General features: G+C 38.3%; 63 protein-coding genes and 1 other annotated feature (1 of these 64 running past the window's edge). Of the genes, 41 read left to right on the plus strand and 22 right to left on the minus strand.

The genetic code is table 11. From position 1 onward, the window contains the following. Positions 1 to 393: 393 nt before the first annotated feature. Positions 394 to 1,587 carry an ornithine--oxo-acid transaminase gene (locus ACFQIC_RS13105; protein ID WP_204710492.1) on the minus strand — a complete coding sequence of 398 codons (1,194 nt, stop codon included), beginning with the start codon at positions 1,585 to 1,587 and terminating at the stop codon, positions 394 to 396. Between the two features lie 161 nt (positions 1,588 to 1,748). Between ACFQIC_RS13105 and ACFQIC_RS13110 the strand changes: the two genes are divergently transcribed. The 3 genes from ACFQIC_RS13110 to ACFQIC_RS13120 all read left to right on the plus strand — a co-directional run bounded on the left by ACFQIC_RS13110 (position 1,749) and on the right by ACFQIC_RS13120 (position 5,895). Then, a complete protein-coding gene (locus ACFQIC_RS13110; RefSeq protein WP_204710493.1) occupies positions 1,749 to 2,114 on the plus strand; it encodes a YisL family protein in 366 nt (121 codons plus the stop codon). A 239-nt stretch (positions 2,115 to 2,353) separates the two neighbouring features. Beyond that, complete coding sequence (gene asnB / locus ACFQIC_RS13115) at positions 2,354 to 4,198, plus strand: asparagine synthase (glutamine-hydrolyzing) (protein ID WP_204710495.1); 1,845 nt, start codon at positions 2,354 to 2,356, stop codon at positions 4,196 to 4,198. A 185-nt stretch (positions 4,199 to 4,383) separates the two neighbouring features. Then, positions 4,384 to 5,895: an alpha-amylase family glycosyl hydrolase gene (locus ACFQIC_RS13120; RefSeq protein ID WP_204710497.1), complete on the plus strand. Its 1,512-nt coding sequence runs from the start codon at positions 4,384 to 4,386 to the stop codon at positions 5,893 to 5,895. A gap of 79 nt (positions 5,896 to 5,974) precedes the next feature. Here the strand turns inward: ACFQIC_RS13120 and ACFQIC_RS13125 are convergent, their stop codons facing one another. Continuing rightward, positions 5,975 to 6,835, minus strand: a complete 861-nt coding sequence (locus ACFQIC_RS13125; RefSeq protein WP_204710640.1) for a DegV family protein — start codon at positions 6,833 to 6,835, stop codon at positions 5,975 to 5,977. Positions 6,836 to 7,024: 189 nt separating this feature from the next. On the opposite strand from ACFQIC_RS13125, the gene ACFQIC_RS13130 reads away from it, so the two are divergent. Continuing rightward, positions 7,025 to 7,876 (plus strand): YitT family protein, encoded by an 852-nt coding sequence (locus ACFQIC_RS13130; protein WP_204710499.1) that lies wholly within the window; start codon positions 7,025 to 7,027, stop codon positions 7,874 to 7,876. Positions 7,877 to 7,926: 50 nt separating this feature from the next. After that, a complete protein-coding gene (locus ACFQIC_RS13135) occupies positions 7,927 to 8,784 on the plus strand; it encodes a BsuPI-related putative proteinase inhibitor (RefSeq protein WP_204710501.1) in 858 nt (285 codons plus the stop codon). Positions 8,785 to 8,844: 60 nt separating this feature from the next. On the opposite strand, the gene ACFQIC_RS13140 is transcribed toward ACFQIC_RS13135, so the two are convergent. Then, the gene (locus tag ACFQIC_RS13140) at positions 8,845 to 9,108 is read right to left on the minus strand and encodes a NifU N-terminal domain-containing protein (RefSeq protein WP_204710503.1); all 264 of its coding nucleotides are present in this window, start codon (positions 9,106 to 9,108) and stop codon (positions 8,845 to 8,847) included. 129 nt (positions 9,109 to 9,237) lie between these two features. On the opposite strand from ACFQIC_RS13140, the gene ACFQIC_RS13145 reads away from it, so the two are divergent. The 4 genes from ACFQIC_RS13145 to ACFQIC_RS13160 all read left to right on the plus strand — a co-directional run bounded on the left by ACFQIC_RS13145 (position 9,238) and on the right by ACFQIC_RS13160 (position 11,960). Beyond that, entirely contained in the window at positions 9,238 to 10,074 is an 837-nt protein-coding gene (locus ACFQIC_RS13145; protein ID WP_204710505.1) for a DUF2785 domain-containing protein, read from the plus strand. A 65-nt stretch (positions 10,075 to 10,139) separates the two neighbouring features. After that, positions 10,140 to 10,517: a hypothetical protein gene (locus ACFQIC_RS13150; RefSeq protein ID WP_390217193.1), complete on the plus strand. Its 378-nt coding sequence runs from the start codon at positions 10,140 to 10,142 to the stop codon at positions 10,515 to 10,517. Positions 10,518 to 10,818: 301 nt separating this feature from the next. Continuing rightward, complete coding sequence (locus tag ACFQIC_RS13155) at positions 10,819 to 11,052, plus strand: hypothetical protein (RefSeq protein WP_204710658.1); 234 nt, start codon at positions 10,819 to 10,821, stop codon at positions 11,050 to 11,052. Positions 11,053 to 11,120: 68 nt separating this feature from the next. After that, positions 11,121 to 11,960 (plus strand): HAD family hydrolase, encoded by an 840-nt coding sequence (locus tag ACFQIC_RS13160; RefSeq protein ID WP_204710507.1) that lies wholly within the window; start codon positions 11,121 to 11,123, stop codon positions 11,958 to 11,960. A gap of 38 nt (positions 11,961 to 11,998) precedes the next feature. Here ACFQIC_RS13160 and ACFQIC_RS13165 read toward each other — a convergent pair whose 3' ends face one another. The 3 genes from ACFQIC_RS13165 to ACFQIC_RS13175 all read right to left on the minus strand — a co-directional run bounded on the left by ACFQIC_RS13165 (position 11,999) and on the right by ACFQIC_RS13175 (position 13,266). Next, positions 11,999 to 12,205, minus strand: a complete 207-nt coding sequence (locus tag ACFQIC_RS13165; RefSeq protein WP_204710509.1) for a DUF3813 domain-containing protein — start codon at positions 12,203 to 12,205, stop codon at positions 11,999 to 12,001. Between the two features lies 1 nt (position 12,206). Continuing rightward, positions 12,207 to 12,344, minus strand: coding sequence for a hypothetical protein (locus tag ACFQIC_RS13170; protein ID WP_204710511.1), 138 nt, complete (start codon positions 12,342 to 12,344; stop codon positions 12,207 to 12,209). 97 nt (positions 12,345 to 12,441) lie between these two features. Beyond that, positions 12,442 to 13,266 (minus strand): Cof-type HAD-IIB family hydrolase, encoded by an 825-nt coding sequence (locus ACFQIC_RS13175; RefSeq protein WP_204710513.1) that lies wholly within the window; start codon positions 13,264 to 13,266, stop codon positions 12,442 to 12,444. 173 nt (positions 13,267 to 13,439) lie between these two features. Between ACFQIC_RS13175 and ACFQIC_RS13180 the strand changes: the two genes are divergently transcribed. From ACFQIC_RS13180 to moaD, 5 genes are all read left to right on the plus strand, one after another. Next, positions 13,440 to 14,204, plus strand: coding sequence for a prolyl oligopeptidase family serine peptidase (locus ACFQIC_RS13180; RefSeq protein ID WP_204710515.1), 765 nt, complete (start codon positions 13,440 to 13,442; stop codon positions 14,202 to 14,204). 148 nt (positions 14,205 to 14,352) lie between these two features. Then, positions 14,353 to 14,664 (plus strand): metal-sulfur cluster assembly factor, encoded by a 312-nt coding sequence (locus ACFQIC_RS13185; RefSeq protein WP_204710517.1) that lies wholly within the window; start codon positions 14,353 to 14,355, stop codon positions 14,662 to 14,664. Positions 14,665 to 14,725: 61 nt separating this feature from the next. Further along, entirely contained in the window at positions 14,726 to 15,235 is a 510-nt protein-coding gene (gene mobB, locus ACFQIC_RS13190) for a molybdopterin-guanine dinucleotide biosynthesis protein B (protein WP_204710519.1), read from the plus strand. Positions 15,236 to 15,238: 3 nt separating this feature from the next. Beyond that, complete coding sequence (locus ACFQIC_RS13195; protein ID WP_204710521.1) at positions 15,239 to 15,706, plus strand: molybdenum cofactor biosynthesis protein MoaE; 468 nt, start codon at positions 15,239 to 15,241, stop codon at positions 15,704 to 15,706. Further along, positions 15,700 to 15,936, plus strand: a complete 237-nt coding sequence (gene moaD / locus ACFQIC_RS13200) for a molybdopterin converting factor subunit 1 (RefSeq protein ID WP_390217197.1) — start codon at positions 15,700 to 15,702, stop codon at positions 15,934 to 15,936. Before ACFQIC_RS13195 ends, moaD begins: the two co-directional genes overlap by 7 nt. Before the next feature lie 134 nt (positions 15,937 to 16,070). Here moaD and ACFQIC_RS13205 read toward each other — a convergent pair whose 3' ends face one another. Both ACFQIC_RS13205 and ACFQIC_RS13210 read right to left on the minus strand, forming a co-directional pair. After that, positions 16,071 to 16,874, minus strand: a complete 804-nt coding sequence (locus ACFQIC_RS13205; RefSeq protein WP_204710525.1) for an undecaprenyl-diphosphate phosphatase — start codon at positions 16,872 to 16,874, stop codon at positions 16,071 to 16,073. Between the two features lie 182 nt (positions 16,875 to 17,056). Further along, positions 17,057 to 17,230, minus strand: a complete 174-nt coding sequence (locus ACFQIC_RS13210; RefSeq protein WP_204710527.1) for a DUF2929 family protein — start codon at positions 17,228 to 17,230, stop codon at positions 17,057 to 17,059. A 219-nt stretch (positions 17,231 to 17,449) separates the two neighbouring features. On the opposite strand from ACFQIC_RS13210, the gene ACFQIC_RS13215 reads away from it, so the two are divergent. The 4 genes from ACFQIC_RS13215 to fabF all read left to right on the plus strand — a co-directional run bounded on the left by ACFQIC_RS13215 (position 17,450) and on the right by fabF (position 21,615). After that, complete coding sequence (locus ACFQIC_RS13215; protein WP_204710529.1) at positions 17,450 to 18,001, plus strand: hypothetical protein; 552 nt, start codon at positions 17,450 to 17,452, stop codon at positions 17,999 to 18,001. 66 nt (positions 18,002 to 18,067) lie between these two features. Beyond that, positions 18,068 to 19,021 (plus strand): BMP family ABC transporter substrate-binding protein, encoded by a 954-nt coding sequence (locus tag ACFQIC_RS13220; RefSeq protein WP_390217200.1) that lies wholly within the window; start codon positions 18,068 to 18,070, stop codon positions 19,019 to 19,021. Positions 19,022 to 19,419: 398 nt separating this feature from the next. Continuing rightward, the gene (locus tag ACFQIC_RS13225; protein WP_204710531.1) at positions 19,420 to 20,352 is read left to right on the plus strand and encodes a beta-ketoacyl-ACP synthase III; all 933 of its coding nucleotides are present in this window, start codon (positions 19,420 to 19,422) and stop codon (positions 20,350 to 20,352) included. 18 nt (positions 20,353 to 20,370) lie between these two features. After that, positions 20,371 to 21,615 (plus strand): beta-ketoacyl-ACP synthase II, encoded by a 1,245-nt coding sequence (fabF, locus tag ACFQIC_RS13230; RefSeq protein ID WP_204710533.1) that lies wholly within the window; start codon positions 20,371 to 20,373, stop codon positions 21,613 to 21,615. Positions 21,616 to 22,497: 882 nt separating this feature from the next. Here the strand turns inward: fabF and ACFQIC_RS13235 are convergent. After that, a complete protein-coding gene (locus tag ACFQIC_RS13235) occupies positions 22,498 to 23,481 on the minus strand; it encodes an LCP family protein (protein WP_204710535.1) in 984 nt (327 codons plus the stop codon). A gap of 159 nt (positions 23,482 to 23,640) precedes the next feature. On the opposite strand from ACFQIC_RS13235, the gene ACFQIC_RS13240 reads away from it, so the two are divergent. Together ACFQIC_RS13240 and ACFQIC_RS13245 are read left to right on the plus strand one after the other, a co-directional pair. After that, positions 23,641 to 23,841, plus strand: a complete 201-nt coding sequence (locus tag ACFQIC_RS13240) for a hypothetical protein (RefSeq protein WP_204710537.1) — start codon at positions 23,641 to 23,643, stop codon at positions 23,839 to 23,841. Between the two features lie 89 nt (positions 23,842 to 23,930). After that, positions 23,931 to 24,692: a DUF3603 family protein gene (locus tag ACFQIC_RS13245; protein ID WP_204710539.1), complete on the plus strand. Its 762-nt coding sequence runs from the start codon at positions 23,931 to 23,933 to the stop codon at positions 24,690 to 24,692. A 31-nt stretch (positions 24,693 to 24,723) separates the two neighbouring features. Here the strand turns inward: ACFQIC_RS13245 and trpS are convergent, their stop codons facing one another. Together trpS and ACFQIC_RS13255 are read right to left on the minus strand one after the other, a co-directional pair. Then, a complete protein-coding gene (gene trpS / locus ACFQIC_RS13250) occupies positions 24,724 to 25,722 on the minus strand; it encodes a tryptophan--tRNA ligase (RefSeq protein WP_204710541.1) in 999 nt (332 codons plus the stop codon). Between the two features lie 58 nt (positions 25,723 to 25,780). After that, positions 25,781 to 25,970 (minus strand) — a binding site (T-box leader). A gap of 58 nt (positions 25,971 to 26,028) precedes the next feature. Continuing rightward, the gene (locus ACFQIC_RS13255; RefSeq protein WP_204710543.1) at positions 26,029 to 26,397 is read right to left on the minus strand and encodes a DUF3899 domain-containing protein; all 369 of its coding nucleotides are present in this window, start codon (positions 26,395 to 26,397) and stop codon (positions 26,029 to 26,031) included. A gap of 409 nt (positions 26,398 to 26,806) precedes the next feature. Here ACFQIC_RS13255 and ACFQIC_RS13260 point away from each other — a divergent pair, with 409 nt between their 5' ends. From ACFQIC_RS13260 to spxA, 8 genes are all read left to right on the plus strand, one after another. After that, positions 26,807 to 28,516: a peptide ABC transporter substrate-binding protein gene (locus ACFQIC_RS13260; RefSeq protein ID WP_204710545.1), complete on the plus strand. Its 1,710-nt coding sequence runs from the start codon at positions 26,807 to 26,809 to the stop codon at positions 28,514 to 28,516. A 162-nt stretch (positions 28,517 to 28,678) separates the two neighbouring features. Then, positions 28,679 to 29,605, plus strand: coding sequence for an oligopeptide ABC transporter permease (gene opp3b, locus ACFQIC_RS13265; protein WP_204710547.1), 927 nt, complete (start codon positions 28,679 to 28,681; stop codon positions 29,603 to 29,605). 9 nt (positions 29,606 to 29,614) lie between these two features. Continuing rightward, positions 29,615 to 30,748 carry an oligopeptide ABC transporter permease gene (gene opp3C, locus ACFQIC_RS13270; RefSeq protein ID WP_204710549.1) on the plus strand — a complete coding sequence of 378 codons (1,134 nt, stop codon included), beginning with the start codon at positions 29,615 to 29,617 and terminating at the stop codon, positions 30,746 to 30,748. A 16-nt stretch (positions 30,749 to 30,764) separates the two neighbouring features. Beyond that, positions 30,765 to 31,826, plus strand: coding sequence for an ABC transporter ATP-binding protein (locus tag ACFQIC_RS13275; protein WP_204710551.1), 1,062 nt, complete (start codon positions 30,765 to 30,767; stop codon positions 31,824 to 31,826). Then, positions 31,823 to 32,761, plus strand: a complete 939-nt coding sequence (locus ACFQIC_RS13280) for an ABC transporter ATP-binding protein (protein WP_204710561.1) — start codon at positions 31,823 to 31,825, stop codon at positions 32,759 to 32,761. The genes ACFQIC_RS13275 and ACFQIC_RS13280 overlap by 4 nt, the downstream gene beginning before the upstream one ends. A gap of 189 nt (positions 32,762 to 32,950) precedes the next feature. Further along, positions 32,951 to 34,156 (plus strand): putative glycoside hydrolase, encoded by a 1,206-nt coding sequence (locus tag ACFQIC_RS13285; protein WP_204710563.1) that lies wholly within the window; start codon positions 32,951 to 32,953, stop codon positions 34,154 to 34,156. Positions 34,157 to 34,403: 247 nt separating this feature from the next. Continuing rightward, complete coding sequence (locus tag ACFQIC_RS13290; RefSeq protein WP_204710565.1) at positions 34,404 to 34,988, plus strand: GNAT family N-acetyltransferase; 585 nt, start codon at positions 34,404 to 34,406, stop codon at positions 34,986 to 34,988. Positions 34,989 to 35,281: 293 nt separating this feature from the next. Next, the gene (gene spxA / locus ACFQIC_RS13295; protein ID WP_204710568.1) at positions 35,282 to 35,677 is read left to right on the plus strand and encodes a transcriptional regulator SpxA; all 396 of its coding nucleotides are present in this window, start codon (positions 35,282 to 35,284) and stop codon (positions 35,675 to 35,677) included. Positions 35,678 to 35,719: 42 nt separating this feature from the next. Here the strand turns inward: spxA and ACFQIC_RS13300 are convergent, their stop codons facing one another. Beyond that, a complete protein-coding gene (locus tag ACFQIC_RS13300; RefSeq protein WP_204710570.1) occupies positions 35,720 to 36,382 on the minus strand; it encodes a TerC family protein in 663 nt (220 codons plus the stop codon). A 280-nt stretch (positions 36,383 to 36,662) separates the two neighbouring features. Between ACFQIC_RS13300 and mecA the strand changes: the two genes are divergently transcribed. The 3 genes from mecA (at position 36,663) to pepF (ending at position 41,099) form a co-directional block, all read left to right on the plus strand. Further along, the gene (gene mecA / locus ACFQIC_RS13305) at positions 36,663 to 37,364 is read left to right on the plus strand and encodes an adaptor protein MecA (protein ID WP_204710572.1); all 702 of its coding nucleotides are present in this window, start codon (positions 36,663 to 36,665) and stop codon (positions 37,362 to 37,364) included. A 713-nt stretch (positions 37,365 to 38,077) separates the two neighbouring features. Beyond that, positions 38,078 to 39,220 (plus strand): competence protein CoiA, encoded by a 1,143-nt coding sequence (locus ACFQIC_RS13310; RefSeq protein ID WP_204710574.1) that lies wholly within the window; start codon positions 38,078 to 38,080, stop codon positions 39,218 to 39,220. A 73-nt stretch (positions 39,221 to 39,293) separates the two neighbouring features. After that, positions 39,294 to 41,099: an oligoendopeptidase F gene (gene pepF, locus ACFQIC_RS13315; RefSeq protein ID WP_204710576.1), complete on the plus strand. Its 1,806-nt coding sequence runs from the start codon at positions 39,294 to 39,296 to the stop codon at positions 41,097 to 41,099. 661 nt (positions 41,100 to 41,760) lie between these two features. On the opposite strand, the gene ACFQIC_RS13320 is transcribed toward pepF, so the two are convergent. From ACFQIC_RS13320 to ACFQIC_RS13330, 3 genes are read right to left on the minus strand one after another with little or no spacing between them, the layout of a single operon-like run. Continuing rightward, positions 41,761 to 42,648: a ClpXP adapter SpxH family protein gene (locus tag ACFQIC_RS13320; protein WP_204710578.1), complete on the minus strand. Its 888-nt coding sequence runs from the start codon at positions 42,646 to 42,648 to the stop codon at positions 41,761 to 41,763. Beyond that, positions 42,645 to 43,046 carry a globin domain-containing protein gene (locus ACFQIC_RS13325; RefSeq protein ID WP_204710580.1) on the minus strand — a complete coding sequence of 134 codons (402 nt, stop codon included), beginning with the start codon at positions 43,044 to 43,046 and terminating at the stop codon, positions 42,645 to 42,647. The genes ACFQIC_RS13320 and ACFQIC_RS13325 overlap by 4 nt, the downstream gene beginning before the upstream one ends. Positions 43,047 to 43,100: 54 nt before the next feature. Beyond that, complete coding sequence (locus ACFQIC_RS13330; RefSeq protein ID WP_204710582.1) at positions 43,101 to 43,682, minus strand: CYTH domain-containing protein; 582 nt, start codon at positions 43,680 to 43,682, stop codon at positions 43,101 to 43,103. A gap of 171 nt (positions 43,683 to 43,853) precedes the next feature. On the opposite strand from ACFQIC_RS13330, the gene yjbM reads away from it, so the two are divergent. From yjbM to ACFQIC_RS13345, 3 genes are read left to right on the plus strand one after another with little or no spacing between them, the layout of a single operon-like run. After that, on the plus strand, positions 43,854 to 44,495 hold the full coding sequence (gene yjbM / locus ACFQIC_RS13335) for a GTP diphosphokinase (RefSeq protein WP_204710584.1): 642 nt from the start codon (positions 43,854 to 43,856) through the stop codon (positions 44,493 to 44,495). A 5-nt stretch (positions 44,496 to 44,500) separates the two neighbouring features. Further along, the gene (locus tag ACFQIC_RS13340) at positions 44,501 to 45,307 is read left to right on the plus strand and encodes an NAD kinase (protein WP_204710586.1); all 807 of its coding nucleotides are present in this window, start codon (positions 44,501 to 44,503) and stop codon (positions 45,305 to 45,307) included. Then, complete coding sequence (locus tag ACFQIC_RS13345; protein ID WP_204710652.1) at positions 45,291 to 46,175, plus strand: RluA family pseudouridine synthase; 885 nt, start codon at positions 45,291 to 45,293, stop codon at positions 46,173 to 46,175. The genes ACFQIC_RS13340 and ACFQIC_RS13345 overlap by 17 nt, the downstream gene beginning before the upstream one ends. 155 nt (positions 46,176 to 46,330) lie before the next feature. On the opposite strand, the gene prpE is transcribed toward ACFQIC_RS13345, so the two are convergent. Further along, entirely contained in the window at positions 46,331 to 47,062 is a 732-nt protein-coding gene (prpE, locus tag ACFQIC_RS13350) for a bis(5'-nucleosyl)-tetraphosphatase PrpE (protein ID WP_204710588.1), read from the minus strand. A 78-nt stretch (positions 47,063 to 47,140) separates the two neighbouring features. Beyond that, a complete protein-coding gene (locus ACFQIC_RS13355; RefSeq protein ID WP_204710590.1) occupies positions 47,141 to 48,313 on the minus strand; it encodes an FtsW/RodA/SpoVE family cell cycle protein in 1,173 nt (390 codons plus the stop codon). A gap of 135 nt (positions 48,314 to 48,448) precedes the next feature. Here ACFQIC_RS13355 and mgtE point away from each other — a divergent pair, with 135 nt between their 5' ends. The 3 genes from mgtE (at position 48,449) to ACFQIC_RS13370 (ending at position 51,569) form a co-directional block, all read left to right on the plus strand. Continuing rightward, positions 48,449 to 49,813 carry a magnesium transporter gene (gene mgtE, locus ACFQIC_RS13360; protein WP_204710592.1) on the plus strand — a complete coding sequence of 455 codons (1,365 nt, stop codon included), beginning with the start codon at positions 48,449 to 48,451 and terminating at the stop codon, positions 49,811 to 49,813. A 93-nt stretch (positions 49,814 to 49,906) separates the two neighbouring features. Then, positions 49,907 to 50,683 carry an enoyl-ACP reductase FabI gene (gene fabI / locus ACFQIC_RS13365; RefSeq protein ID WP_204710594.1) on the plus strand — a complete coding sequence of 259 codons (777 nt, stop codon included), beginning with the start codon at positions 49,907 to 49,909 and terminating at the stop codon, positions 50,681 to 50,683. Positions 50,684 to 51,065: 382 nt separating this feature from the next. Beyond that, positions 51,066 to 51,569 (plus strand): CotO family spore coat protein, encoded by a 504-nt coding sequence (locus tag ACFQIC_RS13370; protein WP_390217209.1) that lies wholly within the window; start codon positions 51,066 to 51,068, stop codon positions 51,567 to 51,569. 41 nt (positions 51,570 to 51,610) lie between these two features. On the opposite strand, the gene ACFQIC_RS13375 is transcribed toward ACFQIC_RS13370, so the two are convergent. Then, on the minus strand, positions 51,611 to 52,063 hold the full coding sequence (locus ACFQIC_RS13375; protein WP_204710596.1) for a CotY/CotZ family spore coat protein: 453 nt from the start codon (positions 52,061 to 52,063) through the stop codon (positions 51,611 to 51,613). Between the two features lie 191 nt (positions 52,064 to 52,254). Here ACFQIC_RS13375 and ACFQIC_RS13380 point away from each other — a divergent pair, with 191 nt between their 5' ends. From ACFQIC_RS13380 to ACFQIC_RS13395, 4 genes are read left to right on the plus strand one after another with little or no spacing between them, the layout of a single operon-like run. Further along, positions 52,255 to 52,518, plus strand: a complete 264-nt coding sequence (locus ACFQIC_RS13380) for a hypothetical protein (protein ID WP_204710598.1) — start codon at positions 52,255 to 52,257, stop codon at positions 52,516 to 52,518. A 60-nt stretch (positions 52,519 to 52,578) separates the two neighbouring features. Next, on the plus strand, positions 52,579 to 52,896 hold the full coding sequence (locus ACFQIC_RS13385) for a DUF1360 domain-containing protein (protein ID WP_204710600.1): 318 nt from the start codon (positions 52,579 to 52,581) through the stop codon (positions 52,894 to 52,896). 46 nt (positions 52,897 to 52,942) lie between these two features. After that, complete coding sequence (locus ACFQIC_RS13390; protein ID WP_204710602.1) at positions 52,943 to 53,239, plus strand: hypothetical protein; 297 nt, start codon at positions 52,943 to 52,945, stop codon at positions 53,237 to 53,239. 25 nt (positions 53,240 to 53,264) lie between these two features. Further along, a complete protein-coding gene (locus ACFQIC_RS13395; protein ID WP_204710604.1) occupies positions 53,265 to 54,158 on the plus strand; it encodes an MBL fold metallo-hydrolase in 894 nt (297 codons plus the stop codon). Here ACFQIC_RS13395 and ACFQIC_RS13400 read toward each other — a convergent pair. The 4 genes from ACFQIC_RS13400 to ACFQIC_RS13415 all read right to left on the minus strand — a co-directional run. Beyond that, positions 54,140 to 54,826 carry a DUF421 domain-containing protein gene (locus ACFQIC_RS13400; protein ID WP_204710606.1) on the minus strand — a complete coding sequence of 229 codons (687 nt, stop codon included), beginning with the start codon at positions 54,824 to 54,826 and terminating at the stop codon, positions 54,140 to 54,142. The genes ACFQIC_RS13395 and ACFQIC_RS13400 overlap by 19 nt on opposite strands. A 100-nt stretch (positions 54,827 to 54,926) precedes the next feature. Further along, entirely contained in the window at positions 54,927 to 55,355 is a 429-nt protein-coding gene (locus tag ACFQIC_RS13405) for a GNAT family N-acetyltransferase (RefSeq protein ID WP_204710608.1), read from the minus strand. Positions 55,356 to 55,358: 3 nt separating this feature from the next. After that, positions 55,359 to 55,871, minus strand: a complete 513-nt coding sequence (locus ACFQIC_RS13410) for a YjcG family protein (RefSeq protein ID WP_204710610.1) — start codon at positions 55,869 to 55,871, stop codon at positions 55,359 to 55,361. 15 nt (positions 55,872 to 55,886) lie between these two features. Next, positions 55,887 to 56,612, minus strand: partial view of an alpha/beta hydrolase gene (locus ACFQIC_RS13415; RefSeq protein WP_204710612.1) — the 3' portion only. Its footprint extends 6 nt past the window's final position; only the last 726 of its 732 coding nucleotides appear in the window; the start codon falls outside the window, past its right edge — the gene reads right to left on this strand; its stop codon occupies positions 55,887 to 55,889.

Consider the following 56,612-nt stretch of genomic DNA (forward strand, 5'->3'; position numbering starts at 1 on the left):
TCTATTTTATTTTTAGTCTTTTAAAAACTATGTGGTTTTTCAGCAGCCTCCCCGCGTATCCCACAGGAGTCTCCCTCTTCCCCACCGCCCCTTGCCTTATATTTCCATCGGAACCGGAGCTGTTCTACCGTTACTATTATAGTGTGAGGGATCTGTTAAAACACCAAGTGTAGCCTGATATGTTCCGTCCCTCTTCTTCATGGCAAGGAGACTCACCGACGCCCACGGAAAGCAAGTTATTTCCCCGATCACCTTCTCCTCCTACCGATGACGAAACAGCCACACATTCTAGAAATCGAGTTTTCGCAAAAATAAGAGACCAAATCGTATGCGATTTGGTCTGCTAATTCATAAGTTCTTCACCGAAACGGAACTACTTACCTTAACTTATACCTATTTTAAAACTTCTTTTATATGATTAATTGCCCAGTCTAAATCTTCTTTTTCAATCGTAAGAGGAGGGGCAAAGCGGATGACATTTTCATGTGTTTCCTTACAAAGAAGTCCTTTTTCTTTTAACTGTTCACAGTAAGGACGAGCAGGTTCTGACATTTCTACGCCAATAAACAAGCCTTTCCCACGGATTTCTTTAACTTTTGGATTGTCAATTTTCTTTAATTCATCTTGCATATACGTGCCGAGTTCTAAGGAACGATCGGCTAAGTTTTCTTCTTCAATTACCTCTAGGGATGCCACAGATACGGCGCTTGCTAACGGGTTGCCGCCAAATGTTGAACCGTGGGAGCCTGGATTGAATACACCAAGAATATCTTTATTTGCGACTACACAGGAAATCGGAAAAACACCGCCACCTAGTGCTTTACCTAAAATCAGAACATCAGGGGAAACATCTTCCCAGTCACAGGCAAACATTTTGCCGCTCCGCCCTAGTCCAGCCTGAATTTCATCAGCGATAAATAGTACGTTCTCTTGCTTACAAACTTCATAAGCTTCTTTTAGAAAGCCATCAGGCGGCATGATAATACCTGCCTCACCTTGAATAGGTTCTAGTAAGAAACCTGCTGTATTTTCAGTTATTGCTTCTTTTAAGGCCTCCACATCACCATAAGGAATCACTTTAATACCAGGCAATAATGGACCGAAGCCTCGTTGATTTTCTTGATCAGATGAAAGGGAGACAGCCGTCAACGTCCGACCGTGAAAGTTTCCTTCACATGCGATAATCTCAGCCTTTCCATCGTCGACGCCTTTAACATCATATGCCCAACGACGTGCAGCCTTAATAGCTGTTTCCACGGCTTCAACGCCAGTATTCATAGGAAGAGCCATTTCTTTATTCGTTAGTTTACATATTTTTTCATACCATGGACCCAACTGGTCATTATGGAAGGCACGTGAAGTTAAGGTAACTCGAGCTGCTTGGTCTTGGAGTGCTTGAATAATTTTAGGATGACGATGCCCCTGATTGACTGCTGAGTAAGCACTAAGCATATCCATATATTTATTGCCTTCAGGATCTTCTACCCAGACGCCCTCTGCTTTTGAAATAACAATCGGTAAAGGATGGTAGTTTTTTGCACCATATTCTTGTGTTTGGTCAATAATCTGCTGACTATTTACTGTCATGATATCCCTCCAATTTCATTTGAAACTTCATGTTCAGTATAACAGGTTCAGTATTAATTTTCTTATTTATAAAAAAATTACATGGTGAAGCTTTTGATAGGAAAAAATGAAAATCTCATGGTAGTATAGGGATAGATTTATGTAATAAAGGGGGAACAAAAATGCCACATTTACATATTACCTCTTGGGTAATTGCTTTTGTGTTAATCGGATTGGTTACGACATTTACAAGAAGCGGAAACGAAAAGGCAGCGAAAATATCTCATATGATTTTACGAGCTGATTATTTATTAATTTTGTATTCAGGTGGATCATTATTTGCCGAGTACATGGGATCAAGCCAACTAGGCTTAGCCGTGATTAAACTTCTCGTCGGTCTTTGGATCATTGTTGCAATGGAAATGGTCAGTGTGAAGTACAAGAAGAAAAAGCCTGTTGCAGCCTGGTGGGGGCAATTACTAATTGCTGCGATTATTGCACTTGTTTTAGGATTCGGTTTCTTACCGCTAGGATTACTGCCAGCATAGAAAAAACATGCATGATGTGTACTACACATCATGCATGTTTTTTCTGTAAATATAGAGAGGGGGGTTAGACTTTAGTAGCTTTCACTGCTATTGGGGGTAACAAGTGCTAACTAAGTTAAATGATAATCATTCTCACTGGTAAAGTCAACTGTTTTAAAATATCTTTCATAGAAACCAAGCTTAGTATCATATCTTTTATTATGATGCTTTTTTTAATGTGAAAAGGATGGTGACGTGAAATGTGTGGATTAGTTGGTTGGATTGATAAGGATGCGAAGGAAGAAAATAAGTTACTCACTATAGATCAAATGGCTAAAACAATTAAGCATAGAGGTCCTGATGATTACAAAAGTTGGGTGAAGGGTATAGCGGGTTTTGGTCATCAGCGACTCATTGTTGTGGACCCAGATGGTGGAGTGCAGCCGATGGTGCGTCAGGCAAACGGTGAGGAATATGTACTGTGTTATAACGGTGAGCTTTATAATACAGATGAAGTAAGACAATTATTAAAAGCCAAAGGATGGACTTTTCAAGGACACTCTGATACTGAAGTAGTACTCGTTAGTTATATTGAATGGGGATCAAAATGTTTAGAGCATTTTAACGGGATCTTTGCGTTTAGTATTTGGGAAGTTAAGAAAAAGCGATTATTTTTATCAAGAGATCGTTTAGGGGTAAAACCGCTATTTTATAGTGAGCAAAAAGGTGGCCTTATCTTTGCCTCCGAAATCAAAGCCATTCTTGCCCATCCCCAACAACAAGCAAGCATTTCTGAAGAGGGGATTTTAGAAGTCCTTACATTAGGACCTTCACGAACACCAGGTCATGGTGTGTTTGATGGAATAAACGAGTTAAGACCAGGTTTTTGTGCCACATGGCAGCAAGGGAAATTTACGGTTGAACGTTATTGGAATGTTCAAAGTAAAGCCCATACTCACTCTTTGACGGAAACTATTGAACATGTAAGAGATCTTTTTACAAACGCAGTGGAACGCCAATTAGTGAGTGATGTGAAACTTGGTACTTTTCTATCAGGAGGATTAGATTCGAGCGCGATCACTGCCATTGCGGCTAATCATTATCAAAAAGAAAATTTAGGAAGATTGCACACTTTTTCGATTGATTATGAAGAACAAGAGAAATTTTTTAAAAGTAATTCGTTTCAACCAGATCGGGATTTAGATTATATTCAACTTGTTCAAAAGAAACATCAAACCAAACATTTTGCGTTAGAAGCGAGTGTGGAGGATCTGGTATCAAGGTTGGAGAGATCAGTTGAACTTCGTGATCTTCCGGGAATGGCTGATGTAGATTCATCCCTTCTATGGTTCTGTGAACGGATAAAAAACCATGTAACTGTTGGGTTATCTGGAGAGTGTGCAGATGAAATTTTTGGAGGGTATCCGTGGTTTTATCGGAAAGAAGATCGTGATCGTAATGGGTTTCCTTGGATTCGCTCTATTCAAGAACGAAAAAAATTGATCAAGCAGGATGTCAGTGATACGTATGACTTGGAGCAGTACATGATGCGACGATATTACGATTCCATCAATGAAGCCCCCCTAGTAGATGGAGAAACGGAAGCGGCAGCTAAACACCGTCAAATGCTCTATTTAAATATGAATTGGTTCATGCAAACCCTACTTGAAAGAAAAGACCGTATGAGCATGGGGGCGAGTTTAGAAGTGCGTGTGCCTTTTAGTGATCATAGACTCGTAGAATATGCTTATAATATTCCTTGGGAGATGAAGCACTTTGGAGATCAAGAAAAAGGTTTATTAAGAGAAGCCATGAAAGGAATATTACCTGATAAAGTACTACAACGAAAGAAGAATCCATATCCTAAAACATTTGATCCCAATTATACAAAAGTCGTCACAGCCTGGATGGCAGACATTTTAAATCAGTCTAATGCTCCAATCTTTGACTTATTCGATCGAAAAGAATTGAAATTACTAAATGAATCAGAAGGTAAAAATATAAATACTCCATGGTTCGGTCAATTGATGACAGGCCCTCAATTAATTGCTAACCTATGCCAAGTCAATCACTGGCTAAAAACGTATCAAATTAAAATTAATTAGATAAGTGAAGTATTATTGCCGTGCTCTTTTGAGTGCGGTTTATTTGATTTTATTGCACAAAAGTTTTGGTGGATTTGAGGAATCGTTGTAATCTTTTTAGCAATCTTCCACTTTCACATTGACGGCTGGAGGTACAAAAGGATACTCTTAAAGGCGTACGTTATACTTATAAGGGGGAGCGGGAGATGAGAAAACTCGGAACAGTTCTCATGCTTATTCCGTTTCTTCTTTTTTGCGCCCTTGACGTAGGTGCCGTTGAAAAAGAAGAGCGAAAATGGCAAGACGAAAGTATCTATTATATTATGGTTGATCGATTTATGAATGCAAATAGAGATAATGATTATGAAGTGGATACGGATGATCCTGACGCTTATCATGGTGGGGACTTACAAGGAATTATTGAACAGTTAGATTATATTAATGAGATGGGTTTCACTACAATTGAGTTATCACCAATAATGAGTAATCAAGAAATGGGGTATCATGGTAATTGGGTGGATGATTTTATGGCAGTTGAAGAGCACTATGGTACGATAGATGATGCAAAACAGCTTGTTGAAGAAGCTCATGATCGTGATATTAAAGTAATTTTTGATTTTAATGTTAATTTTACAGGTGATAAGCATCCATGGCTTGAAGAAGACGAGAAAACTGATTGGTTTAATGATATAGATGAAAATCAGGAACCAGTAGAAGAGTTAAATATAGACAACCCAGAGGTACAGCAATACTTATTTGATGTAGCCGAATTTTGGATAGACGAGACAGGAGTCAACGGATTTCGTCTTGAACCGGGCAAGAATGTTTCTCAAGAGTTTTGGTCAGGTTTTAATGATCATGTAAAGTCAATAGACAAAGATTTTTTCGTGCTAGGAGATGTTGAGAATGAGGATCCCACATCTGTTGCGGACTATGAATCAACAGGGATAGACAGCTTTGTAAATTACTCGTTTCACGAGAGTTTAATGAATGCGTTTAAATCAGTCGACGGATCGCTCGGTCCCTTATATGATGTATGGGAGCAAAATGAACAATTGTATGAAAATCCTATGGCATTAGGCAATTTTATCGATAACCAAGATCAACAGAGGTTTACCCGAACAGCGGTTGAGCATGGCGGCAATCCTATTACACGATGGAAATTGGCTTTAACACATATGTTTACTTCCCCTGGAATTCCAATGATGTATTACGGAACGGAAATTCCTTTAGACGGTGGGCAAGCCCCAGAAAACCGTCGGATGATGGATTTTAAAGGTGGAGATGAAGAACTGAATCAGCGTATTGAAAAATTAACATCCATGAGAGATGAATTTCCAGCATTAACTCGAGGAAGTTATCAAGAGCTATATAATGAGGATGGACTAGCTGTATTTAAGAGAGAATATGAGGAGCAAACCATGGTCATTGCCATTAATAATGCTTCAGCTACTAGGACGGCAGATATAAGCGATCTTCCAGATAACCAACAAATGCGTGGATTGCTGGAAGATGGAGTTGTGCGTCAATCCGACGATGGTGTTTATAAATTAGGGATGGAGCGCGAATTAGCTGACGTGTTTGTTGTGGAAGATGACCAAGGCTATAACTGGTTATTTATTGGTTTCGTAGGTGGAGTTTTATTTCTTTTTGTTACGGCTATCACGTGGATGAGTATAAAAAGTAAGAGAGCTTCCAATTTGAAAGGTGATAAATAAAAGGAAACGTATGGTGATTTCCTTGCTTTGCTACAATTTAGAGGTAAAAAATAAGCCTGACCAGTAGTCAGGCTTATTTTTACTCGGGGCTTTTATTTAGGAAGAATAGAGCAATAGTCCCTGGACCAGCATGAGCTCCAATAACAGCACCGACCATTTCAATGTGAATTTCTTTTGTGCCGAACTCTTCACGAATCATTTCAGCCAATTTCTCAGCAGTTTGGATGTCGTCCCCGTGACTAATAGCAAGGCGTTGTTTATTTAAGTCAACACCTCTTTCTTTCATCACATCCACCATCCGTCTAAGTACCTTTTTGCTACCACGGATTTTTTCAAGTGGTATTAGTTTTCCGTCTTCCATATGGAGGAGGGGTTTGATTCGAAGCAGACTGCCAACAAAGGCAGCTGTTTTACTGACTCTTCCACCACGATACAAATATTCAAGGTCATCAACGGTGAATATATGTTCCATGTGTTCCGCATGAAAACTTCCGATCTCAACAATTTCTTCAAAAGTTTTCCCTTCTTTAGCTAATTCAGCAATACGTAAAATGATTAAACCGTATCCGAGAGAAGCAGCTTCCGTATCAATGATTTCAAATTTAGCATCGGGGTATTCTTCTTTCACTTCCTGTTCGACCATTTTGGCTGTTTGATATGTACCAGATAATTCTGAAGAAAAGGCAAAATAAATAAACTCTTGTTCTTCCTTTACATAGTTGATAAATGTATCGCGAAATGCTTGTGGGGAAACTTGGGAGGTTTTCGGTGATTCCCCATCCCTCATTAACGAATATACTTTTTCAGGGATAATCGTCTTTCCGTCTTCAAATTCTTCCCCTCCAATGGTGACACTTAAAGGTAAACAGTCTACGTTGTAATTTTGTAATGTTTCCAATGATAAGTCACAAGCTGAATCACACAAAATTTTAACCATAATTTCACCTACAGTTCATAATATTCTATACTTTTTAGTGTAGGCTTAAGAGAGGATATAGTAAAGGAAAACCTTTCTATGTTCGATGGTTAAGGAAAGAGTTCTAAGGGGAACGATAAGGAAAAGGCTTGATTTTCGTAACTAGTGGTGATAAAAAAAGAATAGCGTCTTTATGCTAGATTGGAGGTCGTCATGTTTTCATTTGAGTTAAAACGAATATTGGTCGTAGTATTAGGAGCCGCTTTTAACGCGTTATCGTTAAATTTATTTTTAATTGAAGCGAATGTTTACGCTAGTGGATTTACTGGTGTAGCACAGTTGCTTACAAGTATTTTTCAAGATTTTTTGGGGATACCTGGAGTTAGTACAGGTCTAATCTTGTTCTTACTTAATATTCCTGTTGCGATACTAGGTTGGTATAAAGTAGGCAAAGGTTTTACAGTTTATAGTGTTATCTCTGTTGGATTTACCACTTTCTTTTTAGAGGTCATACCTGTTTTGCAACTATCAGGGGATATTATTCTTAACGCTGTATTTGGTGGAGTCCTTGGTGGTGTAGGTGTTGGGATGACATTAAAATGGGGAGCTTCAACAGGTGGTCTTGACATTGTAGCCATGATTTTGTCCCGCATGAAAGATCGCCCGATTGGCATTTATTTTTTAATTATTAATAGTGCAATTATAGCGATTGCAGGATTGTTATATTCTCCAGAAAATGCTCTTTATACATTGTTAACTTTATATGTTACAACGAGGGTTATTGATGCAGTCCATACGCGTCACGAGAAGTTAACTGCAATGATTATTACAACAAAAGCAGCTGATTTAGAAAAAGCAATTCATGCTAAAATGGTACGAGGCATTACGACATTGCCAGCCAAAGGAGCGTTTACTCAACAAGACAAAAATATGCTTGTCATGGTAATTACCCGTTATGAACTCTATGACTTGCAACATATTATCTCTGATGTAGATGCTCAAGCGTTTACAAATATCGTACAAACAACTGGAATTTTTGGTTTCTTTAGAAAAGATGACAAATAAAAATTTACTTAGAAAAGGGTGTGTTTGAACTGAATAAATGGTTTCTTTTGATGACAGGTATACTCGCTGTGCTTTTAGTTGGATGTACAAATTCCAATTCCGAAGAAAATTCAGACAATGAAAAAGATATAAATAAGGAGGAAGAAACTTCAGAGGGAGAGTCTGAGGCTCAATCTGAAAATATTGTATCCTTAATAGAACAGCTAAGTTTCGATGCTGAAGTAAGCTCGTCAGAGGGAGTAATAAATTTCTCCTTTTTCATCGAAAATGAAGCGGATAATCCAATGATATTAGGATTTAATTCAAGCCAAAAATATGAAATTATTTTGGAAAGTGAAGACGGGGAAGAGGTTTATAGATATTCTGATGACCAAGCATTTTCACAGCAACTTACAACAGAAGAACTTCAACCAGGCGATAGAATGGAAGCCGATGAAGTGTTGGAACAAGATTTGCCGACAGGGGAATATGATGCCACTATGTCGTTTTTAGTTACTTCGATTAATGATCAATCCCTTAATACGATCCCTTTTGAGATAACAAAGTCCATCACAGTTGGGCAAGCAGAAGGTGACGACACTGAAGCTTCACAATCCGGTGGGGAAATAGTGTTTCGTGAACTTAGCATATCTGGGGAAGAAGGGCAGTATACTATTTCTGGTGAAGCAAAAGTAAGAGCAGGTGAGTTTTTCTATCGAGTAGAGGATGGACATAATGTAATTATTGAAGAAGAATCGGTCCAAGTGGAGGATCCTGACGCAGAATGGTCATCATTTGAAACTCAGGCTGACATTGTTTCAGAAGACCTACCACATAAAGGGGCTCTAATTATTACAATGTATGATACAAATGCAGAAGGCCAAGAAATTAACATGAATTATGCCCAATTAGAAAATTTTGATAATTAGAGATGCTAGAAAAAAACAAGGCTGACATTAAGTGTCAGCCTTGTTTTAAATCGAATCATATTAATAGCCGTGTTCTGCTAGTACGCCTTCAACTTTGGGAGTAAGTACGTCCCAATCTGTGTCAGGTAGTCTATTCACTGTAATGAAGTTTTGAAAGCCAAAAACATTGTCTACGCCTTCTAGACTCATTAGTTGGTTCATAATTTCAAAATCACTTGTTTGACCGGGCATTACAGATACACTGCCATCTCCTTTAAAGATAAGAGACTCAGTTGTAAATTTACGTGCATTCGGGTTTGGTGTTTCTTCGACAGTAATTGCCATTAGTATTCCTCCTATTCAACTTCTCTTTTTATTTTAGCAGAAAATGTTGAAACACTAAACAACCAGCTTCTTATTTCAAAATTATATTGTTCGTGTGTTACAATATGGACACTTTGAGGGAGGTATTATATGGAAGCAAAATTAATAGATGTATTACAGCCGATTAAGGATAATGATTATGCATTACCTCAAGGATTAAGTTTGTCAGAGTTAACGACTATAATGCTACAGCGGATTGGCTCTCCAGATCCTGTATTAAGAGATGATCTCATTCACTCGTTATTTACAAACTTTATCAAACGAGATTACTACAATAATGATCAACTTAAAAATGTACTAAATTCTATATTAAATAAAAACTATTTATTTCACCGTATAAAAACGTCAAAAAAAGAAGAAAACGCTGTGTTTAAGCGAAGTTTCTCCGTTCTACTGATTCCAGCGATTATGTATAAACACCAAGAAAAGAAATTTCTGGAAGAACGGGAGATACATCGAGTTTGGGAAAATTTAAAAAGGTACATGGAGCAAGAAAAGGATCACAGGGGATATATCGAAGGAAAAGGTTGGGCTCATTCTATGGCTCACGCAGCCGATGCCTTGCATAGTGTGGCATCATGTGAGGAAATCACAAGGGAAGAAGTCAAAGGGATGCTTCCTACGATTCAGGAACAATTTTTGATTGATCAGCCTTATTTATTTGATGAAGAAGAACGAATGGTAACAGCTGTTATAACAATGTTTGAAAAAATTGAGCCACAAGAGCGAATCGATTGGCTCGAAACTTTAATTTATGAACGAAAGTGCTGGAGTGATCCCAAAGAGGAAATAATCATTAATAATAGTAAGCATTTTCTTAGAGCGTTGTATTTTCGTGTGATCGATGAAAAACCTATAGACCATGAAGCCTATTTAGAGGTTTTACTTAGGCTATTAAGGGAATTAAGATTGCAAGAAACATACTAAACGAAAGTAGAGGAACAATGATGGTCAGGTGGGGGATCTATATAGGCACAAACTCAGGCTTAGCATTGGGACTCTACATGTGGATTGTAGAATTAACTTCAGAAAAGCAAGTGTATACCTTGTTAATGAATGTCGATTTCATTCCTATAATCGGTTCTATTGAATGGCCGGTTTTTATAGAATGGATGTTCCATATGATTATTTCCTGGGGAATAGGTATCATATTTTGTTATATTTTCATGAAAAAAGTAACAGCGACTAGTAAGCGACAGTGGAAAGTTGCAATTGTCCTTGCTGGATTTGCTGCCCTGACTTACTTTCCTTTAACGTTACTCTCAGTCCAGGAAACGCCTCGAATTGCTGATATTGTTGCTATTTCTTACTGGTTAATTGGTCACATGTTATATGCAATAGTACTAAAATTATCCTTTTATCGAACATGAAAACAGACATTGTTAGGGTCATCCTACCAATGTCTGTTTTATTTTTTTAATCTTTTTGAGGACGATGCCTGCAGAAAAACGATCGTGACAGACCCTGCAGCGTAACGAGGATGCTTGAGGCTTTGTCAGGGGAAAGGCTCAAGCATCCTCGCTATCAACCATTAATACACAATCTAGGGTTTTAACGGAATAAAATAAGCAAACTTACTTAATAATGAAATTAATATTGTTTTTTTAAAGTCGAAATAAAAAAGCTCTATAATGAATGCTATATCAGTAGCTCAGTCAGGAGAATAAAAAAATGCGCTCCATTCTCTTTTTGAGTACCCTGAAGTTGCGACACAAAAAGGCAAAAGAGAGAAGGAGTGCACAATTATTTTATCATAGAGTTGTGAAAGGGGATGCCGGTGGGGAGCGTTTCCAGACGGTTGTAGATGATGTGGAAAATAAACAGATCGTTGATATTCGTCCGCAGGAAAACGAATTGTATTCAGGCTGCGGTGGCATAAGCAACAAACTATGCGAAAGCAGCTAAATCAAAAGGGTGATGGAGATTCTTCTCCACCACATTTGACAGAGAACCAATAAAAGGAGGGTGTGAATATGATCAAAGAAGCTAAATGTTTAATATTTGATTTGGACGGAACGCTCTATGAGGATACTCACCATTTTGAATTTTACGCTAACCTACTAAAAAAAGAGCTAACCTCAGAGAAGCAAAATGATTTTAAGAAGGATTACTTAGAAATTATGGCAGGTGAACATCCGCTAACGATAGGAAAAGCCTATGATCGCATCCATGATCAAATTCTTAGTATCGACCCATACACGGATAGGGTAGTGGCTGTTCATGAATGGAACGGAGAACAGTGGGAAGATGAGAAAGTCCTTGAACGATATAACAAACCTGTTACTTATGATTTTGAAAAAGTAATTGCTATTGGTGATGGGTGGTGGTTACCGTTTTCAGTGGCTAACCACTACGGGTTAAGTTTAGAAAAATGTTATCAATGTTATATGCTAACAAAAGAATTTATGGTTTCTGAACAATTTGTGTTAACAAAAACACCAGGACTGAAAGCTTCTATGGAAAAATGGAAAAAGGAAAAATGGCTTGTATTAGTGACCAATAGTGAATTGTACGATGTGAACAACCTTTTAAGGGAGTTAGAGTTAGAAAATATTTTTGATCAAGTAATTTCTTCAGCTAAAAAACCTACATTAACAAAAAAACACTATGGCGACATTTTGCTTGCATATGAATTATTTCCAGAAGAAGTGATCTCGATCGGGGATAATTTTATTAATGAAGTTGCTCCCGCGCTTACTAAAAACATGAAAGCAATACTTATCCAACCCAATGCTGTTACTTATAATCATCCAAATTTAAAGGTTGTACCGAGTTTTAGAAACGTCTTACGACCAGAAACTTTAACAAAGTAAAAAAAGATCAGACTCCGAAGAGTCTGATCTAATCAATCTTAACGCATACTGTTATGCTCAGCATCAAGCTTCTGTTCTAACTGCTGTAGCTCTTGCTGTTCTTCTTGAGAGCATTGGCTATATGCAGATTGAATGGCTTGTTTGGCTGCTTGCATATCTTGCTGACCTGCTGCATGACCATTATTTTGTCTGTTCGTCATACGATTGACGGCGTTACGTGCGTTTTCAAATAGGGAATTAGCCATTTTAAAACCCTCCCACCGTGTGTTGATCGGCTTCCATTTCTTTACGTTTTGCTTCGGATAGCCGTTTTGGTTCCATTTCGCTTTCTTTAAAAGGTTGTACTTCAACCCGCTGTTTTTCACTTTGCTGTTGCTTATCCATGACATTCGCCTCCTGTCATAAAAAAAGCCTGAACGCTCTTTTGCGTCCAAGCTTAGTATGGCTGGGAGGGATATCTCTACTCAAGGAAAAAATTAACTTACATTGCTTTTCTGTTGAGTTTTAAGTATTCAGTTAGAAATTCCCCAATTCCATTGTCTTCATTGGTGCCAGTTACAAAATTTGACCTGTTTTTAAGTTCATCAATTGCATTGCCCATCGCAACACCAACGCCTGCGTACTCAATCATCTCATAGTCATTATCTTCATCACCAAATGCAATAATTCGGTCTTGTGGGATATGATAATAATGAGCAATCTTCTTAAGACCAACGGCTTTGTTCATACCAGCACGAACAATTTCAATGACATGCCAAGGAGCTCCCCATTTTCGGTGCTCGATCAGTTCAGCATGTACATCAAGTTCATCTCGGAGGGCTCTAATTTTTTCCTCTTCTGGATGAATCAATAATGAAGTGGGGTCATCTTGTAAGTTTGATTGAAGGCGGCCGATCGTTATAGGGTTTTCATCATTTGTATGGAAAATTTTCATGATTTCCTCGTCATACTGGTCTAAATATACAGTGTCCCTTACTTCTGCTAAGATATTTTTGACACCAAGTTCATGACATGTATGGATAATTTTATGTGCTGTACGTATGGATAGGGGGGAGTGTATGGCATCCCAATTCCTATCATTAGGGTGGTGGATAAGGGCACCGTTAAAATTAACCATTGGAGTTGTTAACCCTAATTCTTTATAAAAGTCAATACTTGCACGGTGTGGGCGACCCGTTGCTATACAAACAATGTGTCCTTTGTCCATTGCGTCTGATATGATTTTTTTAGTTTCTAAGTTAATTTGTTTATCATCTGTTAATAATGTACCGTCTAAATCTAAAGCAATTAAATGTTGACTTGTCATCCTATTCACCTCATTCATAGTGTATCGGGAAAGGATTGGGATTGCAACGAGTGGGAATGGCAATACCTAATCCTTTCCAATTTTTAATACCGATGTTACGATATTAATTATACAAAAAAACATGTAAATTTCTATAAATAAAATGTAAAGAATGTAGGAAAGGAATCAAGAAAATGATTGGTATACATCGAGAAACACTAAGAAATATTCCCACGTTAGTAGTGGTAGAATCTGCAAAATACGATCAGCCCTTACCCGTTTTTACATACTTTCACGGGTTTACTTCTGCAAAAGAGCACAATTTGCCCCAAGCTTTTTTACTTGCTCAAAAAGGCTATCGCGTAGTTTTACCGGACAGTCTTTATCATGGCGAACGAATCGATGATTTATCCAAAAGAGAATTAAGCTTCAAGTTTTGGGATATTGTTTATCAGAACTTAAAAGACCTTCAAGAAATAAAAGATGAGTTAGATCAAAGGGAACTGATTGAAAACGAGCGGTTTGGTGTAGGCGGTACATCAATGGGAGGAGTGACAACAAGTGCAGCTCTGACGATGTACCCGTGGATACAAGCGGCTACAGTGATGATGGGTTCACCAAAACCAGTAGAATTTGCTCAAAAATTGATTAAAGATGTTGAACGAACTGGATTGCAACTTCCTATTAATGAATCAGAATTAGACGATCTCTATAGTTCACTGAACAGTATTGATTTGTCGGTTCAAAAGGATAAGTTGAGAGAACGTCCATTATTTCTCTGGCATGGAGATGCTGATCCTGTTGTTCCTTTTGAACATTCGTATGGTTTTTATAATGAAGTGGCGAACTCTTACAGAAATCCTGAGAACATTCGCTTTTTACGAGAAGTAGGGGTGGACCATAAAGTCAGTCGATTTGCTATTGTTGAAATGGTCAATTGGCTTGAAATGGTTCTTTAAATTCGTAATTTTATATAGAAGGAAAGAAAATTTAATCGTAAATCATTGCTTTTAAATATCTAATTCACCCACTAATAGAAGTATCACTTTATTCTATGGTCTATTTTGTTTATAATAGAGAGTGAACAAATGAGAAGGGGGTACTGTTATGGATACTGCACTTGAAGAAAATGTTATGGGCGCCCTTGAAAATGTAATTGACCCTGAACTAGGTATTGATATCGTTAACTTAGGTCTTGTTTATGGATCTGACATGGACGATAATGGCAATACAACAGTGACAATGACATTAACAGCCATGGGTTGTCCATTAGCTGGTCAAATTGAACAAGATGTTAAACGTTGCCTTGCCGACCTGCCAGAGGTTAACGAAGTAACGGTTAATATTGTTTGGAATCCACCTTGGACGAAGGATCGCATGAGTCGTTATGCGAAAATTGCACTAGGTATTCCAGATTGATAAGCAAAAAAGCCCCTCCTTATCGGCAGGGGCTTTTTATAGTTAGAAAGGACGATCACCAATGGGTCAACCGGCTATTTTTCAAATCGTGGGATATAAAAATAGTGGAAAAACAACTCTGCTAAGTGAATTAATTCGCTATGGGAATGCTAAAGGAAATCAGGTTGCAGTCATTAAACATCATGGACATCGAACACCTTTAAAGCCTATGAAAACATCTACAGATAGTGATTACCTCCATCAATGCGGATCTTTGATCACCACCGTGACAAGCCCCGATTCACTACAATTACAGATAAATAAAGAACTTCCGTTAGTACGTATTATAGAGTGGTACAAAATGTTAGAGCCAGATGTCATCTTTATAGAAGGCTATAAACAGGAAAATTACCATAAAACTGTTATTATAAAAGATAAAGAAGATATAGAGTTACTAAAGTTAACAAAAATACAAATGGTATTTACTTGGGATGAAAACTTAATACCAAACCTAGCTGTTCCAGTCTATAATATCCATCATTGGAAAGAGCACATCGATGAGATTTATTCAACAATTGAGGGAGGAAATTAATATATGGAGAAGCTTTTTCAAATAATAGAAGAACCGATTTCCATTGAAAAAACAGTAGGACTCGTTTCCAGGCGAGACGCTGGTGCGATCAATACGTTTATCGGTACAGTACGTGAATTTACGAAGGGGAAACGTACATTATACTTAGAATATCAAGCTTACCAATCAATGGCCGAAGCAAAATTAGCTGAGATAGGTAATGAGATTATAGACCAATGGCCGGATAGTAAAGTAGCTATCACTCACAGGGTCGGACGATTAGACATAGAAGATATTGCGGTTGTCATTGCTATCTCGACTCCTCATCGTGCTGATTCCTATGAAGCAAGCCGCTATGCCATAGAACGGACTAAAGAAATAGTTCCAATTTGGAAAAAAGAACATTGGGAAGACGGGGAAGAATGGATCGGGAATCAGACTGAAACGAAGTCTTTTGTATCAGGAAAACCAGAAGAGGGGGATATGTGTTGAATAAAATTTTATTTTTTGCCGAGTTGCAGGAAAAAATCGGGAAAGAGTCTGTAGAGATAGATGTTACTGGGAAAACAGTTAAACAGGTGAAAGAGCTGATGGATTCGGAACACGGTTTAGTGAAGGTCCATGATGCGATGACCGCTATTAATGAAGAATTCGCCACGAGTGATATGGTGATTGAAAAAGATGATGTTGTAGCGTTTATCCCGCCAGTTAGTGGGGGGTAAGAAAAAAAATTATCCTCTAACAAAAAGTAGTTCAGTTTTAGAGTACAAACATCCACCTTGTACCCTCTAACTGAACTACTTTTATTATATGAATGAGGTCGTATAATCTTATTCATATCACAATAACATTCAAATTATAAGAACATCCAAACGAGGCCACCTACGACAAAACAGTATAGTGCAAAATATTTTAAATTTCCGTTAGCCATAACGTTCATAAACCATTTCAATGAAAAGTAAGTCGCTACAATAGATGCTAAGAAAGCCACGAGATAACTTGGCCACATGGTGGAAATGTCAACTAACAACTCATCAACCGACAGTAGCATCGTCCCTAAGCTCACTGGGATATACAATAAGAACGAAAACCTTAAGGCTGTCTCTTGTTTCATACCTAAAAGCATCGCAGCAACAATCGTTGCTCCTGATCGGCTAATTCCTGGAATCAATGCCACAGCTTGAGAAAGTCCTACGATTAAGGCATCCTTCCAAGTTAACATACCATCACTTTTAAGCCCACGTATATTTCGTATCACCCAAAGAGCAAGTCCGGTTATTATTAAGGTAATGCCAACGGTTTCCGTACCTTTTAAGCTATCAAATACATCGCTAAATAAGATCCCAATAACCCCAGCAGGAATTGTTCCTATAATTAAATATACAATAAAGTCAAAATCATCTTTTTGCCGAGAATCCTTTGTCATCAAAAATCCGATCCCATTTCGGATTAGACGAAGGATGTCTTCCCGATAAATAATTAAAACGGCAATCAGTGAACCAAAATTGACTAAAACTTCAAATCCATATCCTTTTAAATCTAAGTCCATTAATTTTTGAACAATGACTAAATGCCCACTCGAAGAAATGGGAATAGGTTCAGTAAACCCTTGAAAAATTCCTAGAAAAAGATACTTTAAAATCAACCATAATTCTTCCATTATAACTTGTCCCCCTTGATTGAACTCACGAAATAATACAGTTCGTTGTTTCCTTTTCATATATGTACGATAATTAAATATTTCTCATCACATGTTACAGTCGATTAATTAAAAATTATCTCCCTTATACCATAAAAAAACGCTGCTAACTTAAAAAAGGTTAGCAACGTTTTTTTTGAGTGTTAGGCTTCTTCGTTAATAGCACCTTCACCAAGTACAATTGCGGCAACGCTAAATAGAATTGTCATAATCACAACCTGAAGGGTAGAAAATTCTGCTCCTCCCATGTTGCTAACAACATATGCTGTCATAAAACTTAATAGAAAGGCCCATAAGACAGCCCAAATTATCCGCATAGTTACTCACCTCATTTTTTACACATTCTTCATTTATTCTACCAGAAGGTTCATAAAAAATAAATATGGAATCGCTTCAACTTTAATTATTTTGCAGATCAAGCTGAAGGCTTCTATCAAATAGGAAGTACACTGATACTGGAAGTTCTTTTTATCTAGCATGATTATTTAGGACAACGAATAAAATAAAAGAAAAGCGTAGAATGGGGGGGCATTCGAATGGTTGTCGTTTTATTCAACTGTTTTCACTGGGTTGGGTACCATTTAACGAGACAACTACTTCACAATGGTCATGAAGTTGTTGGTGTAGATTTGATTGATGATACCAAGAAGGAACAACTCTATATGTATGTAGGTCGTAATAGTCATTTTCAACACTTTAACACAATTGAGGAGCGTTTTAATCATAGCCACCATTCAAAAGATGAACCTAAGTTTCTTATCTCAGACGAAGCAATTAAAGTGGAATATGAAGACTATTCTTCAGATGATATTCTAATAAAATTCCCACCTTTATTCGGAGAATTTATGGATATGGAAGAAAAAGAAATTGACACGGTTGATGATTTAAAGATATGGATTTTGAACAATGGTGCAGTTTATATAGAAGACTTTTTAGAAGCAATTATTCATCATTTAGAAAATGGAGAATTACGGTTACAACAGGATGTTTTTCAGAATACTAGTAGAGAAGAGCAACCTCCAGAAGTATTAGAACGAATTTGGATGGTGCATAAAAACTTTAGCTTACCATCAAATAAATTTCTATAAATATTTACTTATAGAAAAAGATCCCTATAATATAAGGAAAGATAAATTTATAGGGGTGTACGTTTTGTGAAATTATATAAATTATTAAGTATTATTTTAATAATGATCATGACTGGATGTCAGCACAAGCCTGTTTTCGGTCAACAAGATAAGGCTGGGATGCTCGTCGAGACGAATATAAATGATCAAGCGTGGGGGCAACAGGGATATAAAGGGTTAAAAGCTATACAAGAAAAATTTGATATGGATGTTTATTTTAAAGAAGGCGTTCAGACCCTTCAGGGGACAAGAGATGCTGTAAATGAATTAGTTGATCAAGGTGTTACTGTCATATTTGGCCATAGCAGTCTGTATAGCAATCATTTTAAGCAAATCCATAAGGAATATTTAGATGTCCAATTTATATATTTTAATGGGGGATTTACTGCAGAAAATGTGACCAGTCTGAATTTTAGTTCAGATGCTATGGGGTTTTTTGGTGGAATGGTTGCTGGAGAAATGACAAAATCAAATCGTATTGGTTTAATTGCATCGTTTGAATGGCAGCCTGAAGTCGAAGGATTTTATGCTGGAGTTAAGCATCAAAACCCTGAGGCGAAAATCGAGTTAAGTTATACTAACGATTGGGGAGCTGTAGAAAAAGCTCTTTCTTCTTATGAAACAATGAATAGAAAGGGAGCGGATGTATTTTATCCAGCGGGTGACAGTTTTAACATCCCAATTATAGAAAAGGCGCAAGCGGATGGAAATTATGCGATTGGTTATGTGAAAGATCAATCGCATGTGGCTGAACGTACAGTGTTAACAAGCACAGTGCAACGTCTTGATCATGTGTATGTGTCAGCCATGGAGCGTTTTCTTGACGATGATCTTCCTGGCAAACCTCTGACCTTTGATTTTCAAGAGAATGCTATTGAGTTGGGCGAGTATAGTCCAGCTGTACCATCAGATCAGAGAGAAAGGGTCGAAAAAGCTGTCAAAACGTATAAAAACTCAGGTAAATTACCTAATGAACTTTAAAACAAAAGGGTTTATTTAAAACGGTCGTTTTTAAGGTTACAAACATTAAATAAAAACGAAGCAGTCCAGTTCACATATAAATTGGGCTGCTTCTTTTTGTTGATTTATAAAGGTTGTAGATAGTTGTAACAGCATCATGGTTCCGTTTTAGAAGCAGTGAAAAGGGTATCAATGGAAAGCGATCAGAAATTTCCATCCAATCAACAAATCCCTTTTAGACAATATGTTTCCTGATAAGGGACCAGTCCATTTTAAACAGCTTACTTATCGATAAAGTGTCAAGCAATTCTAGTATATTTGGTCGAACACCATGACTTGCGGAAACCTTACTAATGAATTAAAATTAGTACCAAGTCATAAGATTTGATATAAGATATTACCTTTAAGGGGATGAATATATGAATGCTGGAATCATCGGTACAGGTCACTATGCACCTGAGAAAGTATTAACAAACAAAGATATGGAAAAAATTGTTGATACAAGTGATGAATGGATTCGTACACGTACAGGTATTGAGGAGAGACGTATAGCAGAAGATGATATGGATACGTCTGACATGGCATTTCGTGCAGCACAAAATGCATTAGAAGAAGCGGAAATCACCGCAGAGGAACTTGATTTAATTCTTGTTGCGACAGTAACACCCGATAAACCATTTCCGTCCGTAGCAACCATGCTGCAGGACAGATTAGGTGCTAGAAAAGTAGCTTCTATGGATATAAGTGCAGCTTGTGCTGGCTTTATGTATGGCGTGATTACGGCGAAGCAATATATTGAAACAGGAGCTTATAAAAATGTGCTTGTTGTTGGTGTCGAGAAGCTTTCTAAAATTACCAACTGGGAAGATCGTAACACGTGTGTGTTATTTGGAGATGCCGCTGGAGCAGCTGTGATTGGTCCTGTAAGTGATGATAAAGGAATTCTTTCATTTGAACTCGGTGCGGATGGAAGTGGCGGCCCTCATTTATACCAAGAAGACTACCTTCATATGAACGGACGAGAGGTTTTCAAATTTGCAGTCCGTCAAATGCCGGAATCATCAGTAAACGTAGTTAAAAAGATCGGATTAAAAGAAGAGGATGTAGACTATTTAATTCCTCATCAGGCAAACATTAGGATTATGGAAGCAGCTAGAGAGCGCTTAGGGATTCCGATAGAGAAAATGTCTGTTAAAGTGAATAAATATGGAAATACGTCTTCGGCTTCCATTCCGCTTGCTATGTCAGAAGATGTCAAAGAAGGTAAAATTAAAGATAATGATCTTGTTGTACTCGTCGGATTCGGCGGTGGCCTTACTTGGGGTGCCGTTGCACTTAGATGGGGAAAGTAATCAAGGAGGAATAGTGTAATGGAAAAACGTCGTGTCGTAATTACCGGAATGGGAGCTGTTACACCAGTCGGTAATTCGGTGGAAGAAATGTGGAACAGTATTAAATCCGGTGTATCCGGAGTTGGCGAAATTACAAAAGTTAATAAAGAAGAATATCCTGTGCATGTAGCTGCAGAGTTAAAGGATTTTGATCTGACAGGATATGTTGATCGTAAAAGTGCACGCCACATGGACCCATTTGTACAATATGCAATGGTTGCTTCTCATATGGCTGTTGAAGATGCTGGTCTTGAAATCAATGAAGATAATGCTGCACGTACGGGTGTTTGGATTGGATCTGGAATCGGTGGAATGAACACGTATGAATCCCAGTTTGAAGTCTTTCAGAAGAAAGGCTACCGTCGTGTGAGTCCATTTTTTATTCCGATGATTATTCCTGATATGGCAGCAGGACAAGTGTCCATTGCTTTTGGGGCTAAAGGTATTAACTCTTGTACAGTCACAGCTTGTGCTTCCGGTTCGAACTCCATTGGCGATGCATTTAAAGTGATTCAGCGTGGGGACGCTGATGCAATGATAACAGGGGGAAGTGAAGCACCGATGAATAAAATGTCATTTGCGGGCTTTGCTTCAGCACGTGCACTATCACTTAATGAAGACCCTCATACGGCTAGCCGTCCGTTCGACAGTAACCGTGATGGTTTCGTAATGGGTGAAGGTGCTGGAATTCTTGTCATTGAGTCACTTGAATCCGCCCAGAAACGCGGAGCCAAGATTTATGGAGAACTAACGGGGTATGGATCGACGGGAGATGCCCACCATGTGACTTCACCTGCACCGGAAGGGGAAGGTGCTCACCGTGCTATGACTGAGGCGTTGCATGATGCTGGAATTGATCCGGATACTGTGGACTATTTAAATGCCCACGGTACTTCAACTGATCTTAACGATAAATTTGAAACAATCGCTACAAAATCTGTTTTTAAAGAACATGCATACAAACTACCGATATCTTCTACAAAATCAATGACGGGCCACTTACTTGGTGCTGCTGGTGCTATAGAAGCGATCATCTCTTTAAAAGCTATTAATGAAGGAATTATTCCACCAACGATCAACTATGAAACTCCAGACCCAGAATGTGATCTTGATTATGTACCGAATGAAGCAAGATCTCAAGAAGTCAACACAGTAATGAGTAACTCATTAGGCTTCGGCGGTCATAATGCGTCACTTATTTTCCAAAAGTTTATTGGAGAATGATTAAAAAGTGAGCCATAGTTATAATAAGTAGTTCCGTTTCGGTGGAGAAACATACGAAATAGCATACTAAGTAAGAGACCAAATCGCATATGATTTGGTCTCTTACTTTTCCCTGATAATTCAAGTGTTATGGGATATTAACACTTGAATTATCATACAAAATCGCACGTGCTAATTACTATGTTAATTGGTAAAAAATAATTGAAGAGTCTGTGAAGGATTGTCCTTAAACTAACAGAGCAGTACTGTTAAAGACTCGATTCCGAGATAATGGTGTGGAGAAAGGGGCGGTGGGGAAGGAGTCGCTTTCCGTGGGCGTGCGCTGAGCCTCCTCAGGCTGGCGCCTTCCGGGGTCTCATCTAACCCGCGTATCCCACAGGAGTCTCCCCCTTCCCCACCGCCCCTTGCCGTATGTTTCTATCGGAATCGTGCCATTCTACCGTTACTGTTAAAGTATGAGGTATCTGTTATATCTATTGAGCTACTTAGATAAGTAGGTGAAAAACTTGGTATGGCTAGGAGCTTAACTGGCGTGTATGCCTACCCTCACCACCTCTCTTTGTAAGACCGTTTCCAAATTTACATTACAGGTTAATTTGATGTCCTAAGTGGCGTTTCAATGGCAATATTCACACAGCACCCCGATTTTCATAAAAAGGTTTCCCATCCCCCATTCTTCGATGAAAAGTAACGGAACCGCCATTCTTTTATTCCACAGTCAGTGGCTTTAGTTTAACAAGAAAAAACGCTTGGATATTAAAATCCAAGCGTTTATTTTTGTGCTATTTATACTGTTATTTATGGTGATAAACACACTGTGTTTTAAAGTTTTCTCCACGGTATCGGAACTACTTAATATACTTAAGAGATCTCTTATATTCATTATCCAAGGAATTCTTGCAGTACCTTAGCGCTTTCCTCTTCATCATGTTCGAGGACTAAACCAATAGGATATGGCTTACGCTCGTTCCAATAATTATCATCTTCAGGTAGACTTAAGGTATCAATATTATTAACTGGATTTAAAATCATATCTTTTCCTAAATCTAAAATCTTTCCACTGCCAACATTCGTATCAATATAAGGCTGTATTGTACCAACTAACCTTGGAGCTTTCATTACTCCGTTAATAGAAACAAGCTCATCTTTTAGCAGTTTAATCACTTCTTGCTGTCGTTCTACACGTCCGAAATCACCTTGTGCATCACTCCGAAACCTTGCATAACCAAGCAGTTCTTCACCATCTAGATTATGTTTACCCTCTTTTAAGTTAATGTTTGTATCTCCAGATTGATAATGCATGTCTTTTTGAATGTCTACTTCTACACCATCAGGAGCTAGTGTATTGGCAATATGAGTAAACCCGTTAAAATCGATGATTGAGTAGTATTCTATATCAATACCGAAGTTCTCTTTAATCGTTTGGCGCATAAGTTCAGGTCCACCAATCGCAAAAGCGGCATTTATTTTGTTATCGCCATGTCCTGGTATTTCAACATAAGTGTCACGCATGATAGAGGCAAGTTTTGCTGTATCACCATTTTCGTCATATTGAGCAATCATGATCGTATCTGAACGTGATGTTTCATCGTCTCGTTGGTCAACACCTAATAGAAGTACATTCGTCTTCCCATTATTGTTACTGACACCATTAAATTCATCTTTATATTTACTAGATGTCTCATCGAGAGTGACGTTACTTCCATCATCACCAGATACTTTTCCTTGAGATTCCTGTTTACCCATCATATATTCATACCCTGTATAACTTAGAACAGTAATAAACATAAGAAAAATAATTGCTATAAAAATCCTCTTTTTACGCTTTCGTTTGCGTCTGGTGCGTAAAGAGCGTTTGGCTGCCATTTGAATAATCATCCTTTCTATCAAAAAGCTCCTTTATTAAATTTACCTGTTAATAGCTATGAAGTAAAGGGGAATTATGTAGGAATAAGGCGTATTTTACGTGACATTTATATTTTTTTCCTACATATACTAAATTAAGCTTTATGAGGGGGACAAGCTATGTGGCATTGGCTTCTATTATTAGTAGGATTTGGTTTCTCAGTGGCAGGAGGAACCGTAACCATTACTTATCTAAATCTTGTCCCCGCTGGACTAACGTGGGTAGAATTTCTCTTGCTCATTAAATCAAGGCCAGAATGCTATCTATTTCCTGTCGGCATGACTGTTATCGTGATTTCACTTTTATTTATGAAGGATTAATTTACTAAATGATGGATCTTAAGAATAAAAAACCCAACATTGGTCATAATGTAACCTAAAGAGTCCAGGTAAGAAAGCGAGGTTACGTTATGTTATATATGCATGATTTATGGGTGAATTGGTTCGAAGGAGAAGAGAATGGTTATAGTGTTTGTCAATTTCATGAGTGGCGTAAGGAAGACGGAATTGAATTAGTTGACCAGATTCCATTATTATTGATCGATGATCACTTATTTCACTTTATTGAAAATGATCTTCAAGAACTGCCTAAATCCTTACTCGAAGATATTTATAGACGGACTTATATGAAGAAAAACCAGGAACGTACTACAATTGATTACGCAGCAGTGGTTACCAATGGAAAAGCAGTTCTAGTTTTTGATACGTTAGGATATTCACTTCCCGTCAAAAAAAGCAGGCTTATTCCAAGGCAGGAACGTCTCGTATTTGATATGGTAGAAGGAAAGCGACCATCTTATTATGAGATAGATAACCCTGTCCCTAAAGAATATCATATCCTATCATTATCACCAGAAAATATGGCAGGGCTCACCCGTAGGGAAAGACAGTTAAAGCAGCTTCTCATGATGGCTCTTGATCAATTGAGACATTCGGATCATCCTGAAGAAGTAGGGTATTGGTTGACCGAATGGGATCCATCTCAATATGAGTTTATTAAGGAATTAACGACTGAATCGTCCTGGCAGCAACTTTATTATGGGACATTAGAAGGCTGGAGCAAGCAACATGAGGAGCTGTGCGGAAAATTAATTAAAGGTCAGCCTTTCTTTGAAACCATGTGGCAATCAGAAAATCAAACAGATTCCAAGCATATAAAAAGCCAGAATTGAGCATTCGCGCTCAATTCTGGCTTTTCCTTGTCTATTTCTTCTTCTTCACTCGACCTAAGCCCATAGCTTTCTTGGCTTTAGCTAGCATTTTATCAGCCTTGAGGGAAGCATCCTGAGCTCCTTCATCTAAAATGTCATCTAATTCATTAGATTCAATCAGTTCCTTATAACGTTCTTGAATAGGTTTTAACACGCTAATAACAGACTCTGCCACACCTATTTTAAAGTCGCCATATCCTTTTCCTTCATACTTATTCTCGAGATCTGCAATGGTATGGCCTGTACAAATGGATTCAATCGTAAGCAAATTGGTAACACCAGGTTTATTTTCTTTATCGTATTTTACAATACCTTCCGAATCAGTTACCGCACTTTTGATCTTTTTCAAGATTTTATTTTCTTCATCTAGCATGGAAATAAAAGCTTTTTGATTGGCATCTGATTTACTCATTTTTTTTGTTGGATCTTGAAGGGACATAATTCTTGCGCCTTCTTTAGGGATGCGTACTTCTGGAATTGTAAAGATATCATTGTACTTATTATTGAATCTTTGGGCTAGATTGCGTGTTAATTCCAAGTGTTGCTTCTGATCATCACCAACAGGAACGATGTCAGTCTGATAGAGCAAAATATCTGATGCCATTAGGGGAGGATAGGTTAATAATCCGGAGGAAACAGCATCCTTCCCATCTGTAGATTTGTCTTTGAACTGGGTCATACGTTCGAGTTCCCCTATATAACTGACGCACTGCAACATCCATCCTAGTTGAGTGTGTGCAGGTACTTCAGACTGAATAAATAAAGTCGAACGATTCGTGTCGATTCCCGATGCAAGGTATAATGCAGCTAGTGATTTAATGTTTTCTCGTAGCTTTAACCTGTCTTGGGAGACCGTGATCGCGTGCTCATCAACAATACAGAAGTAACACTTGTAATCATCTTGTAGATCAACAAAGTGTTTCATTGCTCCCAAATAATTTCCTAGTGTTAATGTGCCACTAGGTTGAATACCTGAAAAGATTGTTTTCATATCCATCCGCCTCTCAAATTTTTCATATAAAAAAGAACCAATCGTTCCCCTCCAAAATGGAAGGGACGATTGGTTCGCGGTGCCACCCTTGTTACTTTTTTAATAAAGTCAGCTCGAATCGTTAACGCCGAATATACGTATCTGCTCCAAAGCCCCAATTCATTTTATTGCGCTTAACTGTTCACAGCATCCACAGTCTTTCTGAAAAGCGTCATAATAAAACTACTTCACTTTATCCACACAGTTGATTATATAAATTCTTGAACAAAGTATAGTTGATTGTCATAGGGATTGCAAGCATGTCTCTTAATTATAATAAAAGGTTAATAAAACAAGCAATCCAATGAGTAAAACAATACCTTGAAACAGAAAAAAATGCATAAACTTCTTTTTGAACATCTGAGAGGGAAGAGGTTTCTCTTCAAAATCATCCATATAGTCACCATTATTCGAGATTCGGTTCGTTACTTTTCGGAAACTATAAGTAATAGCGTCAAAAAAACCACCTTTAATGATCCATAGAAATAATCCAATACTTATATAGAAAAAACTAAAATAGAATAAGAAGTCAATTAGTGTGACTAAGTCAAATGTAGAAGCGGTTAAAATAATGAAAGCAACTATAAAAAAGAGATTTAATACAACGAACCCCCATTTATTTCGTACAAAACCCAATACTGACACATCCTTAAAGATCATACAATCAGTAATAATTATAACACGCAAGAGAAGACAAAACATATTCTTGTTTTTCAAATAATATCTGAAAATTCATTCATCACATGATCATGCACTACTTATACAATGGGGATAGACGAGAAGACTTCTCCTAATAATAGTTTTATAATAGTAAGGGTTGCTTATTATTCATACCGTTGAATAATAACAATTTTTAGGTAAATTTTTTGTAAAATAAACTAGGTATAAAGTCGTGTTTTATGTCATGTAAACGTAACAATAAAGGGTTTTCACTAATTTTTTTTAAAAAAAGGAATGCAAAATAATTAGAAAACTTGTATAATTCGATATGTGGACAACTTGCCACATCAAATTTATGAACTTTTTAGGGGAGGTCATTTTCTACATGAAGAAAGCAAATTGGTTATTGCTAGTACTTGCACTAGTACTAAGCATGTTTCTCGCAGCTTGTTCTGGAGGCGACGAATCAGACACTGGTTCTGATAGTGACGCTGACAGCGGTAGCGACGGGGAAGACACAGAGGAATCATCCGGTACGGACGACGAACAAGTACTTAACATTATGGAATCAGCTGAAATACCAACTATGGATGCTTCCATGGCAACAGACGCCGTGGCATTTCAATTTCTAGGTTCTACAATGGACGGGCTTTACCGTCTTGGTGAAGATGGTAAGGCAGAAGAAGGTATTGCTCAAGATCACCAAGTTAGTGATGATGGTATTACTTGGACGTTTGATTTGCGTGAAGACGCAGTATGGTCCAACGGAGATCCAGTAACAGCACATGATTTCGTTTATGCATGGCAGCGTGCCGTAAATCCTGATACAGGATCAGAGTACGGTCCATATATGCTTGGCGGAGTTATTAACAATGCAACAGCAATTGCAGATGGCGAACAACCTATTGAAGAACTAGGTGTAGAAGCTACTGATGATTATACTTTAGAAGTTACACTTGAAAAACCGACTCCTTATTTTGAGTCTCTTACTACATTTGGTACGTATCTACCGCTAAACCAGTCTTTCGTTGAGGAGCAAGGTGATGATTACGCTCTTGAAGCAGATGCTCTAATAGCGAACGGACCATTCAAATTTACTGAATGGAATCAGGGTGAAGGATGGACCCTAGAAAAGAACGAAGATTATTGGGATGCTGAAAGTGTTCAGCTTGACCAAATTAACGTAAGCGTAGTTAAAGAAGTTTCTTCTGGTGTTAACCTTTATCAAACAGGTGAAGTTGACCGTGCGGGATTATCTGCTGAATTTGTAGATGAGTATCGCTCTGATGAAGATTTCCGCATTGAAGAAGAACCTACTTTATTCTACTTGAAAATGAACCAAGAAAACGAAATTCTGAGTAATGTAAATGCTCGTAAGGCGATTCAACATGCTATTAATCGTCAAGCAATGGTAGAAACGATTCTTAACAACGGTTCAATTCCTGGAGTAGGCGATATTCCACAGAACTTTACTACACACCCTGAAACAGGAGAAGATTTCCGTGATATCAATGGTGATCTAATAGGATCTGATGCTGAAGCCAATCTTGAGGAAGCTAAAGAATATTGGGCTACAGCTAAAGAAGAGCTAGGCATCGAAGAAGCCGAACTTGGCTACTTAGGTGGCGATACTGAAACAGCTCAAAACATGGATGCTTACATTAAAGCACAGCTTGAACAACTTGAAGGCTTAACTGTAAATGTTCAGTCTGTACCTTTCCAAGAGCGTCTAGATCGTGATACTGCAATGGATTACGACCTACAAAACTCTGGTTGGGGACCTGACTATATCGATCCAAATACCTTCTTGAACATGTGGGTAACAGACGGTGGGAATAACAAAACTGGTTACTCTAGTGAAGAATATGATGCTCTTATAGAAGAAGCTAATAATGAACTAGCACAAGAGCCGGTTGAACGTTTTGACAACTTCCTAGAAGCAGAGAAGATGCTAATTGAAGAAGATGCAGTTCTTGCACCTCTTTATCAGCGTGCTGTTGCTCAGCTTTGGAAGCCTTATGTGAAGGACGTTACTGTTAACCCAATGGGTCCTGATTACACTTACAAATATGCACACATTGAAGGTAAAGAATAAAAATAGCCAAAAACAAGCTAGATTAATAGGAGAGAGAGTATATGCCCATTACATTGGCGTATACTCTCTTTTTCCCTGTTAAGAGAATATTCGGATAATAAACAAATTTCAGTTAATTCAGATGAAATATGACAAGAAGTCTACTATATAGGAGGTGCTGACATGACGCGTTATATAATGCAACGTTTAGTGTATATGGTTATCACAATGGTACTAATTGCGACCTTTACGTTTTTCTTGATGAAACTTCTACCGGGAAGTCCTTTAAGTGCTGCAGATAAACTATCTGAAGAACAACAGGCGGTCGTATTAGCTAAATATGGATTAGATGATCCTATTCCAGTTCAATATTTTAATTACATGGTAAATTTAGCTCAAGGAGATTTGGGAATCTCATTCCAGTTTGATAATAGGGAAGTAACGACTATTATTATGGATCGAATTGGTCCATCCATGCAGCTTGGCATCCAAGCCATGATCATAGGTACCATTTTAGGTATGTTATTAGGTTTAGTCTCAGCCATTTATCATAACGGCTTTCTAGACTATGGATCAACGTTTACTGCCGTTCTCGGTCAATCCATTCCGTCCTTTGTGTTTGCAGGGATTCTTCAGTATTTTGTTGGCGTAAAGTTAGGATGGTTTCCGGTCGCTCTATGGGGAACTTGGCAGCACACGGTATTGCCGACTGTAGCATTAGCTATATTCCCGCTCGCAATTGCTGCCCGCTTTATGCGAACAGAAATGCTAGAAGTCATGGGGTCTGATTTCATAACAACAGCTCGAGCAAAAGGTGTAAATAAATTTGGGGTTGTATTTAAACATGGTTTACGTAATGCTTTAATACCCTTAATCACAGTATTAGGACCTTTGGCTATTGGATTGATGACAGGTACACTAGTAATTGAGAACATCTTTGCTGTACCAGGTATTGGGGAACAGTTCGTTAAATCAATCAATACGAATGACTTTCCGATTATTATGGGTACAACGTTGTTAATTGCATTCCTTTTTATCTTCATCGTCCTGATTATTGACTTGCTTTATGGAGTCATTGATCCGAGAATTCGACTGGCAGAAGGAGAGTAGTTCCTAATTATGGATAATCACAAACCAAATAAAGATTTATTTGTACCTGTAGATACGAAAGAAAATGAAGGCGACAAAATCAATCGGAAAAGTTTATCGTTTTGGCAAGATTCGTTTATTCGTTTGCGAAAAAACGTAGGGGCAATGTTTGGACTAGTTGTCCTGATCCTTTTAATCTTAATGGCTGTATTTGGACCGACACTGAATCAATATGATCAGTATGAACAAGATTTAACTCGGGCCAAGATGCCTCCGAAAATAGATAATTTAGGTTGGCTAGGATTTGATGGTACATTAAGTACTGTACAAACTGCAGACACGGTCGAAGAGGCCGAACAAAAAGCTTATATGCGTTTTAACAATCAAGAGGATTTTATTGATTTAAATACTGTAAGTGGTGGTAGTGAAGGACAACCTGCTGAAGTTGAAGGTGTATATGATGTTTATGGTGCTAAGAACATGGAAGATCAAAACTTCTGGTTTGGTACCGATGGTTTAGGTCGTGATCTGTTTACAAGAACATGGGAAGGTACAAGAATTTCCTTATATATTGCTTTCCTTGCTGCTGCTATTGATATGATTATTGGGGTAGCTTACGGTGGTATTTCTGCCTATTATGGCGGGCGTGTAGATAACTATATGCAGCGTATTATTGAAATTTTAATTGGAATACCGAACCTTGTTGTAGTTATTCTCATGATACTCATTCTTGATCCTGGGATACTATCGATTACGATAGCCTTGACGATAACCGGGTGGATCTCGATGGCTCGTATAGTCAGGGGACAAGTTCTTAAATTGAAAAATCAGGAATTTGTCCTAGCTTCACGAACATTAGGAGCACCGGACGGAAGAATTTTGAGAAAACACTTAGTCCCTAACGTCATGGGTCTAATCATTATCAATACAATGTTCACGATTCCGTCTGCGATTTTCTTTGAAGCGTTCTTAAGCTTTATCGGACTTGGGTTGCCAACGCCGACAGCATCACTAGGAACGCTGATCGACGATGGATTCAGTTCTTTGCAAATTTATCCACACATTTTATTATTCCCAGCTATCGTTATATCATTAATTATGATTGCTTTTAATATGTTAGCTGATGGTCTTCGCGATGCGTTTGATCCGAAGATGCGCGAATAGGAGGTAGGTGTACAAGATGGAAAATTTATTAGAAGTAAAAAATATGCATATATCCTTTGACACCTATGGTGGTGAAGTACAAGCTGTACGAGGTGTTAACTTTAGTGTTAAAAAAGGTGAGACCTTAGCAATCGTAGGAGAGTCAGGTTCAGGGAAATCAGTTACAACGAAGGCGCTCATGAAACTGATTCCAATGCCGCCAGGAAGAATTAAAGAAGGCGAGATCATTTTTGAAGGTCGTGACCTTACAAAGCTGAGTGAAAAAGAAATGCAAAAGATTCGAGGCAAGGATATCTCTATGATATTTCAAGATCCGATGACATCCTTGAACCCAACCATGAAAGTAGGAAATCAAATCATGGAAGGGCTAATTAAGCACCAGAAAATGAGTAAATCACAGGCGAAGGTACGTGTTCAGGAACTCTTAGAATTAGTAGGAATTCCAGATGCTGAAAATCGCATGAAACAATATCCTCACCAATTTTCTGGGGGAATGCGTCAACGTGTGGTTGTGGCCATTGCTCTTGCTTGTAACCCGAAGTTACTTATTGCTGATGAGCCAACCACAGCGCTAGACGTTACCATTCAAGCTCAAATTCTTGAGTTAATGAAAGATATTCAGAAAAAAACAGACTCTGCGACGATTTTTATTACGCACGACCTTGGTGTAGTGGCTAACATAGCTGATCGTGTGGCGGTTATGTATGCGGGGAAAATTGTAGAAGTTGGTACGGTAGATGATATTTTCTATAATCCGAAACATCCGTACACATGGGGATTATTAGGATCCATGCCTTCTCTTGATAGTGAAGATGACGAATTGTATGCGATCCCTGGTGCACCACCTGATTTGTTAAATCCACCAAAAGGTGACGCATTTGCTCCACGTAATGAATTCGCTATGGAAATCGATAAAGAACAAGACCCACCAATGTTTAAAATATCGGATACTCATTATGCAGCCACATGGTTATTGCACGAATATGCTCCAGATATCGATCCTCCAGAAGCTATAAAAAAACGGATGGCAGCCATGTCCGCAAACTCTTCTGACAGTGGGAAAGGTGATCGTTTATGAGCCAGGAAAAATTATTAGAAATTAAAAATTTAAAACAGCATTTTAAAACAGGACGTCATAGTGTTGTAAAAGCCGTGGATGGACTTACTTTTGATATATACAAAGGTGAGACATTCGGCCTGGTAGGAGAATCTGGCTGTGGTAAGTCAACAACAGGGCGGAGTATCATTCGTCTTTATGATGCAACAGATGGCGAGGTGCTTTTCAAAGGGGAAAGTGTGCACGGTAAAAAGAATCGTGAGCAGCTCAAGAAGTTTAATAGAGAAATGCAAATGATTTTTCAAGATCCATATGCATCTTTAAACCCTCGTATGAAGGTCGCTGACATTATAGCAGAAGGTATGGATATCCATAACCTAGAAGCAGGTGAAAAGGAAAGACAAGCTAAAGTGGAGGAACTTCTAGAAACGGTTGGCTTAAATAGAGAACACGCTCACCGTTATCCACACGAATTTAGTGGAGGTCAGCGGCAACGTATTGGGATTGCAAGAGCCCTTGCTGTAGATCCATCTTTTATCATTGCAGATGAGCCCATTTCTGCATTGGATGTATCAATTCAGGCCCAAGTTGTTAACTTGCTGAAGCAATTACAAAAAGAAAAAGAATTAACTTATCTATTCATTGCCCATGATCTATCTATGGTTAAATATATTAGTGATCGTATCGGTGTTATGTACTTTGGAAAGATGGTTGAGCTAGCTAATGCCGACGATCTCTACAAACACCCAATCCATCCGTACACGCAATCACTTTTATCGGCGATTCCGCTACCCGATCCTGCATATGAACGTTCTCGTGAACGATTCACGTATGATCCGAATGATCATGATACGAGCGAAGAGCCGGAATTTAGAGAAGTACGCCCGGATCACTGGGTGCTATGTACGACGAAAGAATTTGACTACTACAAAAAAGAATATAATGCAGTGACTTAACAAGTTTCTTAAATCGAGAGGTCTTGCGCTTTGGTGCAGGACTTCTCTTTTATATTTATGGGGAATAGGTATTTGGTAACGTTATGGAAAAATTCATTAAAAATGCATTTCAGGTCTGTTCATTACATAGGGTTCTCTTATATAATTAATATTGTAGATAAAATATAAGATTGGGAGAAGGTATTAAAAATGGGGAAAGTACATCTAAAGAAAGTCATCCTGGTAGGTATTTTTTTCTTAGGAGCAATGCTTTTTATACATAATTCTGAAGTTGCTGCTCAAAGAGAAGCTAAAAATCATACAGGAAAAGAAATTCAATTACAATCGCTTGAAATACCGGAGAAAATTGCCCGGTTTGTATTCAATTCAGGTTTAGAGTTCGACTATCCCGACGCGGTACGAGGGATTTATGTGACAGGTCCTTCAGCTGGGGGAGCTAAGATGGAAGAGTTAACAAAACTCGTGGAGTCTACGGATCTTAATGCAATGGTTATTGATGTGAAAGAGGATCATGGGAATATTTCATTTAAACCTCCAGAGGACTCACCCTATGCAGATATTGCTGAACCCTACATAGATGATCCTAGGAAAATGCTTGAAGTTTTAGAGGAAAAAGGTATTTATCCTATTGCCCGTGTGGTTGTATTTAAAGACAATCTACTTGCCGAAAAGCGTCCAGATTTGTCTTTCACTAAAAATGGGCAACTATGGAAAAATGGTCGTGGTGAAGCATTTGTCAATCCTTTTGAAAAGGAAGTATGGGAGTACAATTTGGAGATCGCAAAATTAGCAGCTGAAACTGGCTTTCAAGAAATACAATTTGATTACGTCCGTTTCCCTGAAGGCTTCGGTAATCGTGATGAAGAACTCGATTACGGCCAAGGGGATTATGCAGATTCCGAGAAAAATGATATTAAGAAGCGTGTGCATGCAGTGACAGATTTTGTGGAATACGCACGTTCTGATTTAAGTGATTATGATGTAGATGTTTCAGTCGATATTTTTGGTTATTCAGCCACAATTGAAGAAGCGCCAAACATCGGTCAAAATTTCTCGCAAATCTCAAGCAACGTGGACGTTATTTCATCAATGATTTACCCAAGTCACTGGGGGCCTTATTTCGGTATAAATAAACCTGATACAGAACCTTATCGTATTATAGATGAGTATGCACAAGTTGAAAATCAGGTCTTAGGTGCGCTGGAAGAGAAGCCAGTTTCCCGTCCTTGGTTACAAGACTTTGAAGCGCCATGGTTATACTCAGGAGCAACCAAGCAATACGGAAAAGCTGAGGTAGAAGATCAAATTCGTGCATTGAATGATAATGGTATTGAAGAATATTTACTTTGGAACGCGAGAAATAATTATACAGAGGGTGTCGATTATACACCTTAGTGAGAAAAGGCACTGATACCAGTGTCTTTTTCTTGTTTAGTTGATTAAACCAAAAATTTGTCGATAATTTTAGTTGCATCAGTGACAAACGGCTAATTTTACGATAAGCGATCACTTCGAACCCGCTACAAAAGCACTTTAGTTTTGCTTAGTTCTTCTACTATTGGAAGAAAATATCATTCGTGCATTTAACAATGAATAGTGAATCAGTTATAATAGAAATATCAATTGATAAGGGAGTAGATCAATGAGTTGGTATAAAAAGTTAAAGCAGTACTTTCCGGTGGAGGAAATGAAGTCTGAAGAACACATGGAAACACTTTTAAAAGAGAAAAGTGATGTCTACTATAAGGATGAAGGTGAGCATCATGTTTTAATGTATGCAGAGTTCAGTTCTTTTCTTTTTATCGACTATGTTTATGTTTCCTCTGATGCTAGAGGTGAAGGGCTTGGGCATAAAATCATTGAAAAAATGAAATCTAAAGGTAAACCGATCATTCTAGAGGTGGAGCCTGTAGATTATGACGAGACAGATACTGCTAAAAGATTACATTTTTATCATCGAGAAGGATTCAAGCATGCACAGTCCATTGGTTATACTCGACGTTCACTTGCCACAAATGAGCCTACTCCAATGGAAATCCTCTATTGGTCTCCTGAAGATTCATCTGAAGAAGAAATTTACGAGCAAATGAAGAAAATGTATGAAGAAATTCATACGTACAAGGATAGTGAGTTTTACGGAAAATCTTATCAACCAGTGGATGAAGTATTAACTTTAGATGAAAACCGTGACACAGATGATATTTTAAAAGATTTGAGAAAAACCTAACGGGAAAATCCCTGCCTAGGTAAAGGCAGGGATTTTCAATCGTAAACAGTAGTTGAAAAAACTTTTATAAATTAGTTTGAAAAAGGGTTTAAAAATCTGCAAAAGTGGTACATTATGATATATCCAGTCAAATGAAGATTAAATAAAAATGTAAGCCTTTAACTTACGAGCTATATAGATTTCAGTTGACAAATATGTTATAGTATTATTGTAAGATTAGATTATACTAATTTTAAATTAGGAATCTGCTAAATAATGTCTCACAATAAATTTTCGAGGAGTGAAGTATCTGTATGGTAACACTTTATACCTCACCAAGTTGTACATCATGCCGAAAAGCAAAAGCATGGCTTGAGGAGCATAATATTCCTTATTCTGAAAGAAATATTTTCTCCGAACCATTAACGATTGATGAAATTAAAGAAATATTAAGAATGACTGAGGATGGAACAGAAGAAATCATCTCAACTCGATCTAAGGTATTCCAAAAACTAAAAGTTGATTTTGATCAATTACCTATGCAGGATCTTTTTGATTTAATCCAAGAAAATCCAGGCTTGCTTCGTCGTCCGATTATTATTGACGATAAGCGTCTACAAGTAGGTTATAATGAAGATGAAATTCGCCGTTTCTTACCTAGAAGTGTACGTACGTTCCAACTTAAAGAAGCTCAGCGTCTTGTAAACTAAATAAAAAAAAACTGTCCCGATCTAGATAATCGAGACAGTTTTTTATTTTTGAATAACTTGTTTATTGAAAAAATATCCGGTTAATACTGTTAGTAAAACAATCAATATAGGAAAAATAGTAATTAGTGGTGTAAGTGTGTCAACATATTGTGAAACGTGTGGATCTTCAAGAATCATTTCTGCTGCAGTAAAGGCTAAAATGCCTGCCCCGATGTAAACAAGCATTGGAAACCTTTCCATTAATTTTAAAATGATGCGACTACCCCAAATAATTATGGGAACAGATATGAGTAAGCCGATAATCACCAATGTGATATTTCCGTGTGAAGCTCCTGCGATTGCCAAAACGTTATCAAATCCCATAACTATATCAGCAAATACAATAGTTTTGACTGCTGAAAATAAGTTGTCACTACTCTTGATGGATGAAGAATCTTCATTATCAATGAGAAGTTTGATTGCTATATATATAAGGAGTAATCCACCTACTAAACGAAGGTAAGGGATATGCAAGAGGTACAAGGCCACAGTGGTTAACGCCACTCGGGAAACGATGGCTAGGCCTGTCCCAATTAAGATGGCCTTGTTCCGTTGGTGTTCAGGTAAATTGCGACTAGCAAGAGCAATTACAACGGCGTTATCGCCTCCTAAAACAATGTCGATGCTTATGATGATAAGGATGGGTTCAAGCAAGTCCCAATTCATTAAAAAAACACCCCTCTAAGTAGTGACAAATTTCAAAAAATAAGCTAAAATGGTTAATCAATCATCTTTACATGAATTGATAGCGAATTGGTTCTAGTTATCCGCTGATTAAAAGCAATTTGTTTTCCATTTTCGTTATATTGTCATACAATAGAAGTACATCAATTATTACTAAAACATCATGAAGGTTGAAGCTTTGACCTGAAGGGTAAAGATAAATATATGCGATTTAGGGTTACGATCCCTTCCGCCAATTAGATGATAGAAGGGAGAGAGAAAAATGGAGATCGAACGCATTAATGAAAACACCGTTAAATTTTATGTTTCTTATCAGGATGTAGAACAATTAGGATTTGATCGTGAAGAAATTTGGTACAATCGTGAGCGCAGTGAACAACTTTTTTGGGAAATGATGGATGAAGTGAATGATCAAGAGAACTTTCAAGCCGATGGTCCGCTGTGGATACAAGTTCAAGCTATGGACAAAGGTCTAGAGGTGATCGTTACTAAAGCGCAGGTTTCCCAAGACGGACAAAAGCTCGAACTCCCTAGTGATGAGGGTAAATCAATTGATGTACCTGTAGACGAAAATCTGGAAAACTTACTTGACGATAAATATAACGATTCAGCATCTAACGGAAGTAAAGAGGATGAGAATACGGAAGAGGAGTCATTAGCTCCACTTCAATTCACATTACGTTTCAGTGAGTTTGAAGATATCATTCAGCTCAGTCATTATATGGATAATAAGGTTGAACAAGTGGATCTGGCATTGTACCACTTTGAAAGTGCCTATTATTTATATATTCAGTTTAATGATGAAAATATGAGTGATAATCAACAAGAAAATATTTTAAGTCAATTAATGGAATTTGGACATGAGTCTTCTGTGACAATTTACCGTTTACAGGAGTACGGAAAAGAAATCTTTGATGAACAGGCGTTACATCATATAAAAGAATATTTTCCGGTTGATCGCTAAGGGCACACTCATTTTGTAGTGTGTCTTTTTTTTGTTGGTTTTTGTTACAAAAAATATTGATGCCTTTTTATTTCGTTAAATCCCCAGATTGTGGAAGACTCAGCTTCGAGACATTCCGGTGTTTTCCGTTACAAAGGATGGCGTATGAAGGTCCGGGAAATCACTCGCTTTCCGTGGGCATGTGGTGAGCTTCCTCAGGCTACGCCTTGCGGGATCTCACCGATCATGGTCATCCCACAGGAGTCTCGCAATTTCCCGGACCTTCTTGCCTTCGTGAGGAGAACGGAAGCATCGGATAAGCTACTTCACGTGAGCTTGGTGTGGGGTGAGGCTTTATTTTATAGCTTAGGTAAGACGCATTCTTCTATGGGGAATTCGTTCATTTCCATGTTAAATGGGGTGGCTTTGAAACGATGAGACTCCCGCGGGAGAAGGAGCTAGGCAAGACCCCACAGGGAGTGACAACGACCGAGGAGGCTTGACAGTTCCCCCGCAGGAAAGCGAGTTGTTTCAAAGCCACCCCTATCCCTTATACGGTAACGAACCCCCGTGATCTCGGAATCGAGTAATCAAAAATCCTAGCCGATTGTTGAATAAACTTCTCCCTAACTAACTTACAAAGACCAATATTAACGCTTAACATTGCTTTTTTTGTTAGAAAATAAAGGTTTTTTACTAGATTTGTCGAATATATATTAATTAGGAGGTGACCCATGTTTTATGCTAATGATGAGAATGGAACTCTAACTTCGATTTACCAAAAACCAAAATCTACACTTCAACAGTTAAAAAAACAAACCACGTTTTATTGCCCCATATGTAACGAAGCTCTAATAATACGTTTAGGAAATACAATGACTCCTCATTTTGCTCATTTACCAAGTAGCCAGTGTGAAATGAAACAACGTGGCGAAAGCGACTACCATGATTCAGGAAAGTGGCTGCTTTATCAATGGCTTAAAAATCAAGGATATGACGTTAAAGTAGAGGCGTATGTACCCGAAATTAAACAGAGGCCGGACTTATTATTTACTGTAAATGACAAAAGAATTGCCGTAGAGCTTCAATGTGCAACCATCCCAACTGATCAGGTTGAAAGCCGAACAAAGGGCTACCATGCTGAAGGTATCTTTCCCTTATGGATATTAGGAAGCAACCAACTTCAACGAAAAGGAAAATATCAAATCAGTAACCACTCTTTTCACAAATCCTTACTTTATTCCTTTCATAACCAATACCGCATGTATTTTTTGGATGTGACTGCAGAAACTATTGTTATTGTAAATCGTATCATTGGGTCTTCTGCAACAAACAGTTTCGCAACATTCAAGAAACTCCCCCTTACTAAATTACGATTTCCCCAATTATTTACGCCCACTAACTCTTCTTTGACCCCCTTTTATAAGATGTGGGAGCAACAAATGTATCGGTATCGCACTCTTTATAAGAAGGATACAGGGAGTAAGGAAAGGCAATGGAGACAATACGTTTACTTAAAGGGCTTTCACTTTTCTTTAATACCAAGCTTCTGTTTCCTACCTGTGAAGAGCCAATCTATGGTGTTTGACCAGCCATATATGTGGCAAACTCGGTTCATCATTGACCATATCATGTCAAAACAAAATGGAGAAAGAATTACAGTTCCTAAGATACCTTCACAAGCGACGGCTAATCTATACGTTCCTAAAGTGATAGAGGAGTATTTGCTGATTTTAGAGGAGCTTGAAATTGTTTATCGGCAAGACAAGCAAACGTGGGTGAAAATGCAAGATATAGTTTTTCACAAGACAGTTGAAGAGGCGGTTTCGGAAGATCACAGGGTGATAAACAAACTCAAACTTCATAATCATCTATGAAAGCATGCAGGAATTTAAGTGACAGCCTAGAATTAATGTTAGAGTGACGACTATTTTTTGAGGAGGATTTATTATGGCTTCTAGCAAGAAAATACCAAAAAGAGATGAAATACCAAAAGAACGAACATGGGATTTAGAAACAATTTTTGAATCAGATGAGCAATGGTATAAAGAGTTCGAAAATCTGAAAGAATTATTACCTGAGATCGATAAGTTTCAAGGAACTTTGGGGGAGTCAGCAACCCATTTATATAAACTAATGAAGTTACAAGACCAGATTTCTAACAAAATTGGTTTGTTGTTCACGTATGCTCATATGAGAAATGACCAGGACACGACCAATTCTTATTATCAAGAGATGAATGCGAAGGCGGAAAGCCTATTAACGCAAGTTTCTTCCTCTATGAGTTTTATTGTACCCGAGATATTAGCACTTCCGGATGGTACGGTCGATCAATTCTTGGAAGAACACAAAGAATTAGAATTATATAAGCATGCTCTTAATGAAATTACTCGCCGTCGAAAGCACGTACTAAGTGAAAAAGAAGAACGTTTGATGGCTGGATTTTCTGAAATTGCCTCCAATCCTTCTCAAACTTTTGGTGCCTTAAATAATGCTGACCTAACTTTTCCTTCTATTAAAAATGAAGATGGGGAAGAGGTTGACGTTACCCACGGCCGTTATCTAGGTTTTCTTAAATCAGAGGATCGGGATGTTCGAAAAAATGCGTTTCAAGCAATGCATGATACGTTTGGGCAATTTAAAAACACATTCGCATCTACACTGAGTGGAAATGTTAAAAAGAATAACTATTTTGCAACCGTGAAAAATTATGAGGGAGCACGTGAATCAGCTCTAGACCGCAACAACATTCCAGAAACAGTATATGACAATTTAATCGAAGCGGTGAATGATCGTTTACCTTTGATGCATCGTTATGTAGAACTGCGTAAGAAAGTCCTTGAATTGGATGAACTTCATATGTATGACATGTATACACCGCTTGTTAAAGACGCGAAAATGGAGATTAGTTATGAAGAAGCTCAAAAACTTATTTTAGAAGGTCTTGAGCCTCTGGGACAAAATTATGTGGATATTTTAAAAGAAGGATTTAACAATCGCTGGATTGATGTGGAAGAAAATAAAGGTAAACGAAGCGGGGCCTACTCTTCCGGTCATTATGGAACGAATCCATTTATTTTGATGAATTGGCAGGACGATGTGAATAATTTGTTCACACTGGCCCATGAGCTTGGACATTCGCTCCATAGTTACCATACCCATCAAAATCAACAATACCGCTACGGCAACTATTCTATTTTTGTAGCGGAAGTGGCATCAACATGTAACGAAGCGTTGTTAAATGATTACATGTTGAAAAAGACAAATGATAAGAAAGAAAAACTTTATTTATTAAATAACTTCTTGGAAGGATTCCGTGGGACGGTATTCCGCCAAACTATGTTTGCTGAGTTTGAGCACGAAATCCACATTCAAGCTCAGAGTGGTGAAGCTCTAACTGCAGATAAACTTACACAAATTTACTATGATTTAAATAAAAAGTATTTTGGTAAGGGGATCGTCATCGATGACGAAATTGGTTTAGAATGGGCGCGTATACCACACTTCTACATGGGTTATTACGTATACCAATATTCCACAGGTTATGCGGCCGCGACGACCTTAGCAGACCAAATTCTTTCTGAAGGTGAACCTGCCGTTGAGCGCTACATGAATTTCTTAAAAGCAGGAAGTAGTGATTATCCAATTGAAGTACTGAAACAAGCTGGGGTCGATATGACTTCGAAAAAACCAATTGATGAAGCTCTGGACGTTTTTGAACAAAAGCTGGATGAATTGGAAGAGTTATTGAAGTAAATAGGTTGGTGCCTGTTAAGGTGAGGCTGTGATCACAGAGGATAAAAGGGGAGGCATTGCCCTTACAGATCTGTTAATCGGATAAAAGAGTTCCGTGGGTGCTTAAGAGAACCCGCGGAACTTTTTTTTGTGGTAAATCAAATTTAGAAAGAAAAAGAAAGATAATATTAAGAGGGGAGTCGTAATGTAAAGAGGAAAGAGACCCATGAGGGCGAACACATGAAACATAGATAAGATAAGGAAAATAATAACATTGATTATGATTAACCAAATTTTCATAACTCTGTACCCCCTTCTTACTTATCATAAATATTTTATTCAATCGAGTCTTTTTTTATGAGGCGGGCTGTTATAGGTTATTTGTTTTCCTTAGTTGTTTGGTTATGGTGGTGTATTTTCTACTCTACCATCTCTTTTTAAAGGTTCTTTCAAATAAAATAGTGATATACATAGACGACAAAGAAAATATACCTCGCAAAACCGGCTACGTGTCTTTAGTCCTCAAGATTTCTTTGATTAAATTATTTTGCCCTTTTTCTCTCTACCTTGATCTTTAGTATAGAGTCTTAAATAATGCTGTAAGGCAAACTGAATTCAACCAAAAAAGCTGTCTTAAGCTACTCCTTCTTAGAGTGCTTAAGACAGCTTTTGACCGATAAAATTAAGAGTGTATATACTCCCAGAAAGCTCCATGCTTCACAGGGATCTCGCGTGCTTTTTGCTTCAGCACAAGCTTTTTCATTTCCTTCTTTGCCTGTTGTTCTGTCCAGTCATAGACTACGGCGATTTCTTTATTAGCCACATATCGATAGTGGCTCAAGAAATCTTCTAGCTCTGGTTTTTGCGATGGCTTCGGGTCTTTCTGGAGCATTTCTTTTAATACTTTCACATATACATCATATGAATAAATACCGGTGATCTTTAATCCCGCTTCTTCTTCAGATTCGTTAAACACAACCATTGAAGGAGCAGAGTCTACATCCATTTCTCTCGTTAACTTTATATCACATTTCAAGGCTTTTCTAGCTGATTCAGACTGTAGATCTTTTTCAAACTCGCTAACATCCAGTCGACTCTTTTTCGCACATTCTAGTAAAACTTGTTCGTTTGATATATCGTGTTTCTCTAGAAAGAAATATTCTTGAATTTTACGTAGAAAACGCATGCCGGCTTTTTTACCTTGTAATTCTGCTGCTTTCACGGCTAGAGCTGTGACTAAGGGAGAAGAAATCGGATTTTCCAACCACACATCTCCATCACAACACATTCCTGTCCGTGTTCCTGTATGATCCCATACCTTTTTCAACTTTTCAGGTGGATTTGAGTCGCTATGTTGAAGGGAGGCAAGGTTTCCACTAATGATCGGACGGATGGTGAAGAATCTTCCGTATTCGATGGTGAGCTTTTTCAAAATGGGTTCGAGTGACCAACATTCGGGACATAGTGGATCTACGAAGATATATATTTCGATTGGTTTTTTGATTAAATCGAAATATCCGCTCGATGTACCTTGCTGCTCATTAGAACTATTTAAGCTTTTCCAACTCACATCGATTCTCCTTTCTCATCCTCTGGTGTGTTCATCATGTGGTTAGCTGTCATGGTTAGACGGTCTAACATTGCTGTTCGATAAGGCTCCTCAATGGCTGCATCGGTTAATGCACGGTCCATACAAGAAAGCCACGCATCTCTGCGAGTCGGAGTGATTGTAAAAGGGAGATGGCGAGCTCGTAACATAGGGTGCCCATGTTCTTGAATATAAAGAGGGGGACCACCGAAAAACTGAGTAAGAAATTGTTTTTGTTTACGTCTCGTCTCCGTTAAATCATCCGGAAAAATCGGGATAAGGTCAGAGTGTTCACTTACATATTTATAAAAATGATCAACAAGTTCATTTAATTTTTCTTCGCCAATAGCTTCATAAATAGAGTTTGGTGCAGGTTGCATAAAATCCCTTCCTATCTGTGTATTCATTTTAGCAACGGTCAAGGATGTCGGCAACTAATCTGATTGAGACTTAGCGTCAAAGAACCTTTTAATTTTATTATCTGTATCTCTTTGTGGAATATTATATTCCTCTAAAAGTTCATGAAACACACGTTTTCCACTTTCAACCGTAGGAGCTTCCAACTCGAGTTCGTAGTCAATTTTTTCAAAATAAAAGCTATGATCTAGAACGACAGTGGTACGCTTATATGACTTCTCTTTTCTTCGGGTGATGAGTGAGCCCATAAAACGAAGGTCACCTAAAGACACCCCTAGCTCACGAAGTTGATTTTCTACGGAGTCTGTTTGGGTCGGACGATTAATCATCCATTGATTAACATCATCCTCAGCCAATACATCGTGTGTTTCGAGTAAACCTTCAGAATGTGGCTGTTTTAATGTTAACGTCCATTGGTCACCTTTTCTGCGGATACGAAGAGCCGCTCCGTGCTGTCTTAGTTGAAAGTCTTCTGTTTCAAAATAATAGTTGGTTTGTTCTATAAGTTCAACTGATTCGAATGATAGATCCTGATAAAGTTTCAAGTATTCTTCTTCCGTCAGTAAGTTTTTAAATTCAATTTCTATTTCTTGGGACATTTATACTTCACCTCTATCTTCAATTATGATTTAATTAGACTTAAAATTGCAAAGATTAACCATTCAGATCGAGTGATATTCTAGTGTGATTCCATAAATATGGTACAATGTGGTTAATTAAAACTAAGTATAAATGCTATTACTGTAGGAATAAAAGGTGGTGCTTTGTGCATGGATTGGGATATTTTTCCTTACGCACAAGTTGTGGAAGAGTTAAAGGTTAAACTTAAAGGAATGAGGCAACAATTTGAGTATGAACGTGATCAATCACCGATCGAATTTGTAACTGGAAGAGTGAAGCCGAAAAAAAGTATTATTGAAAAAGCGCGTCGCAAAGGTGTCAATCCTGAAGAAATTGAAGATGAACTCCAAGATATTGCCGGACTGCGCGTAGTTTGCCAATTTGTAGATGATATTTACGCTGTGGTAAATATGTTGAAAAATCGGCATGACTTTGAAATTTTCGAGGAGAAAGATTATATAACTGAAAAAAAAGATAGCGGGTATCGATCGTTCCATGTCATTATTCGTTATCCTGTAGAAACTATTCATGGGGAGAAACTTGTTTTGGCTGAGATCCAGATTCGTACGTTAGCCATGAATTTCTGGGCAACCAATGAACATTCTCTAAACTATAAATATTCAGGGCAAATACCAAGTGAAATAAAGTCTCGCTTAAAAAGAGCGGGAGAAGCTGCCTTTCAATTGGATGAAGAAATGTCAATGATCAAGAACGAAATCCTAGAGGCCCAAAAAATATTTAATCGAAAAGAAGAACAAAATAAACAAATAAATAAACCCGAAAGGAGCTGAACCATATGAAGTTTTCTATTCTGTCCAAAGGTGATAAAAAATCAAATGAAATTCGATCAAAAATCAAAAACTACTTAATTGAGTTTAAAATGGAATACAGTGATGATGAGCCGGATTTAGCTATATCCGTTGGTGGTGACGGCACGCTACTAGAGGCTTTTCATACGTATGTTGATCGACTGGACAAAACAGCTTTTATCGGGGTACATACCGGTCACCTAGGCTTTTATGCTGACTGGACTCCCGATGAACTTGAGAAGCTTATTATTGAAATTGCCCGTACTCCTTATCAAGTCGTTGAATATCCACTGCTTGAGGTTATTATTCGGCCTAAAAATGGAGGAGAAGAAGATCGGTACTTGGCCCTGAATGAGTGTGCAATTAAAACCTCAGAAGGTTCTGTGGTGCTTGATATTGAAATAAAAGGTGACCATTTTGAAACGTTTCGTGGAGATGGTCTTTGTATATCGACGCCTTCAGGAAGTACAGCCTATAACAAAGCTCTTGGAGGAGCAATTTTGCATCCATCCCTTGAAGCTATTCAAATTACTGAGATGGCCTCGATCAACAATCGAGTTTTTCGTACCATTGGATCACCGCTCATTTTACCAGGACATCATACTAGTTTGTTAAAACCTCTGAATGATAAAAGTTTCTTATTCACCATTGATCACATCACTCGGACGTACAAAGATATTAAATCAATACAATGCAGAGTTGCCAAAGAAAGAGTGCGATTTGCAAGATTCCGCCCATTCCCGTTTTGGAAACGAGTCCATGATTCCTTTGTCTCCGATGATTACTCCAACTAATGCTTTAGTCAAAAACTGGCGAGTCACTGAGGAAATTACTTTAAAAGACTTCCTTAGGAGAAGAGCCTCATTCTCACGTCAACTTTTAAAACGAGTGAAAAAAAGTGGATTAGTGAAAGTGGATGGAGTACAGGTGCCGATGTGGAGTGTTTTACAATCAGGAAGAGAAGTTACAGTGATTTTTCCTGAGGAGGAGAAGGGAACGGCGATGAATAGTGACCCGCTGCCCTTATCAATTATCTATGAAGACGAAGACATTATGGTCCTTAATAAAAAATCAGGAATGGCTGTTATGCCTGGTCGCGATCATTCAACAGGCACGTTAGCACAGGCGATTCTCGATTATTATGAACAAAGCAATCTGCCATTTACGGTCCATTTGGTGACAAGATTGGATCGAGATACGTCAGGACTTGTTTTAGTTGCTAAACATAGTTATAGTCATTCCCTTTTAACAGGGGATCTTGATCAAGTTGAGCGCGTCTATACAGCACTAATTGAAGGGCATCTGCCTTGTACAGAAGGGATAGTTGATGAACCGATTCGTCGAAGTCCTCACTCGATCATTGAACATGAAGTGAATCAAGCGGGGAAGAGGGCTGTAACTGAGTATTCTGTTGTGAAGAAAGGAAACGTTTATTCGAAAATAGAGTGTAAGCTTCGTACAGGACGTACCCATCAAATTCGCGTACATATGGCATCACTAGGCTTTCCTCTAGTGGGTGATACTCTCTATGGTGGTCGCAATGAAACTCAGCTTGTTGAACAAGCTCTTCACTGTCACCAGTTGACTTTGCAACATCCATGGACAGAAAAGTGGATGCTATTTTCATCCAATCCTCCTGAAGTTTGGAACGACTATATTTAAAAAGCATCTTTCATTAAAATGTCCAATAACCTTGTAAGTGGCAAATCAAACAACCGTATAATTCGCACAGAAAAACGCTTGGATTGTCTAATTAAATCCAAGCGTTTTATTTATCTGTCTGAATTGTGTGGTACCTGGTACCACACAATTCATGATCAATTGAATTTCTCTTCAACAAACGGCATTGTGGACGGTACACTGACTGTTTCTTCTTCAGGCAGACGAAAGGCTGTTAACTTGTTGCCAAAGACACAGCCAGTATCGATGTTAACGGTTTGGTTCACAAATCTTGGTTCGTAAACAGGAGTGTGTCCATATACAACCCAGCGGTCACCTTGATAATGTTGCGCCCAGTCTTTGCGCTCGGGTCGACCGTCAGGCAACTTATCCCCGGTAATATCTCCATAAAGGACAAAGGTTGTAATGCGTTTATTTTCCTGACCAATATCCTCTTCACGAATACCGGCATGAGCGATAACGGCGTTGACATCAGGTAACACTTCATACAAAGGTGAAGAATCAATTAGCTCCATGAACTCTCGCTTAACCTCCCGTTGTTCATGTTTAGAAAGATTTTTAAATTCAGCTGTGGTTGTCTCTAGGCCGTGTTTTTCCTGGACGTTGTTTCCTTTAAAGTAGCGATATAGCTTATTGCAATGATTACCGGGAACATATTTGGCTTGTCCTGATTCTATGACCAATCGATAGACGAAGCGAATGGCCTCAACTGAAGCCGGGCCGCGATCGGTAATGTCTCCGAGAAATACGGGAATGCGGTGATCAGGATGGACCGGCAATCCGTCCTTCCATTGATATCCAAGTTCTGTGAATAACTGTTTCAGTTCATTTAAACAGCCATGAACGTCACCAATGACATCTATTTTCATAAAAAATTCTCCTCTCCGAAAAATACCAATTTAAAAAAGGCGGGAAACTGTTTAAAGCTTCCCCACCTTTACCAACTGTTATTCAAACATAAATGTTCTCGTTCTTGATCTCACATTTAAGACAATACCAATCGCAATTAAGTAAGCGAGAGTGGAACTGCCTCCATAGCTTAAGAAGGGCAAAGGAATTCCAGTAATCGGCAATAGTTGAACCGACATTCCAATATTTTGGAAAACTTGAAACGTGATCATTCCTACAATACCTACGATTAAATAACTGCCAAAGGAGTCATTGCTATCTAATGCAATTTGAATCATGCGGTAAATTAATAGGAAGAAAAGTGTCACAATAATACTTGATCCGATAAATCCAAACTGTTCAGAAATAGCTGTGAAAATCATATCAGTATGACGCTCTTGTACGTAGATTTCAAAGTTTCCGACACCTTTTCCATATAACTGACCAGAACCGATGGCTGTGATCGATTTAATTAATTGCGAACCAGCACTCAATTCATATTTTTCTGGTTCAAGCCAGCCATAGAATCTAGAATCTACGTGAGAAAACACGGATTCTGCTAAAAATGTAGTGATCGACGTAATATTAATGACAAACGTTAGGATCACTCCTGCAATCACTAATAACAAGATGGAAAATAAAGAGAAGAGTACTTTCCATTGGATTCCTGATACGAGAATGATAAATCCAGTAATCGCAACTAGCACTAGAAATGAACCTAAATCAGGCTGTACGGCAATCAACACCATAGGGGGGAGAGATAGGATCAGATGTTTGCCTAATAAAAGTAAATCGGATCGAACCGTTTTCACCGGATATTTTTCGTGGTGACGAACAGCCACATGAGCAAGCGTGATCACTAAAAAGACTTTGACAAACTCGGCAGGTTGTAAAGTTATGTTCCCCGGAAGTATGAACCAACTCGTCGCCCCTCCTGAAGTATGTACGAATGAGGAAGGGATGTTAAGGAAAAGCATAAGTAACATCATGATCCCGATTCCGTATAAAAACCAGACGAGTTGGTGGAGCCTATCATAATCAATAATCATGACTACAGCAGCAGCTACTCCCCCTAGACCGTACCAGAAAATTTGTTTGAAATAAGCTCCTTGATCAGAGGCGGACAGGATTGGATTTATGGAATAAAGAGTGAAACAACTAATGACACCTAGTGCTACCAAAACAAAGATAATGGTGTAATCAATTAAGGATGTTTGCTGATTTTCATTCATGTATGTTTCCTTTCTATTTGAGCAATCTTATAAATTACGATTATAATTGTAAGTGTACAGCATATTAAGATGTTTTTTAAGTGTAATTACCATTTATGGAAAATGGATGACTTTTTAAAAAGTGGGGTGAGAGATATGGAGCATTTAGAAGACCAAGAGCGAATGGATTTATGGGCAACCATACAAGATGCGCTGTTAAATGAGCAAATTGATCAATTTAGAGCAGAATTCCTTGATTTGCATCCTTATGATCAAGCAAAGATATTTGAAGAAGTAGAAGACCAAATTCGTATGCAAATCTACACTTATTTATCTCCTGAAGAAGTAGCGGAAGTAATGGAGCATATTGATTATGAGGAAATTGAGCCGTTTTTTACAGAGATGGACCCAAGGTTTGCTGCGCAAGTCTTTTCTGAGATGTCTACCGATGATGCAGTAGATATCCTAAATGAGTTTGATAAGAATAAAGTAGCCAGCTTTTTGACCATAATGGATGACAATTCCGCGGACGAAATTAAAGATTTGCTCCATTACGAGGAAAAAACTGCTGGATCGATTATGACAACTGAATTTGTGGTCGTTAAAGCAGGTATGACGATTCGTGAAGCCATGCTACACTTGCGTGAGGAAGCTCCAGATGCTGAAACGATTTACTATACGTATGTGATTGATGAGGATAAACGACTCGTCGGTGTTATTTCTTTACGTGATCTTATTATTTCAGAAGAGGATTGGGTTATTTCTGATGTCATGAGCGAGCGAGTAGTATCCGTTCCCGTTGGTGAAGATCAGGAAGAGGTTGCGCGTATGATGCGTGACTATGACTTTCTTGCTTTACCTGTCGTAGACTTTCAGGATCATTTGTTAGGGATAATTACCGTTGATGATGTTATGGATGTTATGGAAGAAGAAGCGAGTGATGACTATTCTAAACTTGCCGGTATATCAGACGTCGATAGCCCGGATGATCATGCATTCACCTCGGCAAAAAAACGTCTTCCATGGTTAATTATTTTGCTGTTTTTAGGGAGTTTCACCGCTAGTTTGATTGGCCGTTTTGAAGCAACGCTTGATCAAGTGGCGATTTTAGCAATATTTATTCCACTGATTGCAGGTATGGCCGGTAACACTGGTACACAGGCACTAGCCGTTGCAGTCAGAGGTATTGCAACAGGTGAAATATCTAATCAAGGCAAATCAAAAATGATTCTTCGTGAAGCGACTACCGGTTTAATTACTGGTGTTAGTTGTGGTGTCCTTATCACATTGGTCGTTTACTTTTGGCAAAATAACTTTTATCTTGGGCTGCTCGTTGGGCTTTCAATTATGATTACGCTTATTGTAGCAACGTTAGCCGGAGCCCTTGTCCCACTTGTGATGCACCGATTTAAAATTGACCCAGCCGTAGCCTCTGGACCATTTATTACAACAATTAGTGATATTATATCGATATTAATTTACTTTGGACTGGCAACGGCCTTTATGAGGTTGCTCATTTAATGAATTGTAATTTTGCTGGTAGTATAATAAAATAGTAGCAGGTACTAATAACAAATCATAAAAATAAACAAATTACCTCGAGGAGGATTTTAGATGAAATTTTCATTAGAAGATCGTACATACGTCGTCATGGGCGTAGCGAATAAACGAAGCATTGCATGGGGTATTGCACAATCACTAAACAAAGCGGGAGCACGTCTCATTTTCACGTATGCATCCGAACGCTTTGAAAAATCTGTTCGTGACTTAGCTGATACATTGGAAGGTCCAGAATCACTATTTTACGAATGTGATGTTACCGATGATGACGCGATCAACCAAACATTTGAAAATATTAAGAATGATGTAGGTGTAATCCACGGTTTAGCTCACTGTATCGCATTTGCAAATCGTGACGAACTTAAAGGAGAATACTTAAACACTAGCCGTGAGGGATTCCTTACTGCACATAACATTAGTTCTTATTCACTTACAGCTGTATCAAGAGCAGCTCAGCCAATTATGTCTGAAGGCGGCGGCATTGTAACTCTTACGTACCTTGGCGGGGAAAAAGTAGTTGAGAACTACAACGTAATGGGTGTAGCCAAAGCAAGCTTAGACGCTAGTGTGAAGTACTTGGCTAACGACCTAGGTAAGCATGCAATCCGTGTGAACGCGATCTCTGCGGGCCCATTGCGCACACTATCAGCTAAAGGTGTCGGCGACTTTAATAAAATTCATCAGGTTATTGAAGAGAAAGCACCACTGCGTCGTCCAATTACCCAGGATGAAGTGGGAGATACAGCTTATTTCTTAATGAGTGATCTTTCTCGTGGGGTAACAGGGGAAATCATTCACGTAGATGCTGGATTTAGTACAGTAGCTTATTAATAAGCTGAATCTGGGCATCCTGACATTAGTAAATTGCTCAGATTCAGAGTGAAATACTTAAATCGCAACCTAAAGAAACGAGGTATGCAAATTCGTAATTGAATTCGCATACCTCTTTTTATTGTTGTATCAGAATTCTCCAATACTGGAGTTTGGAAACTTCCTGTCCAGCTTCAACCCCTGGCCCCTCGCGATATAAGCAGTTCAACTACGTCGGAAAAGATCATCCGACTGAGCGCTCTGCTTATGCGTTTTGTGTCTACCTGGGAGCTTCCGCATCTCTTTCTGCGAAACTTGTCTACCATCTGTTTTTGAAATTGGGCACATGAAAACTTTTAATAGCATATACATAAAATGATGATAAGAAAAGGAGAGATGATACGTGGCGAACAAAAAGCGAATCGCAAAACCACCGATTCTTTATATTACACAACCGAATTTGCCACCGGCCGAAGTTTCAATGCAAACAAGCTTTCATAATAAGAATCCTAAGAACACTCATCGTGAGGCTGAGCTTCGGTTACGAAATCAAATGATGTTAAAGGAGCAAGAAACAAGTGTAAAGGAGGAAGTGGCTGAATCCAAACCTGAAGAAATAGACGAGATCACTGATACTAAACAGGAAGATTCACCTCCCCAAAATGATCGCAGAGACCGGAGACAGCGATTCAGGGATATGTCGATTGAAGAAAAAATAAACTACTTTGTTCAACTACCAAGTCAGCTCCCTAAGATGAAATGTGAAGTAACAACAGCAGAAGAAACCTTTAAAGGTTATGTTCAAAAGTATGAAGATGGAATTGTCCACATGAAAACTTTTCAAAAGCCGTTTCAGAAGGAAGTTCCTTTTACTAATATTGATTCGATTCGCCTTCTTGGTTTTTGAAAAAGAAAAAACCGCGCTAGAAGCGCGGTTTTTCTGTGTGCTTAAGATAATGCTGTAATTGCTGGTAGACAAGTCACGTGACAGAAGCAGTTCAAATCAACAGAAATGCAAATGCCAGTGGCACGTAGGTGCTTCGTTTTCTGCTCGACTGGTGAGGATGGATCCTCACAGCTATCTGCAGGATCGCGTAACAATTCAATTGTTGCACAGCAATCGTCCTCAACATCTTTCACTCGGAAGTAAAAGCTTGCTTTAATGTCTTGGATTGAATCACGACGAGCACCATACCCTTTGAAAGGTTTGCAATCCCCTTTACAGTAAAGTATTACAGGTACGGTGTCGCGTCCAGATCCTCCTGTGTCTCCGAGTAAATCTCCAATCGATTGCTCACAACTCGTGTCGCAATCGGATAATACATCGTTCTGTGCTGCCACGATCTCGTTTAAAATATCACAAACACAATTACTTGAATCATGATGTTTGCCACAGCTCATTATTTGTTGCCCCTCTCGATACGTATTGACGTAATGTCTTTAATAGAATATGTATCACCTACTTACAGGTGTGGGCATTTGTCTCTTTTGTAAGAAATCGTAGGCTATTGATTGCGATATAGGCATTTGACTACACCAATTAGTCAAAAAACCATAAAGTAACAATGACTCTTAATAAGGAGATGAAGGAAATGTCAGAAAAGAAACGAGAAAAAGTTATATATGTTAAAGACCTTACGATTAAAGCAGATAACGTAATTATCCAACAAGAAGACGATCGAAAACGTCACCATGAAGATCGTGATTTCGACCGCGACCGTGATAAAAAACGTGATCGTGATCCATTTTTCGGTGGACGTCATGAAAAAGATGAGTCCAGTAGCTCTTCGCACAGTAAAAAACGTAAACATGACGACGAATCCAGTAGTTCCCGCGACGCATTTTCTTGGATTTAGTTAGAGGGTCACTACAAGGTAGTGGCCTTTTTTTCTTATTTAAAATAGGAGCGTGAACTTATGGTTGGATTGATGGAACTTTTGTTACTTAGCTTTGCTTGTTTTCGATTAACCCGACTTGTCGTAGATGATCTTATTTTTGAACCAATACGCGCAAGGTTTTTTCAAATCATAATAAAAGATGAGGAAGAGTGGTTAGAATCAAAAGGAATTATTGGAGAATTACTTAGCTGTCATTGGTGTGTAGGGGTTTGGGCGGCCATTCTTGTCGTATTCCTTCATATATATGTACCTTATAGTGACCTGTTCATTCTTATTATGGCTTTAGCTGGGATTCAATCGATTATTTATGAATGGAGTGTACCTAAAGAGGAATAATTACCATCAATAACGGGTATGGATAACTAAAGAGGAGGAGAGTACCATGGGTTATGTTCTTCCAGTTACAAATTATCAGTATCAGGATTACCATAAACGTGTGACACCAGACCAACGTTCTCCATTTATTCTTGACCCCGTCTTTAAAGTAACGCTCGACCATAAATTAAAAGAACATTATAATCCTAGAGAACAAAAGCAAAAAGGGTCCCAGCATCTCAGAAAAAATTTACACACTCCTCAAACCATGTATTATAAAAAGCAGGAGGATCTTACGGAAGATGAACAATCAGCTTACTCTAAAATAACAGGAAAAGGACAACGATTTAGCGAGTCCATTTAGCGCACTATTTTATAGGGGATATGTTATGTCATTTATTCAAATCAATTCTCATTGTTATTATTATGAAAGTGTCGTCAATATTGGTTATGTTACGGATGGAGAAAGCGGATTAATTATTGATACAGGTATCGACCGCTCTTCAGTGAAAAAGGTGGAGAAGGAGCTTCGTAAGTTGGAGCTTCCGATCACACACCTGTTTATTTCCCATGCGCACGCAGACCATTATGGCGGTGCATCCTACTTACAAGACAGCTATGACATCCATACTTTAGCCCCGGTTTTTGAGGAAGCGATTTTACAAAATCCGAGTCTTGAACCGCTTTATTTATTTGGTGGAAATGATCCTTTGCCTGAATTAAATAATAAATTCCTGCAAGGTCCCAAGATGAGAGTGGATAAAGTAGTGGAAGAGGGAGAGTTCACTGCAGGTTCTTTGAATTTGTATGCTATAGCGACACCTGGCCATAGTTACCATCAACTTTCCTTGCTTGCTTACGACACCTTATATGCGGCGGATGCTTACTTTAGTGTAGAACAATTACAAAAACATAGGATTCCTTATATTACAGATGCCGATCAAACCATTAAAAGCTTACATAACTTACTCAAGGTTTCCTGTAATGGGGCATTACCTGGACATGGCATCTATGAATTGGACTTTCACGAAACCTTACGAGCTAATATCGAGTATCATGAACAACTGCTTGCATGGCTCTTAGAAAAGGTACAAGGTGAAATGAGTCATGAAACGATCGTGGCGTGTATGTGTAAGGAATTCCGGATTAAAGCAGATCAACTTTCCCAGTGGCTGCTTTATCGCACGGCTGTCACGGCTTATTTAATCGGCTTAATCAAACGAAAAAAAATCACCCACCAAGTGAGTGATTATAAATGGATGTTCTACTCGGCTCTTCCATAACCCATGACAAAGAGCTGTTCTCCCGGTGTATATTCTCCGATAAACACATCTTCAATGTCATCATAGTTTTGGGTGTGTAGCTCGGCTATTAACCAGTTTTTATCATATCCAAGTTCATTTAAATTGTCCCAAAGTACTTCACCATCACTAATTAGTACTCTTGGAAGTGCAACCGGAGGGAGCGGGAGATTCATATCTCCTCGAGTAGGTGTTACGGAAGCTGATTTCTTCATAACCGAAATAGTTCCATCAGTTTCTAGCACAGCAAATTGAACATCTTTAATCGAAAACACATCTTTGGAGCGTAACAAGTGCTGTAATTGATTGATATCCAACTTACTACTCTTTAATTGCTCATAATCGATTTGACCTTGATTAATAACAATCGAAGGGCTTCCCTCCAAAAGTTTTCGTGACCCTTTAAATTTTTCTGTGAAAGTTTCAGTTACAAATATGAGCAAACCCCAAAGGAAAACGGCGAAAGCAATTTGACCAATACCTACTTCTTTATCGTATAAAGCATTACCTACTAATTCTCCTAGTACGAGTGCGGCGATAAAGTCAAAGGCAGTAATTTGAGTGATCTGTGATTTCCCTAAAACTTTTGTTAGAACGAACAGGGCACCAAACCCAAACAATGACTCAATTCCTATCCGTAAATAATCCATAATATCCCCACATCCCCAATGTATTGTCTTTAAGCATTGTAGACGAGTAGAGATGATTTTATACAAAAAACCTGCCCAATGTAGGCAGGTTTTTGTAATTTTATAGAGTTTTAATCATGGTCACATGAGGGATGCCAGCATCGATAAATTCATCTGACACCGTTTCATAACCTAGACTTTGGTAAAATCCTTCCGCATGAGTTTGTGAATTTAGTTTAGCTTTATAATAGCCAGTAGCTTTTGTCACATTTTCCATGTGCTGTATTACTTGTTTACCTAACGTTAAACCACGACGAGATTTCACTACACAAATGCGTTCAAACTTCCCATAGTCGTCCACGAAACGAAGCCTAGAAGCAATCAACGGCTGTTCATCTACATAACCGACGATATGTGTCGCGGTTTCATCAAGAGCATCACGTTCATCATCAATCGATACGTTTTGTTCGTTGACGAACACCGCTTCACGAACGGCAAAAGCATCTTTTATTTCTGACTCAGTTTTGGCTGTTCGAATATCAACATTCATCGATTATTCTCCGAATCTGAAGGTTTCATAAACGCTCCACGTTCCATTCTCAAGTTGATAAAGCAACTGAAAGCGATCGATTTTTTCTTCCAAATCGAACTTCAGCATTTGTAATCTACCATACACATCTGAGAACTCTTCGTCCGAAAGCTTCTGAGCAATGGTAATATGAGGGACGAATGAGTACTCTTTATTGTCAGGCAAAACACCTTCATGTAGCTTTTCATTTAAGGAAACAATCTCTTCCGAAGGATTTACTTTTAAATAAATTGTATTAGTCGCTGGTGAAAAAGAGCTGACCTTATTAATATTAAATTTAAACGGTTTGGAATGTTTAGCAATTCTTTTCAGTTCAGGAATGATCTCGTTATCGATTTGACTATCTTCCGCTTCAAAAGGTTCTTTAACTGTAATGTGTGGTGGAATTAACGCGTAATGCGGGTCATAACGTTTTCTGTAAGAATTCGCCTCATCCTGTATTCGTTTCGGTGGAAATACTGCAATTCCATATCTCATTTTTCTATGACCTCCTTAGTCTTCATTCGCAAAAATCGTTTGTAAAGCACGTTTGAAATCCTTTTGCCAGGATCCCCACGTGTGACCCCCGTTTAATTTATGAAAAATATAGCTGAGGGGTTGTTCTTCTAAGTAACGACTTAACTGTAAGTTGGGTGCCAAAAAATCTCTTTGAGTCCCGTCCGTTGTTGTGACGTCCGTTTCTTGATCCCCAATTGTATGGTAAATCGTTAAAGACGAAAGATCCTTAATAGAATGAGTATATTCAAGAACGTGATCATCTACGTAAGGACTTTGCATAATCACATTACCAAAAATATTCGGAAACCTCGCCGCCGTCATCAAAGCCAGCGTGCCAGCCAATGAATCACCAACAAGCGTCCGACCTTTTCCCATACTATAACCCGGCAATTCTTTATCCAAGAAAGGCACAACCTCCCGCACAAGAAAATTCACATAATCTCCTTGCTTTTTCCCATCTGGATGATATTTTTCCTGTCTGTCATACTTATCATTATAATGAATACCTATAAATATCGTGTTTTCAATCTCATCTTCCGAATGAAGCTGATCACTAAGTGTAGCGGCTCGCCCCATTTGAAAATAATCATTGCCATCTTGCATAATACAGAAATGATACTTGTAAAGTGGAGAGAAATTCTCAGGTGTGTAAACCGTTAAAGTCATATCCTCATCCAAATAGCGACTTGATATTGTGTAGTCGTGCATGTTTCCTTTACG

Origin of the sequence: Halobacillus seohaensis (assembly GCF_042663045.1) — a bacterium.
GTDB classification, from domain to species: domain Bacteria; phylum Bacillota; class Bacilli; order Bacillales; family Halobacillaceae; genus Halobacillus_A; species Halobacillus_A seohaensis.

Coding starts and splice junctions, on each gene's coding strand:
- fabI (WP_204710594.1), top strand. CDS start 49,907: ATGAAATTTTCATTAGAAGATCGTACATACGTCGTCATGGGCGTAGCG.
- mgtE (WP_204710592.1), top strand. CDS start 48,449: ATGGAGCATTTAGAAGACCAAGAGCGAATGGATTTATGGGCAACCATA.
- ACFQIC_RS13235 (WP_204710535.1), bottom strand. CDS start 23,481: ATGGCAGCCAAACGCTCTTTACGCACCAGACGCAAACGAAAGCGTAAA.
- ACFQIC_RS13140 (WP_204710503.1), bottom strand. CDS start 9,108: ATGGCAATTACTGTCGAAGAAACACCAAACCCGAATGCACGTAAATTT.
- ACFQIC_RS13245 (WP_204710539.1), top strand. CDS start 23,931: ATGTTATATATGCATGATTTATGGGTGAATTGGTTCGAAGGAGAAGAG.
- asnB (WP_204710495.1), top strand. CDS start 2,354: ATGTGTGGATTAGTTGGTTGGATTGATAAGGATGCGAAGGAAGAAAAT.
- ACFQIC_RS13400 (WP_204710606.1), bottom strand. CDS start 54,826: ATGGATTATTTACGGATAGGAATTGAGTCATTGTTTGGGTTTGGTGCC.
- ACFQIC_RS13355 (WP_204710590.1), bottom strand. CDS start 48,313: ATGAATGAAAATCAGCAAACATCCTTAATTGATTACACCATTATCTTT.
- ACFQIC_RS13205 (WP_204710525.1), bottom strand. CDS start 16,874: ATGGAAGAATTATGGTTGATTTTAAAGTATCTTTTTCTAGGAATTTTT.
- opp3b (WP_204710547.1), top strand. CDS start 28,679: ATGACGCGTTATATAATGCAACGTTTAGTGTATATGGTTATCACAATG.
- ACFQIC_RS13105 (WP_204710492.1), bottom strand. CDS start 1,587: ATGACAGTAAATAGTCAGCAGATTATTGACCAAACACAAGAATATGGT.
- ACFQIC_RS13185 (WP_204710517.1), top strand. CDS start 14,353: ATGGATACTGCACTTGAAGAAAATGTTATGGGCGCCCTTGAAAATGTA.
- ACFQIC_RS13135 (WP_204710501.1), top strand. CDS start 7,927: ATGACAGGTATACTCGCTGTGCTTTTAGTTGGATGTACAAATTCCAAT.
- pepF (WP_204710576.1), top strand. CDS start 39,294: ATGGCTTCTAGCAAGAAAATACCAAAAAGAGATGAAATACCAAAAGAA.
- mecA (WP_204710572.1), top strand. CDS start 36,663: ATGGAGATCGAACGCATTAATGAAAACACCGTTAAATTTTATGTTTCT.
- ACFQIC_RS13395 (WP_204710604.1), top strand. CDS start 53,265: ATGTCATTTATTCAAATCAATTCTCATTGTTATTATTATGAAAGTGTC.
- ACFQIC_RS13380 (WP_204710598.1), top strand. CDS start 52,255: ATGTCAGAAAAGAAACGAGAAAAAGTTATATATGTTAAAGACCTTACG.
- ACFQIC_RS13290 (WP_204710565.1), top strand. CDS start 34,404: ATGAGTTGGTATAAAAAGTTAAAGCAGTACTTTCCGGTGGAGGAAATG.
- ACFQIC_RS13385 (WP_204710600.1), top strand. CDS start 52,579: ATGGTTGGATTGATGGAACTTTTGTTACTTAGCTTTGCTTGTTTTCGA.
- ACFQIC_RS13405 (WP_204710608.1), bottom strand. CDS start 55,355: ATGAATGTTGATATTCGAACAGCCAAAACTGAGTCAGAAATAAAAGAT.
- ACFQIC_RS13170 (WP_204710511.1), bottom strand. CDS start 12,344: ATGGATAAGCAACAGCAAAGTGAAAAACAGCGGGTTGAAGTACAACCT.
- ACFQIC_RS13215 (WP_204710529.1), top strand. CDS start 17,450: ATGGTTGTCGTTTTATTCAACTGTTTTCACTGGGTTGGGTACCATTTA.
- yjbM (WP_204710584.1), top strand. CDS start 43,854: ATGGATTGGGATATTTTTCCTTACGCACAAGTTGTGGAAGAGTTAAAG.
- ACFQIC_RS13260 (WP_204710545.1), top strand. CDS start 26,807: ATGAAGAAAGCAAATTGGTTATTGCTAGTACTTGCACTAGTACTAAGC.
- ACFQIC_RS13110 (WP_204710493.1), top strand. CDS start 1,749: ATGCCACATTTACATATTACCTCTTGGGTAATTGCTTTTGTGTTAATC.
- ACFQIC_RS13345 (WP_204710652.1), top strand. CDS start 45,291: ATGATTACTCCAACTAATGCTTTAGTCAAAAACTGGCGAGTCACTGAG.
- mobB (WP_204710519.1), top strand. CDS start 14,726: ATGGGTCAACCGGCTATTTTTCAAATCGTGGGATATAAAAATAGTGGA.
- ACFQIC_RS13375 (WP_204710596.1), bottom strand. CDS start 52,063: ATGAGCTGTGGCAAACATCATGATTCAAGTAATTGTGTTTGTGATATT.
- ACFQIC_RS13225 (WP_204710531.1), top strand. CDS start 19,420: ATGAATGCTGGAATCATCGGTACAGGTCACTATGCACCTGAGAAAGTA.
- ACFQIC_RS13340 (WP_204710586.1), top strand. CDS start 44,501: ATGAAGTTTTCTATTCTGTCCAAAGGTGATAAAAAATCAAATGAAATT.
- trpS (WP_204710541.1), bottom strand. CDS start 25,722: ATGAAAACAATCTTTTCAGGTATTCAACCTAGTGGCACATTAACACTA.
- ACFQIC_RS13145 (WP_204710505.1), top strand. CDS start 9,238: ATGGAAGCAAAATTAATAGATGTATTACAGCCGATTAAGGATAATGAT.
- ACFQIC_RS13180 (WP_204710515.1), top strand. CDS start 13,440: ATGATTGGTATACATCGAGAAACACTAAGAAATATTCCCACGTTAGTA.
- ACFQIC_RS13390 (WP_204710602.1), top strand. CDS start 52,943: ATGGGTTATGTTCTTCCAGTTACAAATTATCAGTATCAGGATTACCAT.
- ACFQIC_RS13310 (WP_204710574.1), top strand. CDS start 38,078: ATGTTTTATGCTAATGATGAGAATGGAACTCTAACTTCGATTTACCAA.
- fabF (WP_204710533.1), top strand. CDS start 20,371: ATGGAAAAACGTCGTGTCGTAATTACCGGAATGGGAGCTGTTACACCA.
- ACFQIC_RS13275 (WP_204710551.1), top strand. CDS start 30,765: ATGGAAAATTTATTAGAAGTAAAAAATATGCATATATCCTTTGACACC.
- ACFQIC_RS13175 (WP_204710513.1), bottom strand. CDS start 13,266: ATGACAAGTCAACATTTAATTGCTTTAGATTTAGACGGTACATTATTA.
- spxA (WP_204710568.1), top strand. CDS start 35,282: ATGGTAACACTTTATACCTCACCAAGTTGTACATCATGCCGAAAAGCA.
- ACFQIC_RS13410 (WP_204710610.1), bottom strand. CDS start 55,871: ATGAGATATGGAATTGCAGTATTTCCACCGAAACGAATACAGGATGAG.
- ACFQIC_RS13330 (WP_204710582.1), bottom strand. CDS start 43,682: ATGTCCCAAGAAATAGAAATTGAATTTAAAAACTTACTGACGGAAGAA.
- ACFQIC_RS13155 (WP_204710658.1), top strand. CDS start 10,819: ATGCGCTCCATTCTCTTTTTGAGTACCCTGAAGTTGCGACACAAAAAG.
- opp3C (WP_204710549.1), top strand. CDS start 29,615: ATGGATAATCACAAACCAAATAAAGATTTATTTGTACCTGTAGATACG.
- ACFQIC_RS13165 (WP_204710509.1), bottom strand. CDS start 12,205: ATGGCTAATTCCCTATTTGAAAACGCACGTAACGCCGTCAATCGTATG.
- ACFQIC_RS13300 (WP_204710570.1), bottom strand. CDS start 36,382: ATGAATTGGGACTTGCTTGAACCCATCCTTATCATCATAAGCATCGAC.
- ACFQIC_RS13280 (WP_204710561.1), top strand. CDS start 31,823: ATGAGCCAGGAAAAATTATTAGAAATTAAAAATTTAAAACAGCATTTT.
- ACFQIC_RS13285 (WP_204710563.1), top strand. CDS start 32,951: ATGGGGAAAGTACATCTAAAGAAAGTCATCCTGGTAGGTATTTTTTTC.
- ACFQIC_RS13195 (WP_204710521.1), top strand. CDS start 15,239: ATGGAGAAGCTTTTTCAAATAATAGAAGAACCGATTTCCATTGAAAAA.
- ACFQIC_RS13240 (WP_204710537.1), top strand. CDS start 23,641: ATGTGGCATTGGCTTCTATTATTAGTAGGATTTGGTTTCTCAGTGGCA.
- prpE (WP_204710588.1), bottom strand. CDS start 47,062: ATGAAAATAGATGTCATTGGTGACGTTCATGGCTGTTTAAATGAACTG.
- ACFQIC_RS13210 (WP_204710527.1), bottom strand. CDS start 17,230: ATGCGGATAATTTGGGCTGTCTTATGGGCCTTTCTATTAAGTTTTATG.
- ACFQIC_RS13325 (WP_204710580.1), bottom strand. CDS start 43,046: ATGCAACCTGCACCAAACTCTATTTATGAAGCTATTGGCGAAGAAAAA.
- ACFQIC_RS13160 (WP_204710507.1), top strand. CDS start 11,121: ATGATCAAAGAAGCTAAATGTTTAATATTTGATTTGGACGGAACGCTC.
- ACFQIC_RS13130 (WP_204710499.1), top strand. CDS start 7,025: ATGTTTTCATTTGAGTTAAAACGAATATTGGTCGTAGTATTAGGAGCC.
- ACFQIC_RS13120 (WP_204710497.1), top strand. CDS start 4,384: ATGAGAAAACTCGGAACAGTTCTCATGCTTATTCCGTTTCTTCTTTTT.